General features: G+C 58.9%; 52 protein-coding genes and 4 tRNA genes (1 of these 56 running past the window's edge). 26 read left to right on the plus strand and 30 right to left on the minus strand.

Annotation, left to right across the window (positions count from 1 at the left end; all coding sequences use genetic code 11):
* Positions 1-289 precede the first annotated feature (289 nt).
* The 6 genes from xylE (at position 290) to SB725_RS26365 (ending at position 8,411) form a co-directional block, all read left to right on the plus strand.
* Positions 290-1,933 (plus strand): D-xylose transporter XylE, encoded by a 1,644-nt coding sequence (xylE, locus tag SB725_RS26340; protein WP_218186585.1) that lies wholly within the window; start codon positions 290-292, stop codon positions 1,931-1,933.
* Between the two features lie 53 nt (positions 1,934-1,986).
* A complete protein-coding gene (locus tag SB725_RS26345) occupies positions 1,987-2,757 on the plus strand; it encodes an SDR family NAD(P)-dependent oxidoreductase (protein ID WP_027926056.1) in 771 nt (256 codons plus the stop codon).
* 2 nt (positions 2,758-2,759) lie between these two features.
* Positions 2,760-3,641 (plus strand): SMP-30/gluconolactonase/LRE family protein, encoded by an 882-nt coding sequence (locus SB725_RS26350; protein WP_410922823.1) that lies wholly within the window; start codon positions 2,760-2,762, stop codon positions 3,639-3,641.
* Positions 3,642-3,773: 132 nt separating this feature from the next.
* Entirely contained in the window at positions 3,774-5,555 is a 1,782-nt protein-coding gene (locus SB725_RS26355) for an IlvD/Edd family dehydratase (RefSeq protein WP_027926058.1), read from the plus strand.
* Between the two features lie 30 nt (positions 5,556-5,585).
* Positions 5,586-6,803 carry a fumarylacetoacetate hydrolase family protein gene (locus SB725_RS26360; protein WP_410922824.1) on the plus strand — a complete coding sequence of 406 codons (1,218 nt, stop codon included), beginning with the start codon at positions 5,586-5,588 and terminating at the stop codon, positions 6,801-6,803.
* Positions 6,804-6,827: 24 nt separating this feature from the next.
* Entirely contained in the window at positions 6,828-8,411 is a 1,584-nt protein-coding gene (locus SB725_RS26365) for an aldehyde dehydrogenase (NADP(+)) (protein WP_410922825.1), read from the plus strand.
* Positions 8,412-8,520: 109 nt separating this feature from the next.
* Here SB725_RS26365 and SB725_RS26370 read toward each other — a convergent pair whose 3' ends face one another.
* On the minus strand, positions 8,521-9,558 hold the full coding sequence (locus SB725_RS26370; RefSeq protein WP_410922826.1) for a LacI family DNA-binding transcriptional regulator: 1,038 nt from the start codon (positions 9,556-9,558) through the stop codon (positions 8,521-8,523).
* 204 nt (positions 9,559-9,762) lie between these two features.
* On the opposite strand from SB725_RS26370, the gene SB725_RS26375 reads away from it, so the two are divergent.
* A complete protein-coding gene (locus SB725_RS26375) occupies positions 9,763-10,791 on the plus strand; it encodes an aldose epimerase family protein (RefSeq protein WP_410922827.1) in 1,029 nt (342 codons plus the stop codon).
* Positions 10,792-10,901: 110 nt separating this feature from the next.
* Here the strand turns inward: SB725_RS26375 and SB725_RS26380 are convergent, their stop codons facing one another.
* Entirely contained in the window at positions 10,902-12,254 is a 1,353-nt protein-coding gene (locus SB725_RS26380) for an MFS transporter (protein WP_027926063.1), read from the minus strand.
* A gap of 542 nt (positions 12,255-12,796) precedes the next feature.
* Here SB725_RS26380 and SB725_RS26385 point away from each other — a divergent pair.
* Entirely contained in the window at positions 12,797-13,927 is a 1,131-nt protein-coding gene (locus SB725_RS26385) for a carbon-nitrogen hydrolase family protein (protein WP_027926064.1), read from the plus strand.
* Positions 13,928-13,930: 3 nt separating this feature from the next.
* Positions 13,931-14,971 carry an AraC family transcriptional regulator gene (locus tag SB725_RS26390; protein WP_194941038.1) on the plus strand — a complete coding sequence of 347 codons (1,041 nt, stop codon included), beginning with the start codon at positions 13,931-13,933 and terminating at the stop codon, positions 14,969-14,971.
* 343 nt (positions 14,972-15,314) lie between these two features.
* Here SB725_RS26390 and SB725_RS26395 read toward each other — a convergent pair whose 3' ends face one another.
* From SB725_RS26395 to SB725_RS26445, 11 genes are all read right to left on the minus strand, one after another.
* Positions 15,315-16,154 carry a DUF2242 domain-containing protein gene (locus SB725_RS26395; protein WP_027926066.1) on the minus strand — a complete coding sequence of 280 codons (840 nt, stop codon included), beginning with the start codon at positions 16,152-16,154 and terminating at the stop codon, positions 15,315-15,317.
* Between the two features lie 229 nt (positions 16,155-16,383).
* Positions 16,384-18,255 carry a SurA N-terminal domain-containing protein gene (locus tag SB725_RS26400; RefSeq protein ID WP_027926067.1) on the minus strand — a complete coding sequence of 624 codons (1,872 nt, stop codon included), beginning with the start codon at positions 18,253-18,255 and terminating at the stop codon, positions 16,384-16,386.
* A 233-nt stretch (positions 18,256-18,488) separates the two neighbouring features.
* Positions 18,489-18,761, minus strand: coding sequence for an HU family DNA-binding protein (locus SB725_RS26405; RefSeq protein WP_027926068.1), 273 nt, complete (start codon positions 18,759-18,761; stop codon positions 18,489-18,491).
* A gap of 149 nt (positions 18,762-18,910) precedes the next feature.
* Positions 18,911-21,307, minus strand: coding sequence for an endopeptidase La (lon, locus tag SB725_RS26410; RefSeq protein WP_027926069.1), 2,397 nt, complete (start codon positions 21,305-21,307; stop codon positions 18,911-18,913).
* A gap of 161 nt (positions 21,308-21,468) precedes the next feature.
* The gene (gene clpX, locus SB725_RS26415; protein WP_007946893.1) at positions 21,469-22,752 is read right to left on the minus strand and encodes an ATP-dependent Clp protease ATP-binding subunit ClpX; all 1,284 of its coding nucleotides are present in this window, start codon (positions 22,750-22,752) and stop codon (positions 21,469-21,471) included.
* A 112-nt stretch (positions 22,753-22,864) separates the two neighbouring features.
* Positions 22,865-23,500, minus strand: a complete 636-nt coding sequence (gene clpP / locus SB725_RS26420; protein WP_027926070.1) for an ATP-dependent Clp endopeptidase proteolytic subunit ClpP — start codon at positions 23,498-23,500, stop codon at positions 22,865-22,867.
* Positions 23,501-23,593: 93 nt separating this feature from the next.
* Positions 23,594-24,904, minus strand: a complete 1,311-nt coding sequence (gene tig / locus SB725_RS26425) for a trigger factor (RefSeq protein WP_027926071.1) — start codon at positions 24,902-24,904, stop codon at positions 23,594-23,596.
* A 395-nt stretch (positions 24,905-25,299) separates the two neighbouring features.
* Positions 25,300-25,375: transfer RNA gene (locus SB725_RS26430), tRNA-His, on the minus strand.
* Positions 25,376-25,452: 77 nt separating this feature from the next.
* Positions 25,453-25,537 (minus strand) — tRNA-Leu (locus tag SB725_RS26435).
* Between the two features lie 57 nt (positions 25,538-25,594).
* A tRNA-His gene (locus SB725_RS26440) sits at positions 25,595-25,670 on the minus strand.
* 32 nt (positions 25,671-25,702) lie between these two features.
* A tRNA-Arg gene (locus SB725_RS26445) sits at positions 25,703-25,779 on the minus strand.
* 274 nt (positions 25,780-26,053) lie between these two features.
* Here SB725_RS26445 and folD point away from each other — a divergent pair.
* Both folD and pbpG read left to right on the plus strand, forming a co-directional pair.
* Complete coding sequence (gene folD, locus SB725_RS26450) at positions 26,054-26,908, plus strand: bifunctional methylenetetrahydrofolate dehydrogenase/methenyltetrahydrofolate cyclohydrolase FolD (RefSeq protein WP_027925381.1); 855 nt, start codon at positions 26,054-26,056, stop codon at positions 26,906-26,908.
* A 225-nt stretch (positions 26,909-27,133) separates the two neighbouring features.
* Complete coding sequence (pbpG, locus tag SB725_RS26455; RefSeq protein WP_027925382.1) at positions 27,134-28,072, plus strand: D-alanyl-D-alanine endopeptidase; 939 nt, start codon at positions 27,134-27,136, stop codon at positions 28,070-28,072.
* 54 nt (positions 28,073-28,126) lie between these two features.
* On the opposite strand, the gene SB725_RS26460 is transcribed toward pbpG, so the two are convergent.
* The 3 genes from SB725_RS26460 to SB725_RS26470 form a co-directional block, all read right to left on the minus strand.
* On the minus strand, positions 28,127-28,342 hold the full coding sequence (locus SB725_RS26460; protein WP_027925383.1) for a hypothetical protein: 216 nt from the start codon (positions 28,340-28,342) through the stop codon (positions 28,127-28,129).
* Positions 28,343-28,359: 17 nt separating this feature from the next.
* The gene (locus SB725_RS26465; RefSeq protein WP_027925384.1) at positions 28,360-28,566 is read right to left on the minus strand and encodes a DUF6021 family protein; all 207 of its coding nucleotides are present in this window, start codon (positions 28,564-28,566) and stop codon (positions 28,360-28,362) included.
* Positions 28,567-28,661: 95 nt separating this feature from the next.
* Complete coding sequence (locus SB725_RS26470) at positions 28,662-29,333, minus strand: peptidase C39 family protein (protein ID WP_194941039.1); 672 nt, start codon at positions 29,331-29,333, stop codon at positions 28,662-28,664.
* Between the two features lie 222 nt (positions 29,334-29,555).
* Between SB725_RS26470 and SB725_RS26475 the strand changes: the two genes are divergently transcribed.
* Complete coding sequence (locus SB725_RS26475) at positions 29,556-29,726, plus strand: hypothetical protein (protein ID WP_172825935.1); 171 nt, start codon at positions 29,556-29,558, stop codon at positions 29,724-29,726.
* A gap of 75 nt (positions 29,727-29,801) precedes the next feature.
* On the opposite strand, the gene SB725_RS26480 is transcribed toward SB725_RS26475, so the two are convergent.
* A complete protein-coding gene (locus SB725_RS26480; protein ID WP_027925386.1) occupies positions 29,802-30,551 on the minus strand; it encodes a TerC family protein in 750 nt (249 codons plus the stop codon).
* Between the two features lie 26 nt (positions 30,552-30,577).
* On the minus strand, positions 30,578-30,820 hold the full coding sequence (locus SB725_RS26485; RefSeq protein ID WP_027925387.1) for a hypothetical protein: 243 nt from the start codon (positions 30,818-30,820) through the stop codon (positions 30,578-30,580).
* A gap of 135 nt (positions 30,821-30,955) precedes the next feature.
* Between SB725_RS26485 and nhaR the strand changes: the two genes are divergently transcribed.
* Complete coding sequence (gene nhaR / locus SB725_RS26490) at positions 30,956-31,855, plus strand: transcriptional activator NhaR (protein WP_027925388.1); 900 nt, start codon at positions 30,956-30,958, stop codon at positions 31,853-31,855.
* A 4-nt stretch (positions 31,856-31,859) separates the two neighbouring features.
* Here the strand turns inward: nhaR and SB725_RS26495 are convergent, their stop codons facing one another.
* On the minus strand, positions 31,860-33,014 hold the full coding sequence (locus SB725_RS26495; protein WP_027925389.1) for an MFS transporter: 1,155 nt from the start codon (positions 33,012-33,014) through the stop codon (positions 31,860-31,862).
* Positions 33,015-33,421: 407 nt separating this feature from the next.
* Here SB725_RS26495 and sstT point away from each other — a divergent pair, with 407 nt between their 5' ends.
* Positions 33,422-34,654, plus strand: a complete 1,233-nt coding sequence (gene sstT, locus SB725_RS26500; RefSeq protein ID WP_027925390.1) for a serine/threonine transporter SstT — start codon at positions 33,422-33,424, stop codon at positions 34,652-34,654.
* A 132-nt stretch (positions 34,655-34,786) separates the two neighbouring features.
* On the opposite strand, the gene SB725_RS26505 is transcribed toward sstT, so the two are convergent.
* From SB725_RS26505 to SB725_RS26520, 4 genes are all read right to left on the minus strand, one after another.
* Complete coding sequence (locus SB725_RS26505; RefSeq protein WP_027925391.1) at positions 34,787-35,296, minus strand: DUF1993 family protein; 510 nt, start codon at positions 35,294-35,296, stop codon at positions 34,787-34,789.
* A gap of 93 nt (positions 35,297-35,389) precedes the next feature.
* Complete coding sequence (locus SB725_RS26510) at positions 35,390-36,799, minus strand: ArnT family glycosyltransferase (protein WP_027925392.1); 1,410 nt, start codon at positions 36,797-36,799, stop codon at positions 35,390-35,392.
* Between the two features lie 3 nt (positions 36,800-36,802).
* Positions 36,803-37,081, minus strand: a complete 279-nt coding sequence (locus tag SB725_RS26515) for a lipid-A-disaccharide synthase N-terminal domain-containing protein (protein ID WP_027925393.1) — start codon at positions 37,079-37,081, stop codon at positions 36,803-36,805.
* Positions 37,078-37,818: a glycosyltransferase family 2 protein gene (locus tag SB725_RS26520; protein WP_059182495.1), complete on the minus strand. Its 741-nt coding sequence runs from the start codon at positions 37,816-37,818 to the stop codon at positions 37,078-37,080. Before SB725_RS26520 ends, SB725_RS26515 begins: the two co-directional genes overlap by 4 nt.
* A gap of 311 nt (positions 37,819-38,129) precedes the next feature.
* Between SB725_RS26520 and SB725_RS26525 the strand changes: the two genes are divergently transcribed.
* Entirely contained in the window at positions 38,130-38,777 is a 648-nt protein-coding gene (locus SB725_RS26525; RefSeq protein ID WP_027925395.1) for a YceH family protein, read from the plus strand.
* Positions 38,778-38,944: 167 nt separating this feature from the next.
* Here the strand turns inward: SB725_RS26525 and SB725_RS26530 are convergent, their stop codons facing one another.
* Both SB725_RS26530 and SB725_RS26535 read right to left on the minus strand, forming a co-directional pair.
* Positions 38,945-39,463 carry a cupin domain-containing protein gene (locus SB725_RS26530; RefSeq protein ID WP_059182493.1) on the minus strand — a complete coding sequence of 173 codons (519 nt, stop codon included), beginning with the start codon at positions 39,461-39,463 and terminating at the stop codon, positions 38,945-38,947.
* Between the two features lie 24 nt (positions 39,464-39,487).
* Entirely contained in the window at positions 39,488-40,306 is an 819-nt protein-coding gene (locus SB725_RS26535; protein WP_027925397.1) for a shikimate 5-dehydrogenase, read from the minus strand.
* 245 nt (positions 40,307-40,551) lie between these two features.
* On the opposite strand from SB725_RS26535, the gene SB725_RS26540 reads away from it, so the two are divergent.
* The 3 genes from SB725_RS26540 to SB725_RS26550 all read left to right on the plus strand — a co-directional run bounded on the left by SB725_RS26540 (position 40,552) and on the right by SB725_RS26550 (position 41,632).
* Positions 40,552-40,923 carry a hypothetical protein gene (locus SB725_RS26540; protein WP_027925398.1) on the plus strand — a complete coding sequence of 124 codons (372 nt, stop codon included), beginning with the start codon at positions 40,552-40,554 and terminating at the stop codon, positions 40,921-40,923.
* A 231-nt stretch (positions 40,924-41,154) separates the two neighbouring features.
* Positions 41,155-41,349, plus strand: a complete 195-nt coding sequence (locus tag SB725_RS26545; RefSeq protein ID WP_027925399.1) for a hypothetical protein — start codon at positions 41,155-41,157, stop codon at positions 41,347-41,349.
* A gap of 100 nt (positions 41,350-41,449) precedes the next feature.
* Entirely contained in the window at positions 41,450-41,632 is a 183-nt protein-coding gene (locus SB725_RS26550) for a hypothetical protein (RefSeq protein WP_027925400.1), read from the plus strand.
* On the opposite strand, the gene SB725_RS26555 is transcribed toward SB725_RS26550, so the two are convergent.
* Positions 41,629-42,690, minus strand: a complete 1,062-nt coding sequence (locus SB725_RS26555; protein WP_059182492.1) for an AI-2E family transporter — start codon at positions 42,688-42,690, stop codon at positions 41,629-41,631. The two genes, SB725_RS26550 and SB725_RS26555, sit on opposite strands and share 4 nt — an antisense overlap.
* Before the next feature lie 177 nt (positions 42,691-42,867).
* Between SB725_RS26555 and yegQ the strand changes: the two genes are divergently transcribed.
* Entirely contained in the window at positions 42,868-44,199 is a 1,332-nt protein-coding gene (gene yegQ / locus SB725_RS26560) for a tRNA 5-hydroxyuridine modification protein YegQ (RefSeq protein WP_027925402.1), read from the plus strand.
* A gap of 9 nt (positions 44,200-44,208) precedes the next feature.
* On the opposite strand, the gene SB725_RS26565 is transcribed toward yegQ, so the two are convergent.
* Positions 44,209-45,072, minus strand: a complete 864-nt coding sequence (locus tag SB725_RS26565) for a LysR substrate-binding domain-containing protein (RefSeq protein ID WP_059182490.1) — start codon at positions 45,070-45,072, stop codon at positions 44,209-44,211.
* Positions 45,073-45,169: 97 nt separating this feature from the next.
* Between SB725_RS26565 and SB725_RS26570 the strand changes: the two genes are divergently transcribed.
* Positions 45,170-46,087 carry a DMT family transporter gene (locus tag SB725_RS26570; RefSeq protein ID WP_410922829.1) on the plus strand — a complete coding sequence of 306 codons (918 nt, stop codon included), beginning with the start codon at positions 45,170-45,172 and terminating at the stop codon, positions 46,085-46,087.
* A gap of 13 nt (positions 46,088-46,100) precedes the next feature.
* On the opposite strand, the gene SB725_RS26575 is transcribed toward SB725_RS26570, so the two are convergent.
* Positions 46,101-46,817, minus strand: coding sequence for a FadR/GntR family transcriptional regulator (locus tag SB725_RS26575; RefSeq protein WP_194941044.1), 717 nt, complete (start codon positions 46,815-46,817; stop codon positions 46,101-46,103).
* Positions 46,818-47,088: 271 nt separating this feature from the next.
* On the opposite strand from SB725_RS26575, the gene SB725_RS26580 reads away from it, so the two are divergent.
* Positions 47,089-48,435 carry an MFS transporter gene (locus tag SB725_RS26580; RefSeq protein ID WP_027925406.1) on the plus strand — a complete coding sequence of 449 codons (1,347 nt, stop codon included), beginning with the start codon at positions 47,089-47,091 and terminating at the stop codon, positions 48,433-48,435.
* Between the two features lie 24 nt (positions 48,436-48,459).
* Positions 48,460-49,803, plus strand: coding sequence for a glucarate dehydratase (gudD, locus tag SB725_RS26585; protein ID WP_059182487.1), 1,344 nt, complete (start codon positions 48,460-48,462; stop codon positions 49,801-49,803).
* A gap of 118 nt (positions 49,804-49,921) precedes the next feature.
* Here the strand turns inward: gudD and SB725_RS26590 are convergent, their stop codons facing one another.
* Positions 49,922-50,806 carry a LysR family transcriptional regulator gene (locus SB725_RS26590; RefSeq protein ID WP_027925408.1) on the minus strand — a complete coding sequence of 295 codons (885 nt, stop codon included), beginning with the start codon at positions 50,804-50,806 and terminating at the stop codon, positions 49,922-49,924.
* 162 nt (positions 50,807-50,968) lie between these two features.
* Here SB725_RS26590 and ampC point away from each other — a divergent pair, with 162 nt between their 5' ends.
* Entirely contained in the window at positions 50,969-52,135 is a 1,167-nt protein-coding gene (gene ampC / locus SB725_RS26595; RefSeq protein ID WP_027925409.1) for a class C beta-lactamase, read from the plus strand.
* Positions 52,136-52,360: 225 nt separating this feature from the next.
* Here the strand turns inward: ampC and SB725_RS26600 are convergent, their stop codons facing one another.
* Positions 52,361-52,729 carry a DUF6124 family protein gene (locus SB725_RS26600; protein ID WP_410922830.1) on the minus strand — a complete coding sequence of 123 codons (369 nt, stop codon included), beginning with the start codon at positions 52,727-52,729 and terminating at the stop codon, positions 52,361-52,363.
* Between the two features lie 287 nt (positions 52,730-53,016).
* Between SB725_RS26600 and SB725_RS26605 the strand changes: the two genes are divergently transcribed.
* The 3 genes from SB725_RS26605 to SB725_RS26615 all read left to right on the plus strand — a co-directional run.
* Positions 53,017-53,640, plus strand: a complete 624-nt coding sequence (locus SB725_RS26605; protein ID WP_059182484.1) for a response regulator transcription factor — start codon at positions 53,017-53,019, stop codon at positions 53,638-53,640.
* A 3-nt stretch (positions 53,641-53,643) separates the two neighbouring features.
* Entirely contained in the window at positions 53,644-57,219 is a 3,576-nt protein-coding gene (locus tag SB725_RS26610; RefSeq protein ID WP_410922831.1) for a transporter substrate-binding domain-containing protein, read from the plus strand.
* Between the two features lie 99 nt (positions 57,220-57,318).
* Positions 57,319-57,671: the beginning of an autotransporter outer membrane beta-barrel domain-containing protein gene (locus tag SB725_RS26615; RefSeq protein ID WP_410922832.1), read on the plus strand. Its footprint extends 1,825 nt past the window's final position; 353 of the gene's 2,178 nt are visible here — the first part of the coding sequence; the start codon lies at positions 57,319-57,321; the stop codon falls past the right edge of the window.

The raw sequence follows: 57,671 nt of genomic DNA on the forward strand, positions 1-57,671 counted from the left end.
CATGGCTGCAACTGCTGACAACTGGCAGATAAGCTGAGCGTTGTTGTTCTTCTTCATCCCTACATCCTCGTTTTATTTTTATTAGCTTTTTAGTACGTAGTCATCTTTGCGAAGCGCTTGAAGATGTAGGCGTGGCCCCCCCCAAGCACGAGCACATTGCAACAAATGCCGGTAATTGACAATGAAAATGTTATCGGTAACATTAGCCCTGCGAACCACATCCTCCGCGCTGTGTCGCCCCACCAAAATAATTACAAACCGGCCACAAGAATGGCGTCGGGAGAAATCCGTGAGCAGAGCCTCAACCTCCAGATATTTGATTTTCATCACGATTGCGGCTGCATTCGGTGGCCTGCTGTTTGGGTACGACACCGCTGTGATTTCAGGTGCTGTTCAACCCATACGCAGCTACTTCGTCGAGCCTCTGTTCCAGAACACGGAACTGGCCCGTCACGTCGTCGGAGAGTTCAAGACCTCACTGCTGCTCGGCGCAACATTGATCTTCTGCCTCAGCCTGTACTACCTCATCCGACTCTACGGCCGTACTCGCGGTCTGATGGTCGGAGGCCTGGTGGCTTTTTTCGGCAGCTGGCTGATGCATGACCAAGTCATGTCACTGCCTGATCAGATCACCCCGAACCTGGCGAGCTCGCTCACCGGATTCACTATTTCCTCGGCCCTGCTGGGCTGCGTGATCGGCGGCTTCTGTGCCGGCTCGGTCAGTGAGCGTCTTGGCCGGCGCAACGGATTAATGCTGTCGGCTGCATTGTTCATCATCGCCAGCATCGGCTCGGCCCTCCCGGAATATTTCAATCCGCTGCCATTGCAGGACATCACCGTTTTCAACCTGTACCGCATCATCGGCGGCATCGGTGTCGGTATCGCCTCGATGCTGTCGCCGATGTACCTGGCCGAAATCGCCCCCAGCCACATCCGTGGCCGTCTGGTGTCGTGTAATCAGTTCTGCATCATCCTCGGCATGCTGGTGGTGTATTTCATCAACTACTTCATCGCCCACGGCGAACCTCAGGAATGGCTGGTGCAACAAGGCTGGCGATGGATGCTTGGCTCCGAGGTGCTGCCCGCCCTGGTCTTCCTCCTGCTACTGATCCGCACCCCGGAGACACCTCGCTACCTGGTGATGCGCGGTAAACACGAACAGGCCTCGCGCGTACTGGAAGCCATCAACGGTAAGGACAAGGCGCCAGCCATCCTTCAGGAAATTCGCGCCTCGTTTGCAGAGAGTGCAGCCGACGCGCCGTGGATGTCCTTTGGCGGTCTGCTGATTGCCATTTCCCTTCTGCTGTCGATTTTCCAGCAGTTCATCGGCATCAACGTGGTGCTGTATTACGCGCCGGAAATCTTCAAGAACATGGGCAGTCAGGGCGATGCCTCGCTGCAACTGACCATCATCGTCGGTGCGGTCAACCTGATCTTCACCATTGCCGCCATCGTGCTGGTCGACCGCGTCGGGCGTAAACCGCTGATGATCATCGGTGCGCTGGTGATGGGCATCAGCATGCTGGGCCTGGGGACATCGTTCTACCTGCAGAACCTGGGTGTGACTGCGATGCTCTTGATGCTGAGCTATGTCGCCGCCTTCGCGGTGTCCTGGGGGCCGGTGGTCTGGGTCCTGCTCTCGGAAATTTTCCCGAACAGCATCCGGGGCGCCTTGTCCATCGCCGTCGCCGTACAATGGCTGGCGAACCTGTTGGTCTCCTGGAGCTTCCCGATCATGAACGACAATGCCTGGCTCAATGAAATGTTCAACCATGGCTTCGTTTACTGGGTGTACGGCGTAATGGGGTTGCTTGCCGCTGGCTTCGTCTGGCGCTGGGTTCCGGAAACCAAGAACAAGACGCTGGAGGAAATGAGCACCACCTGGAAAACCAGGACTGTCACTGCCGCCAAACTGAGCGCCGAACCCGTCTGAATCTCCGGCCCTGCGCTGCGGGGTCGCTTTTTTTGTTGTTGAGGATTGATGCAATGACCCAGGCAAATGCCCAATACCCAAGCCTTTGCGACCGCACGGTGTTCATTACCGGTGGCGGCAGCGGCATCGGCGCGGCACTGACCCGCGCGTTCCACCTGCAGGGCGCACGCGTGGCTTTCATCGATATTGCCGAGGAGGCCAGCCTTCAACTCGTCGCCGAGCTCCAAGCGCAAACCGGTCGTGCTCCGTGGTTCCGCCTCTGCGATATCCGTGACGTGCCATCACTGCAGGCGGCGATTCATGAAGCCGGCGAGGAGCTGGGGCCGGTCCGCGTACTGGTCAACAATGCTGCGCGCGACGATCGCCACGACTGGCGCGAGATCGATACCGCCTATTGGGACAATGGGATGGCGATCAACCTGCGGCCCCTGTTCTTCGCTATCCAGGCGGCAGCGCCGCAAATGATCGCTGCGGGTGGCGGCTCCATCATTAACTTCGGCTCCATCAGCGTACAACTGGCGCTCGGCGGCTTGTCCAGTTACGTCTCCGCCAAGGCAGCGGTGCATGGACTGACACGCAGCCTGGCACGTGACCTGGGTGCTGACGGCATCCGCGTCAATACCGTGGTGCCTGGGTGCATCATGACGGAACGGCAATTGGAGAAATGGATCTCCCCGGCCGACGAGGCGCGTATCCAGGAGCACCAGTGCCTCAAGTTGCGCCTGTTGCCCGAGCATGTGGCGCCGACCGTGCTGTTCCTCGCGGCGGATGACAGTGCCCAACTCACGGCCCATGAATTTCCGGTAGACGGCGGCTGGGGTTGACCATGAGCGCCTCATTGAACATCGCAGTTCCCCTGACAATGAGCCTGGGCGAATGTCCATTGTGGGACCACCGTCATGATCGCCTGCACTGGATCGACATCCATGCCGGACGGATCTATAGCTGGACGCCTGGCGACAACGTCGAACCGCACATCATCGAACTGGACGAGCCCGTAGGCAGTCTGGCACTGAGTGCCGACGGCCTGCTCGCCGCCACCGCAAGTGGCCTCTGGCGACTCGATCGCGACGGCCATAAACGTCAGGTGGCCGCCAACCCGGAATGGCTCCAAGGCACCGGTAATCGCTTCAACGATGGCCGCTGCGATGCCCGGGGACGCTTTTGGGTCGGCACCCTCGACCGCAACGAGACCGCGCCCAGTGCGGCACTCTACTGCTGGAACGGTGACAGCCTCGACTGCCACCTCGGCGGGCTGGCGATTTCCAACGGGCTGGCCTTCAGTCCGGACGGGGCCTGGCTGTACCACGCCGACTCACCGCGCCGGCAAGTCTGGCGCTATCCCTATGACCTGCAAAATGGCCAGCCGGGCCCGGGCGAGCCCTGGATCGATCTCGATACCCTTGGCCTCCCGGGTGTTCCCGACGGTGCCGCGGTGGACAGTGCGGGACGCTACTGGTGCGCGCTCTATGGCGGGGCACAGGTCGCCTGTTTCGACGCTTGCGGTCACCACCTGTTCAGCATCGACCTGCCCTGCCCACACCCGACCATGCTGGCGTTCGGCGGCGCCGAATTGCGTACGCTGTATGTCACCACGGCACGCCAGCACTTGTCGCCGGAGCAAACCGCACGCTGGCCGCACGCAGGGAGTTTGTTTGCCTGCCAGGTTGACGTGCCAGGACTGGCCGAACCTGTACTGGGCAACTGAAAGACTTTTTTGCAGAACGTTTACGGCTTGAAATGTTACCGATAACAGATCTGTTTTTGCGGGTAAGGCCTTCCCCTGATCCCCTGAAGACCGCCCCTAATCCGGCGCCAGCGCCTGATCAAGAGAAACCACATGAACACAGTTAAACGCCCGCTACGCAGCCAACAATGGTTTGACGATCCCGATCATGCCGACATGACCGCCCTCTACGTTGAGCGCTTCATGAACTACGGCATGACACGCGAAGAGTTGCAGTCGGGCCGCCCGATCATCGGTATCGCCCAGACTGGCAGCGACCTTGCACCCTGCAACCGCCACCACCTGGAACTCTCCCAGCGGACCAAGGCCGGTATCCGTGATGCCGGCGGCATCCCCATGGAATTCCCGGTTCACCCGATGGCCGAACAGACCCGACGCCCCACGGCCGCGCTGGATCGCAACCTGGCCTATCTGGGGCTGGTGGAAGTCCTGCATGGTTTTCCACTGGATGGCGTTGTCTTGACCACCGGTTGCGACAAAACCACCCCCGCCTGCCTGATGGCCGCCGCGACAACGGACCTGCCCGCCATCGTGCTATCGGGCGGACCGATGCTCGACGGTCACCATAAAGGCCAGTTGATCGGTTCCGGCACCGTGCTCTGGCACGCACGCAATCTGCTGGCCAGCGGCGAAATCGACTATGAAGGCTTCATGGAAATGACCACGGCGGCCTCACCGTCGATTGGGCACTGCAACACCATGGGCACGGCGTTGTCGATGAACGCCCTCGCCGAAGCGCTGGGCATGTCCCTGCCCGGCTGCGCGAGTATTCCAGCGGCCTATCGAGAACGCGGACAAATGGCCTATGCCACCGGCAAACGCATCGTTGAAATGGTCCGCGAAGATATTCGTCCTTCACAGATCATGACCCGCGAAGCGTTCGAAAATGCGATTGCCGTAGCCTCGGCCCTGGGCGCCTCGACCAATTGCCCGCCACACCTGATCGCCATCGCCCGCCACACCGGCATTGATCTTGGGCTGGAAGACTGGCAACGCATCGGCGAAGACGTGCCACTGCTTGTCAACTGCATGCCGGCCGGCAAATACCTGGGCGAAGGCTTCCACCGTGCGGGCGGTGTCCCTGCGGTCATGCACGAACTGCAGAAAGCCGGTCGACTGCATGAAGACTGCGGCACGGTCTCAGGCAAGACCATTGGCGAGATCGTCAGCAACGCGGCGGCCAGCGATACCGACGTGATTCACGCCTATCAAGACCCGTTGATTCAGCGAGCCGGGTTCATCGTCCTGAGCGGCAACTTCTTCGACAGCGCGATCATGAAAATGTCGGTGGTGGGCGAAGCCTTCCGCAAGACCTACCTGTCCGAACCCGGCGCGGAAAACAGCTTCGAAGCCAGGGCCATCGTTTTTGAAGGCCCCGAGGACTATCACGCGCGGATCAACGACCCCTCCCTGGAAATCGACGAGCGCTGCATCCTGGTCATTCGTGGCTGCGGCACCGTGGGTTATCCAGGCAGCGCCGAAGTGGTCAACATGGCACCACCGGCAGCACTGATAAAACGAGGCATTGATTCGTTGCCTTGCCTGGGCGATGGACGCCAAAGCGGCACCTCGGCCAGTCCGTCGATCCTGAACATGTCGCCGGAAGCGGCCGTGGGCGGAGGGTTGGCGTTACTGAAAACCAACGACCGCCTGCGCGTGGACCTCAATACTCGCCGAGTGGACCTGCTGGTCGACGAAAGTGAGATGGCCCATCGGCAGTCCGAGCTGAAACCTTCATTCCCGGCTTCGCAAACCCCTTGGCAAGAGCTCTATCGGCAACTGGTTGGCCAGCTCTCGACGGGGGGTTGCCTGGAACCCGCCACGTTGCATTTGCGGGTAATCGCCCGGAGCGGCAATCCGCGTCACTCCCATTAATTCAACCGCTGTCGCAAGAGGGTTTCGTACATGTCCCAAACATCCACAGCAACTACTTTGGCGGATTTGAATGTCCTGGCTCAGGGCCTCGGCGAAGGCACATGGATCAGTCGTGTCTGGATCCCGGGTTACGCTGCAGGCCCCTCCGTCGTTTTGGTCCGCGACAGTCAGGTTTATGACATCAGCGCTCGAGTGGCGACTGTTTCAGCGCTGCTTGAGCTTGACGATCCCGTCAGCTATCTGCGCGATTTGCCTTTGGATCAAGCGCTGATCAGCGTCGATGATCTACTGCGCAACAGCGACGCCACCGTGCGCGATGAAACCCGACCGTGGCTGCTGGCGCCCATCGACCTGCAAGCTGTGAAGGCTGCCGGCGTTACATTTGCCACCAGCATGCTGGAGCGAGTTGTCGAAGAACAGGCCAAGGGCGACCCCGCCAAGGCAGATAGTATTCGTGCCAGTCTGGTCGAGAGTATCGGCACTGACCTCGGGCAAATCGTACCCGGTTCCCCCCAGGCGCTGGCCCTCAAGGAGGTGCTGATCGCTCAGGGAATGTGGTCACAGTACCTCGAAGTCGGGATCGGTCCCGACGCCGAAATATTCACCAAGGCTCAGCCCCTGTCGGCGGTGGGTTACGGCGCGGACATCGGCATTCACCCCAAATCCAGTTGGAACAATCCGGAGCCCGAAGTGGTGCTGGTCGTCTCCAGCCGCGGCAAAGTACAGGGCGCCACCCTGGGTAATGACGTCAACCTGCGCGACTTCGAGGGCCGCAGCGCCCTGCTGCTGTCAAAGGCCAAAGATAACAATGCGTCGACGGCTCTGGGCCCATTCCTGCGGCTGTTCGATGAAACCTTCGACATCGACGATGTGCGTCGCGCCGAGGTGGCTTTGCGGGTCGTCGGCAACGACGGCTTCATCATGGATGGCAGCAGCTCGATGAACCAGATCAGCCGCGACCCGCTGGATCTGGTCGCTCAAACGCTCAATGAGAACCATCAGTACCCGGACGGCTTTGTCCTGTTTCTCGGCACCCTGTTCGCTCCCAAGCAAGACCGTGACCAACCGGGCGGAGGATTTACCCATAAAGAGGGCGACCTGGTTGCCATCAGCAGCGCCAAATTTGGCACGCTGGTCAATCGGGTGACGACCAGTGATCGCGCACCCGCCTGGCAGATGGGCTATCGCTCGCTCCTCGAAAACCTCCATGGCCGTGGCCTGTTAGAGGCCGCCATTACACCCCGCTGATCCCTATTCGCTGTCGGAGGACTTATGACTGCAATCCTTGGCCACAACTACATCGCCGGTGCCCGCAGCGGCGCTGGCGATATCCGTCTGCAAAGCATCGACGCCCAGAGCGGCGAACCGCTGCCCGCAATCTTTCTACAAGCAACCGAGGCAGAAGTGGACGCCGCGGCTCAGGCCGCCGCCAGTGCCTATCCGGCATACCGAGCGCTGCCCGCGTCGCGTCGCGCCGAATTCCTCGAAGCCATCGCCGCCGAACTGGATGCCTTGGGTGACGATTTCATCGCCACGGTCTGCCGTGAAACCGCCCTTCCGACCGGTCGTATCCAGGGCGAACGCGGCCGCACCAGCGGCCAGATGCGCCTGTTCGCCCAAGTGCTACGCCGCGGGGACTTCTACGGCGCACGCATCGACCAGGCCCTACCGCAGCGTCAACCGCTGCCCCGCGCCGACCTGCGCCAGTGCCGCATGGGCGTTGGTCCGGTCGCCGTGTTCGGTGCCAGCAACTTTCCACTGGCCTTTTCCACGGCTGGCGGTGATACCGCTGCTGCTCTCGCAGCCGGCTGCCCGGTCGTGTTCAAGGCGCACAGTGGTCACATGGCAACGGCCGAGTTAGTCGCTGACGCGATCCTGCGCGCAGCCGTCAAGACCCGGATGCCAGCCGGCGTGTTCAACATGATTTACGGCAATGGTGTCGGCGAGCAGCTGGTCAAGCACTCGGCGATCCAGGCGGTCGGCTTCACCGGTTCGCTCAAGGGCGGCCGTGCCCTGTGTGACATGGCTGCTGCGCGCAAGCAGCCAATCCCGGTGTTCGCCGAGATGTCCAGCATCAACCCGATGGTGCTGTTGCCTCAGGCACTCCAACAGCGAGGCACGCAGATTGCTGCCGAACTGGCCGCCTCGGTGGTCCAGGGCTGCGGGCAATTCTGCACCAATCCAGGGCTGATCATCGGTATCAGCTCGCCTGAGTTCAGCGCTTTCCGCGATCGGCTCTCGAGCATCCTCGCCGATCAACCGGCACAAACCATGCTCAACATCGGCACCCTCAAAAGCTACACAGCGGGCGTCGAGCGTTTACAGGCACATCCTGGCGTACGCCACCTGGTGGGGCAGCTACAACAAGGTAACCACGCCTTTGCGCAATTATTCCAGGCCGACGTCGAGTTACTGCTGCAGGGTGAAGAATTACTGCAAGAGGAAATATTCGGTCCGGCGAGCGTGGTGGTCGAGGTGGCTGACCGTGAACAATTGCAACAGGCGTTGGCAGCCCTGCAAGGCCAACTCACCGCGACCCTGATCGCCGACCCCGACGACCTTAAAGACGCTTCGGATCTGGTCGCACAACTGGAACAAATCGCCGGTCGGTTGCTGCTCAATGGCTACCCTACGGGAGTGGAAGTCTGCGACGCGATGGTCCACGGTGGCCCCTATCCAGCCACCTCGGATGCCCGCGGCACGTCAGTCGGCACCCTGGCCATCGACCGTTTCCTGCGGCCGGTCTGCTACCAGAACTACCCGGATGAACTGCTTCCAGAGGCACTGCGCAACGCCAACCCATTGGGTATCTGGCGCTTGGTAGACGGTCAGAACAGCAAGGAAGCGCTGGCCTGACGAATCCGCCCACCGGGCAGCCATAAAAAAAGAGCCCCTGGTTTCCTCAAACCCGGGGCTCTTTTTTGCTTCGTCATGGACGCTCGGATCACGCCCGCTCAAGGATTTTTCAGGTACTTTCCCGCGCCAGTACTTTGAACTCCACCACATCGCACTCTCGCGGGCGTGGTAATCCGTGGCGTTGAGCCGCCGCGCTGTTCAACAGCAACTGACCTGCGCGTCTACCAATCCCATAGGGATCAACCGAGACCGTGGTGATGGTTGGCGTGCAGTAACGCGACACCTCAAAGTCACCAAAACCGGCTACCGCAATATCACCGGGTACACTCAGGCCCATCCGATGACACTCCATGATGGCGCCGAATGCTGACAGATCACTGACGCACATCACCGCATCGGTGTCCGGCCATTTTTCCAGCAGGCGCTTCACCGATTCACCGCCATGACTCATGGTAATCGGTGACTCGCCATACTCCACCAGTCGTGGCTCTCCGGCGCCCAACGCGGCGACGGCCTGAAGATAACCTTGCTGACGTTGCTGACCCCGATGATCGAGTCCCGATGCGCCACCAATGTAACCAATGCGCCGATAACCACGGTCATACAGATGCTCGAACAGCGCGGCCGCGGCGGCCACGTTGCTGAATCCGACCGATTGTTCAATCGGGTCTTCAGGAATGTCCCAGGTCTCGACTACAGGGACCTGGGCTTTTCGCAACAACTTGCGGGTGTCGTCCAGGTGCGCGCTGCCGGTCAACATCACCCCTACCGGGCGATGGCGCAATAACGTACGTACCAATAACGCCTCTTGGTCCAGGTGGTAATCGGTATCCCCCAACAGCAAACACAAGCCATGCTCCCTGACGATGTCGTTGAGACCTCGCACGGTATCGGCAAAGTTCGAACTCGCCAAGGACGGCACCAGGGCCACGATAAACTCCGAGCGCCCGGAAGACAGGGTGCCGGCAGAGGCATCGGGCAAATAACCGAGGCGATCAATCGCAGCGTGGACCAGCGCTTGAGTACGTTCTGAAACATCGCGCCCGGCCAGGACGCGAGAAACGGTCATCTTGGAAACGCCAGCCAGCTTGGCGACGTCAGCCATACGAGGCGGCGATGGCATTTTGTCTAATTCATCGAGACTCATTGACGTCCTGTTTTCCCTGAAAAAAAGGTCGCGACAGCCGGTCAACCCCCGCTGCGTACGCTGATAGCAACTGATTATACATACGCATGGGCAGGTCTACCTGCCGGACATGCGCAGCATCTTGCGAAGGCCGGACGAGCGTCTTTACAACGCCAACGTTAGCGGTAACATCAATTGATCAAGCCATTAACCAGGACTCTCTACGTGGCAATTACCCAAGCATCCTTTGGCTTTCATCATGAACAAGAAGTCACGGCCTATACGCTGACCAACCGCAACCACTGCCAGGCCCGCCTCATCACTTTCGGGGCCCGGTTGGTAGAAATGCATGTCCCGGACAAACACGGCAAAGCCTGCGATATCGTGCTGGGCTTCGATACACTCGAGCCGTACCAGACAAGTGACACCTATTTCGGCGCAACCTGCGGCCGCTACGCAAACCGCATCAGGAACGGCCTTTTTTTCCTGGACGGCCAGCGTGTCGAGGTGGCCTGCAATGAACCGCCGAACCACCTCCACGGCGGGGAGCAGGGCCTGGATAAACAGATATGGGACGCGACATTCAACGAAAGCGAAAACTCCGTCACCTTCAGCCATGTGTCGAAAAAGGGCGATTCAGGCTTCCCGGGCGAGTTGTTGCTCAAGGCAAAATACACCCTGACCGACGACAATCGCCTGCTCATTACCCTGCAGGGCAACACTGACGAAACCACCATTTTGAACATGGTCCATCACTCCTACTGGAACATGGCGGGTCATGACTCGGGCAGCGTCGTCGGGCAGATGCTGAGCGTGGAAGCAGACTTCTACACCCCGGTCGATGAACAGTTGCTGGCCACCGGTGAGGTGTTGGCCGTTGCCGGAACGCCCTTCGATTTCCGCGAGGCCAAGCGCATCGGGCAAGACATGGAACACAAGGGGGGCTACGACCATAATTGGGTGTTGCGTGGAGCCAGCCCGGCCATTCACCCGGTCGCCAGTTTGTGGGATACAGTCTCCGGACGGGGCTTAACGCTTAAATCCACGGAACCCGGCGTACAAATCTACACTGCCGGACACCTTGGCCCTGCAGTCATTGGCAAAGGCAATACGCCTTATTGCAGCTACGCAGGCGTTGCATTGGAAACCCAGAAATTCCCCGACTCACCGAACTTCGCCCACTTTCCGACAACGCGCCTTGAGCCCGGCGAAACCTACTGTCACGAGATGGAAATCCAGTTTTTCGCTCGCTGACTGCAAAGCCATGACAGAGGTTGCAGGCGGCAATGAGCGGGTTGCTTGCCTGGAACCGCTCGTCCATGAGCGTAATCGGGATCCTGAGCGCTCCAGCGTTGGCCTTCACCCTACGGCGTGATGTCTTTGGTGAGCATCGCCTTGGGGATCAGCAGAATCAGCACACAGCTGACCAACAAACAGCCACCCAGCACATAGGTGCCATTATTCATGTCGCCCGTCAGGGTTTCGGCTGTGGCGGTGATCATCGAACCGGTGAAACCCGACAGGTTTCCGATCGCGTTGATCATGCCAATACCCGCCGCCGCTGCCACACCGGATAACACTGTGCCAGGCAACGTCCAGAAAATCGGCATCAGACTCAACAAACCTGAGGCGGACACGCTCAGGAAGAAAATAGACACCGGCAGGTTATGGGCAAAGATGGCACTGCAAATCAACCCCACCCCGCCGATAAAGGCAGGAATCGCCGCATGGAATCGGCGCTCGCCGGTTTTGTTGGAGTGCCAGGCGTTCAGTGTCATTGCAACGATGGCGGTGGCGTAAGGAATAGCCGTCAGCAAGCCAATGTGCAGCGTATTGGAAATACCTGTCGCCTTGATGATCGTCGGCATCCAGAACGCCAGACCATAAAAGCCAGTATTGAACGTCAGCAAGATCAACACCAACAACCAGACCCGACCATTGAAGATTACATCCCGAAAGCTGGACGCCTTGGTCGTGTTATCCCGGTTGAGGTTGTTTTTCAGCAGTTTTTTTTCTGCGGCATTGAGCCATTTCGCTTTGTCGATGTTATCGACCAGCAACGTCACTACCACGACCGCCATGACCAGCGATGGAATGCCTTCGATGATCAGCATCCACTGCCAGCCAGCCATGCCATTAACACCTTGCATGGCGCCCATCAACCAACCAGAAAGGATCCCGCCCAGAGTCAGGCTGATCGGCATGGCCATAAGGAAACCAGCCATGACACGGCTCTGTCGATGGGTCGGAAACCAGTAGTTGAGGTAAAGGATCACGCCAGGGAAGAAACCGGCTTCGCATATCCCGAGCAGGAAGCGCAGCACGTAGAACATGGTCGTCGATTCAATGTGACAGAATTTTGCCAGAGGCACGGTAAATGCCACGGCAATAGAGACAATGCTCCAGGAGAGCATGATCCGCGCGATCCAGAGGCGGGCGCCAAAGCGATGCAGGAACAGATTGCTCGGCACTTCAAAGAGAAAATACCCCCAGAAGAAAATACTCGCACCGAGGGCGTAGACCGTATTGCTGAATTGCAGATCGTTGAGCATATCGAGCTTGGCGAAGCCAATATTGACGCGATCCAGGTACGCCGCCATGTAGCAAAACAGCAGGATCGGCAGAATACGCAGAATCACCTTTCGATAGGTACGATCCTCAAAGGTAAGCTCCGCCGCGCCCTCTCCTGTAAGAGGACGTTGAGATACTGATTCCATGGTTTGACCCCAGGCATGTCGTCATGCCGTTTATTTTTGTTTTGGCTTGCGATCCTCTGTCTCACGAACTGATCTTGATAAATCCGTACGGGAGGTAAAATCTGCAAGCGACCTGTTACCGGTAACATTTTTAATTTAACAGGTCAGCTCCGAGCAATGCAAACAGGTTCGCTTCAATATTTTTGGGCGGTTTGCCTACGGGTAGACATCCGCTTCACGCACAGCGTGTTGTTGCGGCAGGAATCTTGACCAGCCGATTACAACCCGGTCCCAGATAATCCAAGGCGGAAAATAGCGATTCAATTGCACTCAGGAATGTGCCAACCACGCCCCCTCAAATTCACGTATCAGGTTTTTAAAGCACACCTGCAAAGCGTGCATTGAGCCTCACTTCAAGAAATCGAGACCCACGTCGATTTCATCAGCATGAAAAAAACGCACAAGGGATGGAAATTTTTTCTCCAACCCATTGATTTGCCATACCCTGCGATTCTAAACATACTGAAAATCCATGCCTGCACACGGCCGTTGACTGCTTCCCCATGCGCAAACTTCTGTACCTGACCTTTTCCATGGCGATCATTGCCGCCCTTACCACTTACGCGATGTGGGCCGCGGATCGTCCGGTGGGCCATTACCTGTCGGACTTGCGTATCAACCTGGCCATCGATCAAGGCACGCCCGCCGATCGCGGCAACCTGCTGGGCATCCAGCCCGAACTGTTCCCGACCGACTATCAAAGCCCCGAGCGCCTGCACCGCAAACTCGCGGCGTATTTGCAGAAGGCCCAGGATCAGGGCCTGCTGAACGACAAGACCATCGTCGTGCTGCCCGAACATGTCGGCACCTGGCTGATGGTCAGCGGCGAGAAAGATGAGCTGTACCAGGCGACGACGCTCCAGGAAGCGATGAACTGGCTGGCGGCGAGCAATCCGTTGCAGTTCGTTCGTGCACTGATCAGCGCCAAGGGCGACAGCCGGGTCGACGATGCCCATTTGCGGATGAAAGCCAAAGGCATGGCCAAGAATTATCAGGCTCTGTTCGGCGGGTTGGCGAAGGAGTTTCATGTGACGCTGGTGGCCGGCACCATCGTGCTGCCGGAACCCAGCGTGATAGACGGCACGCTGAAAATCGGCCGCGGTGCGCTGTACAACAGCAGTGTGATCTTTGGTCGTGATGGCCTGCCGATCGGCCAGCCTCAACGCCAGATGCACCCGGTGTTCGAGGAACCTGAGGACATCAAGGCCAATGAACAACAGGCTCTCACCGTCATCGATACGCCGGCCGGACGCCTGGGCGTGTTGATCGGCAGCGACAGTTGGTACCCGGACAATTACCGCAAACTCGATGATCAGGGCGTGCAACTGGTCGCCGTTCCGGCGTACGTCATCGGCCGTGACACCTGGGATAAACCGTGGCGCGGTTACCGCGGATTGCCGACACCCGCCTCCGTCAGCCTCAAGCCCGGCGAACTGAGCGAAGGTCAGGCCTGGCATCGCCTGACCCTCACCGCCCAACCGCCCGCGAGCCGGGCCATTGCCGGCATGAGCGTGTTCCTGCGTGGGCAGTTCTGGGACAAGGGCAGCGCCGGACAAAGTTTTCTCAGCAACAACGGTCAACAGTTCGCCGACGGCAATGCCCGCGGCGCGCGGTTGCTGAACCTCTGGTTGTGATCCATGAAACCGCTACCGATGCGCCTCGGGGATTTATCGGTGGGTTTCGTCCATAGCCTGGCCGATGCCGTACACAGCCACGGAGTAGACCCGCAGCCGCTGCTCGACCAATACGGGCTGGACGCGGCCCGGTTGGCGGAGCCCGGTGCCCGGCTGTCGATCCCACGCTATATGCGTTTGGGCCATGGGGCGATTCAACTGACGGGCGACCCCGCGCTGGGTTTGCGCATGGGCCAGCTCAGTCGCCTGAGCCAGGCCGGCCTCGCTGGCGTCACGGCCGCGCAGGCGCCGACGGTTCGAGAGGCCGCACGCTGCCTGATTCGTTTCGAAGCCTTGTACGGCTCCAACTATCGCGGTCAGTCGAGCTTTCATGAAGACGCTCAGGGCGCATGGCTGCGCTTCTATTCCATCAGCCCCTACAACGCCTACAACCGCTTTGTGGTGGATTCGATCATCGCCGGCTGGTTGCACCAGTTGTCCAGCATCAGCCCTGCCCCGCTGCGCGCAGAGCGCATCGAAATCGAATTCGACGCGCCGGAATACCGCGAGGCCTATGCCCTGCTGGGCGATTGCCCGATCCAGTTTGCTGCCGAGCACAATCAACTGCGCCTGAGCCTGGCCAGCCTCGCCCAACGCAACCCGGAACACTGTCCGAGCACCTGGCGGCATTTGCTGCAACTCTGTGAACGGGAACTGGAGCAGCTGACGCGCACCCGTAGCCTGCGTGAACGCATCACTCAGTTACTGGGGCCGTTGCTCAATGGTGGCCGGGAACCCGACCTGGAAGAAGTGGCGGCACGCCTGAAGCTGCCCACCTGGACCTTGCGCCGCAAACTGGCCGAAGAGGGCACGCAATTTCGTGCGATTCTCAACGACACCCGTCGCGACCTGGCCATGACCTACATCCGCGATACCGAACTGGCGTTCGGAGAAATCGCCTACCTGCTGGGTTTCGCTTCAGCGGAAGCCTTCCAACGGGCCTTCAAGCGCTGGAACGGCCAGACACCCGGCGAGTTTCGCCGCAGCCATCGCCAATCCGCTTGACGCTTACAGCTCTGTAGCGTCTTCGGCGGGTTCTAGCGGGTCCAGTTCAAACGCCTGGTACTCGAGCAGTTCTTCTTGATAATCGTCCATTTTTGAATCCCCCAGCGCTCGTTAAAAAAATGCCTGAATAAATGACCAGCGCCTTGAGCATAAAGTGCCCCCGTGAAAGAAAAATGACGCGGGCGCACCGCTCAGCGGCTACTTAATAAAACGTAGCAGTCGGTCAGGAATTTATCACAGGATTTTTTCGACACAGGCTGTAGGACTGCAGCCTGACTGACGCAGATCAACGTTAAGCGCCTACAGGATCGGTGTCGTCTGACCCGACCCCATGGATAAACGCTTACTGACCAGAGATGGGCATGGCCGGAATCGGCTCGCTAGGTGGCGGCAGGTCCGACTGTGGTGGTGGCGTGACCGCTTCTGCGGTCGGTGCCGGTTCACCGTTTTGTGCTGGGGTAATCGGTGCGGTCTCGGCCGGCGGAGCAACCGGTTCAGAGGCCGCAGGAACCGGTGCAGGCTCAGCAGCCGGTGCGGGTGCGGGTGCTGGCGTCGGTTCCGCAGGCGTTGGCGCCAACGCTGCAGGCGCCGCTTTGGCCTCAGGCACGCCCAGGTCAGTCTTTGGCTTCTCGACGATGTGTGCGGCTTTCTTCGCTTCCGGAGGCAGGAACAATTCGACCAGGGTGAAAAAACGCTCGTAGAACTTGGCTGACGAAACGGTTTCGCTGGCGACCTTGACCATCGAGTCGTCGGACGAGCCGATCGGCATCGACACCGAGCCCAACACACCGACACCCAGGCTGGCGGAGTTGTTGGTTTTCTTCAGCGCATAGCGGTCCTGCAAGGCGTTGGCGAACATGGTCGCGTGGTGCCCTTCGCTGCCGTCATCGGCGCAGACCACACTGAAGCTGATCTCCATGTGCGTGTCGCCGGTCTGCTGGAAACTCTTGTGCCCGCTGATCAGCTTGGGATCGCTGCTGGTGATGATGTAACCCTGGCTGAGCAAGGCACGACGTGCGGCTTCGCAGGTCTGCGCATCGCTTACGGGGTAGTTGCGCGAAAAGGTGCCGGAGTCAGCGAAGTTCTCATGCTCATAAATCGCGGCTTTCTTGGAGGAGCAGCCGGCAGCAGCAGCGAGCACCAGTGCCAACCCGACGAGACGCATGGGAATTGATTTAAACATTGAACATCCTGAGGAAAACGGTCCGGGGCGTATTGTGCAACAGATCGATGCTTAGCGGAGCATCGATTAGTGTCTTAAAACAGATACAAGTGTAAAGACTCCCAATGACGGGAAAAGGTCGCTCCACACCCGCTTCCGGCGACGGGTAACCGTTTAAGTTTCCCTTCAGGCATAAAAAACCCCGGCCTTTCGGCCGGGGTCTTTGTGTAGCGAGACGCTTAATCAGTCATCAATAACGCTTGATGTCCGCTTCGCTTTCCAGCTGCTTGCGGTAAGCCGCGAAGTCTTGCTGGCCAATGCGCGAGGCGAGGAAGCGGCGATATTGAGCCTTCTCTTCTTCGGTCGGCGCGGCCGCTTCGTTCACGTTGTTCAGACGCACGATCACCAGGCTACCATCGGCCAGGGTCACGTTGCTGAAGGTCGGCTTGTCCTTGGCGGCAGGCTTGGGCATCCGGAACAGCGCCTGCAACACAGTTGGGTCAACCCCTTCCTGAGCGCGGGTAGCCGCTTCGGTCACTTTCCAGCTCTGGCCGTCGATCGCCTTGTCCAGCGGGGTCTTGCCGTCGCGCAGGCTGGCAATCAGCTGTTCAGCCTTGGTCTTGGCGGCAGAGCTGGCGTGCTCCTTGGCCAATTGCGTGCGGATGGCCGTGTTAACGGCTTCCAGCGGCAGCTGTGCGGGTTTCAGGTGTTCCTTGGCGCGCAACACGATCACGGTTTCCGGATCGAGTTCGATGGCGGTGCTGTTGGCACCCTCATCCAGCACTTCAGGACTGAACGCAGCGGTTACTACTGCACGGTTGGCCGCAATGCCCTCACCGCCTTCACGACCAAATGGCTTGGAGGTGTGGATGGTCAGTTTCAGGTCTTGCGCCGGCTGGGCCAGATCGGACGCTTCGAACGAGGCGTCTTCCAGTTGCTTGGTCGCCTCGACGAAACGCTGCTCGACTTGCTGGGTTTTCAGCTCGCGGGTCAGCTTGTCTTTCAGGCTGGCAAACGTCGGCACTTCAGGTGCTTCCACACCCAACAGCTTGATCAGGTGGAAACCGAAGTCGGTACGAACCGGCTCGGAAACTTGATCCTTGGCCAGCGAATACAGGGCTTTTTCAAAGGCCGGGTCGTAGACGCCCGGACCTGCGTAACCGAGGTCACCGCCATTGTTGGCCGAACCCGGGTCCTGGGAGAACTCTTTGGCCAGGGCCTCGAATTTCTCGCCTTTAGCCAGGCGTGCCTGCACGTCTTCGATCTTGGCCTTGGCTTGCGCCTCGGTCACTTTGTCGTTCACTTCGATCAGAATGTGCGCAGCCCGACGCTGTTCGGACAGGTTCGCGGTTTCTTTCTGATACGCCGCTTGCAGGTCTTCGTCCTTCACGGCGACCTGATCAAAGAAGGAAGCCTTCTTCAATTCCAGGTAGTCGATGACCACCTGATCCGGCGTCATGAACTCCTTGGCGTGTTCGTCGTAGTAGGCTTTGACTTCTTCGTCGGTCAGCTTCACAGCCGCCGGGTCAGCCTTGACGTTCAGGGAAGCGAAATCGCGGGTCTGTTTTTCCAGACGGGCGAAGGCCAGTACCTGAGCGTCAGTGACAAAACCGCTACCGGCCAGGCCAGCGCGCAGCTGACCGATCAGCATTTCCTGAGCCAGCATCTGGCGGAACTGCATACGGCTGTAGCCGAGCTGACGGATCACCTGGTCGAAACGCTCCGGGCTGAACTTGCCGTCGACCTGGAATTCAGGCGTCTGCAGGATCACTTGGTCCAGGGCAGCTTCGGAGAAAGCGAACTTCGAGTTCTGTGCGCCTTGCAGCAGCAATTTGCGATCGATCAAGCCTTTGAGGGCCGATTCGCGCAGCATTTTTTCATCGAGCAAGGAAGCATCGAAATCCTTGCCCAGCTGTTGCATGAGCTGACGGCGTTGCATATCAACCGCCTGGCTCAGCTCGTTCTGGCTGATTTCTTCGCCATTGACCTTGGCCGCATCATTGCTGTGCGTCGTGGCCTTGAAAATGGCATCGAAACCGGTCAAAGCCATCAGTGCAACGATGACCCCGATAATGGTCTTGGCAATCCAGCCTTGTGAATTGTCCCTGATATTCTGCAGCATGCGTCCCCCAGAAACGGTTGAACTTCAAAATTAGGCAACCGTGGAGCGTGGGTAGAATCCGGATAGAAGAAAGGCGCATCCGGGGATGCGCCTTCTCGTAACTGGCGGAGCGGACCGAGGGTTCGAACATGCGACCCTCGGCGTCTCGGACCGGCAACTTGCCGACTGGACTACCGCTCCGCTGCCAGGTCAGGCATGACCCCGACCCGGATAGGCAAAAACCTGAATCGAACTTAGTTGACAGCTTCTTTCAGTGCTTTACCGGCTTTGAAACCTGGTTTTTTGGCTGCTGCGATTTCCAGAGTCTTACCGGTCTGTGGGTTACGACCGATGCGAGCTGGACGATCAGTGACGGAGAAAGTACCGAAACCAACCAGAACAACGGAGTCGCCAGCCTTGAGAGCGCCAGTGACGGATTCGATTACTGCATCCAGGGCTTTACCAGCGCTGGCTTTGGAGATGTCCGCAGATACGGCGATAGCATCAATCAGTTCCGACTTGTTCACTCTAAGTCCCCTTATATCTATTTGAGTATGATTCTAAGTTTTTTTGGTGAAAACAAAAACGAGTGCTGAATGGCCTACAGACACTTAAGAGCCGCTTTATAACAAGGGCTCTAAAAAGCTGTCAAGGAAGCCACCCGGCCAAATGCGTACTAATGCGTGCTAATTCTTTCCTTAGAGTCAGACTCGCGTTTTTCATCCTTTGCAACGATCTCTGGAGCCACATCAGGCAGCGGCTCCGGCGCGTATTGCAGCGCAATTTGCAGGACCTCGTCAATCCATTTAACCGGTTTAATCTGCAGATCTTGCTTGATATTGTCAGGAATTTCCTTCAAATCGCGTACGTTCTCTTCAGGAATGATCACTGTCTTGATCCCGCCACGGTGAGCAGCGAGCAGTTTTTCCTTCAGGCCGCCAATTGCGAGCACCTGGCCGCGCAAGGTGATTTCACCCGTCATCGCAACATCTGCGCGCACCGGAATCCCGGTCAGTGCCGACACCAGGGCCGTGCACATGCCCACACCGGCGCTAGGGCCGTCCTTAGGGGTCGCCCCTTCCGGCATGTGGATATGCGTGTCGCGCTTCTCGTGGAAGTCGAGGGGAATCCCCAGGCTCTTCGCACGGCTGCGGACCACGGTCAGTGCTGCGGTGATCGATTCGACCATCACATCACCCAGGGAACCGGTCTTGATCAACTGGCCCTTGCCCGGAACGACCGCGGCTTCGATGGTCAGCAGTTCGCCGCCCACTTGCGTCCACGCCAACCCGGTCACCTGACCAATCTGGTCCTGCGATTCGGCCAGGCCGTAGCGGAATTTACGCACGCCCAGGAAGTGTTCGAGCATCTCGGCAGTCACTTTCACCGAGAAGCGTTTTTCCATCGCATGTTCTTTGACCGCCTTGCGGCAGACCTTGGCAATCTGGCGCTCCAGCCCACGCACACCGGCTTCGCGGGTGTAGTAGCGGATGATGTCGCGGATCGCTTCGGCGTCGAATTCCAGCTCGCCTTTCTTCAGGCCGTTGGCAGTGATCTGCTTCGGCGAGAGGTATTTCACGGCGATGTTGATTTTCTCGTCTTCGGTGTAGCCCGGCAGGCGAATCACTTCCATCCGGTCCAGCAAGGCTGGCGGAATGTTCATGGAGTTCGAGGTGCACAGGAACATCACATCGGACAGGTCGTAGTCGACTTCCAGGTAGTGATCGTTGAAGTTGTGGTTCTGCTCGGGATCGAGCACTTCCAGCAACGCCGACGCCGGATCGCCACGCATGTCGCTGCCCATTTTGTCGATTTCATCGAGCAGGAACAGCGGGTTGCGAACGCCCACCTTTGTCATCTTTTGAATCAATCTTCCTGGCATCGAACCGATATAAGTACGGCGATGCCCACGGATTTCGGCTTCGTCACGCACGCCACCGAGGGCCATGCGCACGAATTTGCGGTTGGTGGCGTGGGCAATCGACTCCGCCAGCGAGGTTTTACCCACGCCAGGAGGACCTACCAGGCACAACACCGGGCCACGAATTTTCTTCACGCGCTTTTGCACGGCGAGGTATTCGAGGATCCGCTCTTTGACTTCTTCCAGACCGTAGTGGTCTGCATCGAGAATGTCTTCAGCGCGCGCAAGGTCCAGGCGCACTTTGCTCTGAGCCTTCCAAGGCACCTGAACCAGCCAGTCGATGTACGAACGCACCACGGTCGCTTCTGCGGACATTGGCGACATTTGTTTCAGCTTGTTCAGCTCACCCTGGGCCTTGGCCAAGGCATCTTTCGGCAGGCCGGCAGCATCGATGCGCTTTTTCAGCTCTTCGATTTCGTTGTGGCCTTCGTCGCTGTCGCCGAGCTCTTTCTGAATGGCCTTCATCTGCTCATTCAGGTAGTACTCGCGCTGGCTGCGCTCCATTTGTTTCTTGACGCGACCGCGAATGCGTTTTTCGACTTGCAGCAGATCGATCTCGGCATCCAGCAACGCCAGAACGTGCTCGACCCGGGCCGACAAATCGATGATTTCGAGGATTTCCTGCTTCTGTTCGATCTTCAGGGCCATGTGCGCGGCCATGGTGTCGACCAGGCGGCCTGGCTCGTCGATGCTGTTGAGCGACGACAGGACTTCAGCGGGGACTTTCTTGCCCAACTGCACATATTGTTCGAACTGAGCCAGCAGGCTGCGCACAAACACTTCCGACTCGCGCTCTGGCGCGTCGACTTCATCGATCAACGAGACTTCGGCACGGCAGTGGCCGTCCACTTCGCTGAAGCGCTCCACGGCGCCCCGCTGCTCGCCTTCGACCAGAACCTTTACAGTGCCGTCAGGCAGCTTGAGCAGCTGCAGAACGGTCGCAATCGTACCTACGCGATAAAGTGCATCTTCACCGGGATCATCGTCAGCAGGGTTTCTCTGAGCCAGCAGAAGGATCTGCTTGTCGCCCGTCATCGCGGCCTCGAGGGCTTCGATGGATTTCTCGCGCCCCACGAACAGCGGGATAACCATGTGCGGATAAACCACAACATCACGCAATGGCAGGAGAGGCAATTCGATGGTTGTCTTCATGATTTCGCCTCTACGGCGGCCGTAAGGCCGGAAACAGATGGAAGTAAGCTTGAAACCAAGATGGGGGCTGCCTTCAAAAAAAACAAGCGCAAAGACAGTGATAAAACGCAGTAAAAGCAAAGGGGCCCGAAGGCCCCTTCTTTGTACCCGCTGCGTGACGCTTAAGCGTCTGGCGCGGCCTTGGCAGCAGGCTCACTGTTTTCGTAGATATACAGTGGCTTGGACTTGCCTTCTATAACGCTTTCGTCGATCACTACTTTGCTCACCTCGGACTGCGAGGGGATTTCATACATAGTGTCGAGCAATACACCTTCGAGAATCGAGCGCAGTCCACGGGCACCGGTCTTGCGTTCCAGGGCACGTTTGGCGACCGATTTCAGTGCGTCGGCCCGGAATTCCAGGTCCACGCCTTCCATCTCGAACAACTTGGCATATTGCTTGGTCAGCGCATTTTTCGGCTCGGTGAGAATCTGCATCAACGCAGCCTCATCAAGCTCGTCCAGCGTGGCAAGTACCGGCAGACGACCGACGAATTCCGGGATCAGACCGAACTTGACCAGATCGTCAGGCTCGACTTCACGCAGGGACTCACCGACTTTCTTGCCTTCTTCCTTGCTGCGCACTTCCGCGTTGAAACCGATGCCGCCCTTGGTGGAACGGTTTTGAATAACCTTTTCCAGACCGGAGAACGCACCACCGCAGATGAACAGGATGTTACGGGTGTCGACCTGAAGGAATTCCTGCTGCGGATGCTTGCGACCACCTTGAGGTGGAACGGAAGCGACCGTGCCTTCGATCAACTTGAGCAGGGCCTGCTGCACGCCTTCACCGGAAACGTCCCGGGTGATCGACGGGTTGTCAGACTTGCGCGAAATCTTGTCGATTTCGTCGATGTAGACAATGCCCATCTGGGCTTTTTCTACGTCGTAATCGCACTTCTGCAGCAGCTTCTGAATGATGTTCTCGACATCTTCACCCACGTAACCCGCCTCGGTGAGGGTGGTTGCGTCGGCAATGGTGAACGGAACGTTCAGCAAACGAGCCAGTGTTTCGGCAAGCAGGGTTTTACCCGAGCCTGTCGGGCCGATCAGCAAGATGTTGCTCTTGCCGAGTTCGACGTCGTCATTCTTTTTGTCACGCTGATTCAGGCGTTTGTAGTGGTTGTACACCGCTACGGCCAGAACCTTTTTCGCACGCTCCTGACCAATCACGTACTGATCAAGGATGCCGCTGATTTCTTTAGGCGAAGGCAATTTATGCGCGCTGCTTTCGGCCTGGGCTTCCTGCACCTCCTCTCGGATGATGTCATTGCACAGGTCGACGCACTCGTCGCAGATAAAGACCGAGGGGCCGGCAATCAACTTGCGTACTTCATGCTGGCTTTTGCCACAGAAGGAGCAATAGAGCAGCTTGCCGTTGTCCTCGCCGTTGCGGGTGTCAGTCATTCGTTCGATCCAAATCCGATAGGCTTGCAACACAAGATGAAGGCTATTGCGGGCTTTTTCAAGCCCACAGGTGGTCGGACCTGCCGACCAACCTTATTTTGAGCTGCTTATTTTAAGCGGGGCGCTGGCTGATCACTTCATCGATCAACCCGTAATCACGCGCAGCTTCTGCACTCATGAAATTATCGCGGTTGGTGTCGCGCTCGATTTCTTCAAGAGTGCGCCCGCTATGCTTGGCCATCAGCGTGTTGAGACGCTCGCGAATGAAGAGGATTTCCTTGGCATGGATTTCGATATCCGAAGCCTGGCCCTGGAAACCGCCCAGTGGCTGGTGAATCATCACACGCGAGTTCGGCAGGCAGTAACGCTTGCCCTGCGCACCGGCCGTCAACAGGAACGCGCCCATGCTGCACGCTTGACCGATACAGGTGGTCGACACGTTTGGCTTGATGAACTGCATGGTGTCGTAGATCGACATGCCCGCAGTCACCGAACCGCCCGGCGAGTTGATGTAGAGATGGATGTCCTTGTCCGGGTTTTCCGCTTCAAGGAACAGCAATTGCGCACAGATCAGGTTGGCCATGTAGTCCTCTACCGGACCAACCAGAAAGATCACTCGTTCCTTGAGAAGGCGCGAGTAGATGTCATAGGCGCGCTCGCCACGAGCAGACTGCTCGACAACCATCGGGACCAGGCCGCCTGCGGCCTGGATATCAGAGTTCTGCTGAATATACGAATTACGGAACATGCTCTGCAGTCACTCCCAAATAGTTATGTCTTGAATACGCATAAGCCAGCACGAAGGCTGGCTTATGGTGTGTGCTTCTTACCGCAAAAACGATCAGTCGGCTTGTGGAGCTTCTACCGGCTTGACTGCTTCTTCGTAAGAGACCGATTTGTCGGTCACGCTAGCTTTCTGCAGAACAGTATCCACAACTTGTTCTTCCAGCACAACCGAACGAACTTCGTTCAGTTGCTGGTCGTTCTTGTAGTACCAGGACACAACCTGCTCAGGCTCTTGGTAGGCCGAGGCCATTTCCTGAATCATTTCGCGAACGCGGGTTTCGTCAGGCTTGAGGTCGAATTGCTTGACCACTTCAGCCACGATCAGACCCAGTACAACGCGGCGCTTGGCTTGCTCTTCGAACAACTCGGCCGGCAGTTGGTCAGGCTTGATATTGCCGCCGAACTGCTGAACAGCCTGCACGCGCAGACGGTCAACTTCGTTGGACAGCAGAGCCTTAGGCACTTCGATCGGGTTGGTGGTCAGCAGACCATCCATTACCTGATTCTTGACCTTGGATTTGATCGCCTGACGCAGTTCGCGCTCCATGTTCTTGCGAACTTCGGTGCGGAAGCCATCCAGGCCAGTTTCCTTGATGCCGAATTGAGCGAAGAATTCTTCGTTCAGCTCTGGCAGTTTTGGCTCCGAAACAGTGTTCACGGTGACGGTGAACTCGGCAGTTTTACCAGCCAGATCCAGGTTCTGGTAGTCAGCTGGGAAAGTCAGGTTCAGAACACGCTCTTCGCCAGCTTTAGCGCCAACCAGACCGTCTTCGAAGCCAGGGATCATGCGGCCGGAACCCAGCACCAGCTGAGTGCCTTTGGCGGAACCGCCAGCGAACACTTCACCGTCAACCTTGCCGACGAAATCGATGTTCAGCTGGTCTTCGTTCTGGGCAGCGCGATCGGCCACTTCGAAACGGGTGTTCTGCTTGCGCAGGATGTCCAGCATTTTGTCCAGATCGGCATCAGCCACGTCAGCGCTCAGGCGCTCTACGGTGATACCTTCGAAACCGGCAACGGTGAACTCAGGGAACACTTCGAAAATAGCGACGTATTCCAGGTCCTTGCCCGCTTCGATCGACTTAGGCTCGATCGAAGGTGCGCCAGCCGGGTTCAGCTTTTGCTCAACAACAGCTTCGTAGAAAGAAGACTGGATCACATCGCCCACGGCTTCTTGACGCGCATCAGCACCGAAACGGCGCTTGATTTCGCTCATTGGCACTTTGCCTGGACGGAAGCCAGCAATCTTGGCCTTTTGGGCAGTCTGCTGCAGACGCTTGTTGACCTGAGTCTCGATGCGCTCAGCCGGCACGGTGATGCTCATGCGGCGCTCAAGAGCAGAAGTATTTTCAACAGAAACTTGCATGGATATTCCTCGTTGCACAGACGTTAGCCGGCCGTTTCCGACCCCAGAATCAAGGGCATGCATTCTAGTGGGTCAAACTCAAGAAGTCACCCTACTGAAAACGGGTAAAAACGCAGCAGGCAATTTATAGGTGCGAATGCACGAATGCACCTCGCTCCAATGGCAAACACAACCGATCACGCCAGGGCCCTGCGCCAACCCTCCTATATATAGAAGAGGTTGCCAATCATCTCCCTGACAGCCGATCTTGCGAACAAGGCCGGCGAGCAGCGCGGCATCATCGAGCAACACAAATACGACGAAACGCCCTGCCCCTGCGACTCAGAACCTGCAGTCGCTGAACCCGCCAAAACAAAAAAGGCGCCAGACTGTTAAATCTGGCGCCTTTCGAAATATGGGGTGGACGAAGGGGATCGAACCCTCGACAACGGGAGTCACAATCCCGTGCTCTACCAACTGAGCTACGCCCACCATATTGCGTGACAAAGAAGTAAAACAACTTCCCTGCTGACCCCAACCAAGCCAATCGGCATGAATGAAGCTTTATTTGGTGCGGATGAAGAGACTCGAACTCTTACGCCTCGCGGCGCTGGAACCTAAATCCAGTGTGTCTACCAATTCCACCACATCCGCGGGTTGAAGCTGTTAAAGCAAAGGCGCCAGACTGTTAATCTGGCGCCTTTCGAAATATGGGGTGGACGAAGGGGATCGAACCCTCGACAACGGGAGTCACAATCCCGTGCTCTACCAACTGAGCTACGCCCACCATATTGCGCTACTTGTGCCAAAGCTGCCTAATGGCGCACCCGGCAGGACTCGAACCTGCGACCATCCGCTTAGAAGGCGGATGCTCTATCCAGCTGAGCTACGGGCGCCTTGTAATTTGTACTCTTGGAGGACTACAAACTAAGTGCTTTCCAGCCTTGCGAAACCGCAGTCCCGCTTGACCTTCTTAACCAGTGCTAGGCTGTGCCCGACAAGTGCGACGAATAGTATAGAGCCCCCTGAGGGTCGTCAAATCCTTTTTAAAAAAAATTCATTTAATTAAAGGAGTTAGAGGAATTTGCAGACCAAGCGCCTTTGCCCTCACCTCATGACATGCGAGAATGCGTTCTCTTTTTTTCCCCTCTCGATGGTTAATCACGCGCAATGACTGCACAACTAATCGACGGCAAATCGATCGCCGCCAGCCTGCGCCAGCAGATCGCCAAACGAGTTGCCGAGCGTCGCGAGCAAGGCTTGCGTACACCTGGCCTCGCGGTGATCCTGGTCGGCAGCGATCCCGCCTCTCAGGTTTATGTCTCGCACAAGCGTAAAGACTGTGAAGAGGTCGGCTTTATATCCCAAGCCTATGACCTGCCTTCCGAAACCACTCAAGAAGCGCTGACCGATCTGATCGATCGTTTGAACGACGACCCGGCAATCGACGGCGTTCTGCTTCAGCTTCCTCTGCCTGAACACCTGGACGCCTCCAAATTGCTGGAGCGTATTCGCCCGGATAAAGACGTCGACGGTTTCCACCCTTATAACGTCGGTCGCCTGGCGCAGCGTATTCCGCTGCTGCGCCCCTGCACCCCTAAAGGCATCATGACCCTGCTGGAAAGCACCGGTGCCGATCTTTACGGGATGGATGCAGTGATTGTCGGGGCATCCAACATTGTCGGTCGCCCGATGGCGATGGAATTGTTGCTGGCCGGTTGCACCGTGACCGTCACCCACCGCTTTACAAAGGATCTGGCGGGCCACGTGGGCCGTGCCGATCTGGTGGTGGTGGCCGCGGGCAAACCGGGCCTGGTCAAGGGTGAGTGGATCAAGGAAGGCGCGATCGTGATCGACGTCGGGATCAACCGCCAGGAAGACGGCAAACTGGTCGGCGACGTGATCTACGAAACCGCCCTGCCCCGCGCCGGCTGGATCACTCCGGTACCGGGCGGCGTTGGCCCGATGACCCGTGCCTGCCTGCTGGAAAACACACTGTACGCGGCAGAAACCCTGCACAGCTGAGTTCCAAAGCAGATATAAAACGACCCCGCCCATGGCGGGGTTCTTTTTGCCCGAAGAAAAAGCCCTACCACCCGCCTGAAAATGACATTTTTTTCATGTTTCACAGGACTTTCACCTGTTACTTGAACAACCATCGACAGTTATTCAGCCATACTCCAGAATGTCGCGCTTTTACGAAATAGCCCGTTACAAAACGGCTTATCAACACATAATGAGTCTGCCAGCGTGAAAATCCGTCTTTCCATCCTGAGCCTATTTTTTGCAGTTACAGGGACTTTCATCACGCCAATCGCCAACGCTGGCGATACCACCGCTGCGCCGCGAGATGCACAACATCTCAAACTTGCTTCGGGCAGCTCATTAGTCATGGATATGCAGACGAACAAAATCATCTACGCCAGCAACCCTGACGTGGTGGTGCCGATTGCATCTGTCAGCAAACTGATGACCGGCCTGGTCATCGTTGAAGCCCGACAGAACATGGACGAGTACATCAACATCAACATCAGCGACACCCCGGAAATGAAGGGTGTGTTTTCCCGGGTCAAACTCAACAGCGAAATGCCCCGCAAGGAAATGCTGCTGATTGCCCTGATGTCTTCTGAAAACCGCGCCGCAGCGAGCCTGGCCCACCACTATCCGGGCGGCTATGCAGCCTTCATCGCCGCGATGAACGCCAAGGCCAAGGCGCTGGGCATGGTCAACACCCACTTCGTCGAACCGACCGGCCTGTCCCCGCGTAACGTGTCCACTGCCCGTGACCTGAGCAAACTGCTGGTGGCTGCGCACAAGTACCCGCTGTTGACCGAACTGAGTACCACCAAGGAAAAAACCGTGTCGTTCCGTAAACCCAACTACAGCCTGGGTTTCCGCAATACTGACCATTTGGTACGCAAACCGGACTGGGACATCCAGTTGACGAAAACCGGCTTCACCAACGAAGCGGGCCACTGCCTGGTGCTGGTGACCAGCATGGGTAATCGCCAGGTTGCGCTGGTCATCCTTGACGCTTATGGCAAGTACACCCACTTTGCCGACGCCACCCGTATCCGCAACTGGGTCGAGACCGGCAAGGGCGCAGACGTGCCATCCGTTGCCTTGCAATACAAATCCGACAAAAACCTCAAGCACCGCCAGAGCGGCGTGGTTGAAGCCTCGAAATAAAAGCACTTACAAAAAAGCCCCGGACCGTCGGGGCTTTTTTTTGTCTGGCATTCATCAGTCGTTGGGCAACGGCATCTGATCGTCATCCGGAATGCCGTCCCCTTTGCTCGGATCTCTCCAACCATGTGGATGCTCCGTCGGCACCACCACCGGTCTGGCCAGAGGATCGCGCAACGGGCTGTCCGGATCCATCACCGGGTCGATGTCTTCTTGGGGGGTTGTGGGAACGCTGTCAGGACGTTTGTCGTCGAAACTCGAATCGGTAGACATAAACACCTCATCAGGGCTCAGGGTTTCAGGTCTGCGAGGGGATCGTAGGGCTTCGCGGGTGCCTTGGGGTTATCGCCCGGCTTCACGTCCCTGGGCGCCTTGGCGGGACCGATGGGGTCGACCTGAGGGTCGGCAAGGTCCGGCGAATCGGGATCGAAACCCAACTCATCGCCCGAAGAGTGCTCAGATGAATGCGGGCCGACAGGGGTTGTGGAATGTGCCATGGGCGCCTCCTTGAATGTGGCCCGGAAAAAATCCGGGCACTGTCCATTAGAGAGCCGCCGCAGGCAGCAGTGCCTGCAGAATGACGAACGGACGCTTACTGCGTGCTCAGTGCCTTCTTGGCCCGAGCCGCCGCTTGCTCCTGGCCGGCCTGCCCCAGATCATTCGCGGCCTTGAGCCAACGCTGCTGATCGACGTTGGCCGGAATCTGGTTCGGCTTCTGGATCAGCACGGCCCAGCCGCCCGCGTCCTTGAACGACGATTCAAACGAACTGAAGCTCATCATGTTCCGGTGATTCATGCCTGCGCGCAGCAGCACGGTCTGCTTCTTGCGGTTGTACCCGGCGAGAATGGCGTAGCGCGGCTCAGCCCAGAGCGCGGTGCCTTCGGTGAAGCGCACCATCACCGGATAGCCGGCAGCGACCTGAGTCAACAATGCGGGCAACGTGCTGTCGAGTGGATAAACCACCATCCCGTATTCGCGGGCCAGGTTCTGCATATTCTGCTGTAGCTGGTCCTCGGCGCCCGGCACATGCAGGGGGTTTTCCAGCAAGCCTGGAGTAATCACGATGCCCTGCTGTGCCAACAGGCTGGCCAGCACTTGCGGTCCGCTTTGAAAGGCTTGCCCGCGATAGAACGTACCGCTGAGTTCCACCCGCTCCGGCAGACGCTTGATCTCAGGCGCAACGCTCCCGGCGCACCCCGCCAACCCGGCCACACAGCCCACAATCAGCGCCGCCATGCGAATTCGAGAAAATACCCGCTCCATCTTCACTCTCTTGTTCAGACGCCGGGCAACAGGCTCCCGGCTAGGCTGTCGATCATAGGATGCCCCGTGACGGCGGTATAGCCTTAACCGGCAGTTGCATGCATTCGATAGAGCGAACTGGTTAGTGACAGGCGACCTTTGGTCAATTGTCTGACACACAGCACCGACTAGACTGTCAGTTGCATAGCGTGTGTGCCCGATGCAGGGCAAAGAGGAGGCACGATGAGCCTGACAATGACGATCGTGATGTTGATTTCCGGCTGGCTGGCCGTTGCCGCCGCCATGTTGTGGGGAGTCCTGCGCATTACCCGGCGGCACCATCACCACCCGATTCAATCAACGCCTGAGGAAACCAGCGAAAAGTCCGCTGCCCGTCACGCCACCGTGCACTGAGTGGCATTTTCCGTCTTCAAAAAAAAGGCCGCCTGAACACTTTCGTAGTCAGGCGGCCTTTTCATTTACAGCCGATCAAGCATCAGCAGTGATGCGCTTCTGTTTGGCTCGACGCGACATCATGTTCAAGCACTCGATCGTTGCCGAGAACGCCATGGCCGCGTAGACGTAGCCTTTCGGTACGTGGGCGCCGAAGCCTTCGGCGATCAGCGTCATGCCGATCATGATCAGGAAGCCCAGCGCCAGCATCACCACCGTCGGGTTGTTGTTGATGAACCTGGCCAACGGATCAGCCGCCAGCAACATCACCAGTACCGACACCACCACCGCGATGATCATGATCGGCAAATGCTCGGTCATGCCGACCGCAGTGATAATACTGTCGATGGAAAACACCATATCCAGCATCAGGATCTGACCGATTGCAGCGGCAAAGCCCAAGGTCACGGTCGACGTCGCCGACTTCGGATCTTCCGGCGCCGGGTCCATGCTGTGATGGATCTCGGTGGTGGCTTTCCACAACAGGAACAGGCCGCCGGCAATCAGGATCATGTCCTTCCAGGAGAACGCGTGGCCGAGGATGTCGATCACAGGCGCCGTCAACTGGACGATAAACGCAATGGTGCTCAACAGACCCAAGCGCAGGATCAGCGCCATGCCGATACCGATGCGGCGGGCTTTCTGCCGATGCTGCTCGGGCAGCTTATTGGTCAGGATCGAGATGAAGATCAGGTTATCGATGCCAAGCACGATCTCCATGACAATCAACGTGGCCAGGGCGACCCAGGCGGTAGGGCTTGCAGCAAGTTCTAAAAGGTATTCCATGGGTCAGTCCTGACTCGTATTAGACGTTAGATTTCCTGGGACGAAGCTTCGGTTTTTTCTTTGTCTTCGCCCGCTGATTCTTTCTTGCTGATCAGGCCGCCGGTGGCGTCGCTGAGCGCTTGTTCGGCGGCTTTGTGCGTATCGTCGATGGCCTGTTTGGCGCTTTCAGCAGCCTTGCCCATCAGTTGCTGAGCGCTTTTTTCGGCCTGGTCGCAACCGGCCAGTACCAGTAAAGACGCGAACAGCACAGCCGCAGTGGTGATCTTCATGATGCTTCCCTCGTTAGAACAAACGGCACCGAGTTGATGGCCCGTTGATAGCGATGCATTCTAGGGAGGCAAACACTTCAGGAAAATTCGTATTTTTAGCGGTTATACTTCGGTTTTTACGAACTGTAGACTGTCATGCTCAACTATCGGCAATTGCATTACTTCTGGGTGGTGGCCAAGACCGGCAGCATCGTGCGCGCCTGCGAGCAGCTGAACCTGACACCCCAAACCATCAGCGGGCAGATTTCCCTGCTCGAGCAAACCTACGGCATCGAGTTATTTCGACGGGTGGGCCGGCAACTTGAACTCACCGAGGCGGGTCGTCAGGCCCTGCCCTACGCCGAGCAGATGTTCCAGCTAGGCGGAGAACTCGAATTGATGTTGCGAGCGCAACCCAACGAGCAGCAGATTCAGTTTCGGGTCGGTGTCGCCGACGTTGTGCCCAAGTCCATCGTTTATCGACTGATCGCGCCGACCATGGAATTGAGCGAGCCGCTGCGCATCACCTGTCGCGAAGACAAACTCGAACGGTTGCTCGCCGACCTGGCGATCCAGCGCCTGGACATGGTGATTTCCGACAGCCCGATGCCTTCGCACCTGGACATCAAGGGCTACAGCCAGAAACTCGGGGAATGCGGGATCAGCTTCTTCGCCACCGCGGAACTGGCTGCGCAGTACGGCCAGGATTTCCCGCGCAGCCTGCACGGCGCACCGCTGTTGATTCCGGGGCCGGAAACCGTGGTGCGCAACCGCTTGCAGCGCTGGTTCGCCGAGCAGCAGATCCAGCCGCGCATTGTCGGCGAGTTCGACGACAGCGCGTTGATGCAGGCGTTTGGTCAGTCCGGGAGCGGGATCTTCATCGGCCCGAGCGTGATCGCCGATGAAGTGAAACGCCAGTATGGCGTGGAGGTGATTGGCCAGACCGACGCCGTGACCGAGTCGTTCTACGCCATTTCAGTGGAACGCAAGGTCAAGCACCCCGGCATTGTCGCCATTACCGAAGGTGCCCGACGCGAGCTGTTCACCGAACTGTAGAACCTCAGGCGCAGATTTCACGTGGTTTGAAGGTCATCAGCGCAATCGCCAGCAGGATCGAGGCGAGAATAAAAGCGGCGGCCGCGAACCCAAGGCCTTGCAGACCGAAGTTGTCGATCACCCGCCCCCCGACCATCGCGCCCAGGCCGATGCCGAGGTTGGCCCCGGCAATGTTCAGCGAGGCGGCGAACGCTGGCGCTTCGGGCGCCGCTTTCATCAGGCGCACATGACTGACCAGGAACAGCGCCGCCTGCGTCACGCCCCAGATGCCCATCGCCGCCGCCAGACCGAGGGGCGAATGAATGTTCGGCACCAGCGCCACCAGGCCGGCAATCATGAACGCGCAAAACATCACCGAAGCAATCAGCGGATGACGGTCCACCGCGCGACCGCCCAGCGAGTTACCGATCAACCCGACCGCGCCGAAGCCCATCAGGCACCAACCGACCACCGTGCCGTTGAAACCGGCGAGGCGCTCAAGGATGTCCGCCAGGTAGGTGTACGCGGTAAACATGCCGCTGAAGACCACAATCGACAGCAGCACATGGCCGATCATCAGTGGGCTGCGCAGGATCTTGAATTGCGAACGGAAACTCACCTGATGCTGGTGCAGGTTGGTTTTCGGCAGGTAGATAAACAGCAGCAAGGCCTTGGCAAAGGCGATGACCGCCAGAATGCCAAACGCACTGCGCCAGCCGAACGCATCGGAAATCAGCGTTCCCACCGGAATGCCGAACACCGTGGCGCAGACAATGCCGAAACCAATCTTGGCAATGGCCCGCCCGGCGTAGTCCGGCCCGACAATGTCCACCGCCGTCTCGCTGGCCAAGGCCCAGAACACCGGCAAGCCGAGTGCGGGAATCAACCGGGCGAAGGCCATCACCCAGATATTCGGCGCAAACGCCGCGAGGGTGTTGGCCAGACCGAACATGATCAGCACCGAGATGAACAGCTTGCGGCGTTCAAAGCGGGCGAAGTACGCGGTCAGGAACGGCCCGAAAGCGGCGACGGTGAAGGCGAACAACGTCACCAGCAAACCCGCTTGCGGGATGCTGACTTCAAGGTCGCGGGCGATGGCCGGCAACAGGCCGACGATGACGAATTCCGTGGTCAGCACCGTAAAACCGGCGGCGGACAACAGAAGAATGGGCAACAGCATGCACAACTCCAGAAAACGACGACACCAGCGAATAGCCCGAAGGCCCACTGGCAGACTTGAAAATGAGGATGGCGAATCTTAACAGAGTGTGTCCAAAGCAGGTTGCACGAACCTGCTTATCTGGTGGATTGCGCGGGTGGCAGATCGTCACAGGTCTGAAGGATCCATCCTGCGCTGTGATAAAGTCCGCGCCCTGAAAAACGTACACCCTGTGGCTGACGCCGCTCAGTCAAGCCATCACGCACCTTTTTTAGCAGCTGGCAAAGCCTGCGTCCGGCTGCTACAGATCGTCTGATGGTTTAACTGATCGGCATTACACCCCTTTCCGGTTTCCCGCTTGCGGCCTGCCCTGTTTGTTGCTGCATACCTGCGAAACCCTGCTCCTATAAAAATCAGAGATGCTGTTTATGACTGCTTCATCCCCTTCTCTATTGCAACGCCTTAAACGCACCACCCTGGTCACGCAAATCATCATCGGCCTGATCGCCGGCATTGCCCTGGCCCTGTTTGCGCCTGAAGTGGCGAAGTCCACTGCGTTTATCGGCAAGGTGTTCGTCTCGGCGCTGAAAGCCGTCGCACCGATTCTGGTGTTCGTGCTGGTCATGGCGTCGATCGCCAACCATAAGCACGGCCAGGAAACCCATATCCGGCCGATTCTGTTTTTGTATTTGCTTGGCACGTTCGCGGCGGCGGTGGTCGCCGTGGTGGCCAGCATGATGTTCCCGTCAAATCTGGTGTTGTCCACGCAAGACGTCGCGGTCACCGCACCGGGCGGTATCGGCGAAGTGTTGCAAAGCCTGCTGCTGAGCGTGGTCGATAACCCAGTGAGTGCGCTGATGAACGCCAACTTCATCGGCATCCTCGCCTGGGCTATCGGCATGGGCATCGCCATTCGCCATGCCGGTGACACCACCCGGGAAGTGCTGGGCGACTTGTCCAACGGCGTGACCGTGATCGTGCGCCTTGTGATCCGTTTTGCCCCGCTGGGGATTTTTGGCCTGGTGGCCTCGACCCTCGCCACCTCCGGTTTCGGTGCCTTGATCGGCTACGCGCATCTGCTGGCTGTGCTGCTTGGTTGCATGCTGTTCGTGGCGCTGGTGATGAACCCGATCATCGTGTTCTGGAAACTGCGCCGCAACCCGTATCCGCTGGTGCTGATGTGCCTGCGAGAGAGCGGCATCACCGCATTTTTCACCCGCAGTTCGGCGGCGAACATTCCGGTCAATCTGGAATTGAGCAAGCGCCTGGGCCTGCATGAAGACACCTACTCGGTGTCGATCCCGCTCGGCGCGACCATCAACATGGCCGGCGCGGCAATCACCATCACCGTGCTGAGCCTGGCGGCGGTGCATACCTTGGGCATCGCCGTGGACATTCCGACCGCGATCCTGCTGAGCGTCGTCGCAGCGATTTGCGCCTGTGGCGCTTCGGGTGTGGCGGGTGGGTCGCTGTTACTGATTCCACTGGCGTGCAGCCTGTTCGGCATCCCGAGTGAAATCGCCATGCAGGTGGTGGCGGTCGGTTTCATCATCGGCGTGTTGCAGGACTCGGCGGAGACGGCGTTGAACTCGTCCACGGATGTGCTGTTCACGGCGGCGGCTTGCCAAGGTGAAGAGCGCAAAGCCGAACGCCTGGCCTGACCAACACCGCCGCCCCCTGTAGGAGCGAGCAGGCTCACTCCTACAGGGGGCGGCGGTGTTGTTGAGGAATGCGTACTTATGAAAAAGCCCCCGCAACCAACGGCTGCGGGGGCTTTTTTGTACCCGGGCGGTTTAGAACGCGCCCATGTAATCGCGCTTGCCCACTTCCACACCGTTATGACGCAGCAATGCATAAGCAGTGGTGACGTGGAAGAAGAACTGCGGCAGGCCGTAGCTCAGCAGGTAAGCCTGGCCACTGAAGCGCTTCTCTTTAGGGGTGCCCGGACGGGTCACGATCTCGATGCCTTCCTTGCCGTTGATCTGCTCCGGCTTGATCTCGGCGATGTAGGCCAGAACCTTGGTCAGCAGCGCTTGCAGCTCGGCGAAGGTGGTTTCGGTGTCTTCGTACTTCGGCACTTCAACTTCGGCCAGACGCGAAGAAACGCCTTTGGCGAAATCAACGGCGATTTGCACCTGACGCACCAGCGGGAACATGTCCGGGAACAGACGGGCTTGCAGGAATGCGTTCGGGTCGATGTTCTTGGCGGTCGCGTGGGCTTCGGCCTTGTTCAGCACATCGCTGAGAGCGGTGAGCATTTGCTTGAAAACAGGGACGGAGGCGTCGTACAGGGAAATGGTCATGGCAGTCTCGTGTGGTAACAGGAGGGGAAACGTCGGCCGATTATAGCCATGCCCGCCCCTCCTGCCATGGGTCTTTTTCAGCTGCCGCAGACCTTAATGGCACTCCCCCCCCATGCGCACCAGCAGCGCGGCGCGGTGTGGTTTCAGATAGGGTTCGACTTCGCCGACTTTGCACGACGCCAGGTTCTGCAATTGCGGGTCGAGGGGTTCTTGCACAAACAGCAGTCCCGTCGGGCGCTCATCCCCTTGCAACTGCGCAAGGGTCAGCGGCGCCACCGGCCGGCCCATGTAATAGACCAGACGGATATCCGGTTCACCGACGCTGTAGGCCTTCTGGCCCGGTTGCCCGGCAGCCAGCGTGGCGACCTGTTCCAGACCTCCAACGCGATGGGACAGCACCCGCGCTTCGACGAACACATAAAACACCACAAACCCGGCCAGCATCACGTAGGGAACCGTGGCCAGGCAGGTGCGCCAGCGTCCTTGCATACCTTCGAGCACGGCGGCCCAGTGCATGGCCAGCAGCAAGGCCATGGACGGGTAAACCGGCAACAGGTACTTGCCGTGCTTTTCGGTGAACAGGGAAAAAATCAGCAGCGGCAGCAGCGTGCAACACAGCAGCATGGCCGCTTCGCGGCGCGAGCGGATCATTGCCCAAAACTTGCGTGGCTGCACAAACACAATCAGCCAGAACGGAAAGAAGTCACCGGCCAGATACAACAAGTACGCGTACCAGGATTCGGCGCCCTGGCCGTCGATCTTGTTCATGATGTCTTCGCTGATGATCGACGACCAGATGCCCCAGCCCTGACTCAACGACACCGCCACGTACCACGAACTGCCCAGCACCACGGCAATCAGCCAGCCCCAGCCGTCACACAGGTAGGCTTTGGCCCGCGCATCGCGGTAGATCAAGGCGTACGTCAGGATCGGCGCCGTCACCCACAACAGGCAAACCGGCCCTTTGGTCAGCAGCGCGCAACCTAACAGCAGGTAGCTGAGCCGGCTCCACAGCACCCGGCCCTGCTGGAAGATGAACTGCCACGCCGCCAGCAATGCGCCGAAGCACAGCAGGGTCAACAGCATCTCGATTTCCGAGCGGCGGGCGAACAGGCTGAACGCGCCGTTCGCCGCCAGGAATACCACCGCGAACAAACCGACCTGGCGCCCGGCCTGCCGAACGCCGTACCAGTACGTGCCGATGCAGCACAAGGTCGCCGCCAGTGCCGAAGGCAACCGCACGCTCCACTCGGACACACTGCCCAGCAAGGCCGTCGACACCAGGCCGGCCCAATAGAAAAACGGCGGCTTGGACAGGTACAAATCGCCGTTCATGTAGGGCAGCAGCCAGCTCCCGGCTTCGTGCATTTCCCGTACGGTGACGGCACGGCGCGCCTCGTTGACGCTGAGAAACGGCACACTGCCCAATCCCCAGAAAAACAGCAGCGCCATGGCGACCGCCGCGAGCAACGTAATATTTCGGGTCGATAACGATCCGCGCATGACCTACTCCTTCAGGTTTTTGCTTTTGGCGATCAACTGTAAATTGCGGAAATAAACGAGGGTGCCGAAGGCCTGGCCGGCGATGAACACCGGGTCTTCCCGGTAAATGGCGTACGCGAGCAGGAGCGTGCTGCCGACGATGCTCAAGTACCAGAAGCTCGTCGGGATCACGCTGCGTTTTTTGTATTCGCTGTACAGCCACTGCAGGATAAAGCGCCCGGTAAAAGCGATCTGGCCGACAAAACCGACCACCAGCCACAGGGCTTCGCGGGACATGTTCATCCTTCAATCTCCTGCGCCTGGGTGTTCAGGCGTGTACGCTTGATCAGCCACCAGACCCCGACCAGGTCGAGGATGCCCACCAAGGCGCGGTCGAGGTTGCCGTACTTGGACACCCCGGCGGTGCGCGGGCGGTGGTTGACCGGGTGGACGATCATTCGGCCGTTGTGCCGCTGGATCAGTGCCGGAATAAAACGGTGCATGTGGTCGAAGTACGGCAGGCGCAAAAACGCCGTGCGTTCGATCAGCTTCAACCCACAGCCAGTGTCCGGCGTAGCGTCCTTGAGCAAGCGGCTGCGCAGACCGTTGGCGAAACGCGAAGCCCAGCGTTTGCTGGCAGTATCGCGGCGGTTGACCCGATGCCCGGCGACCAATTGCACATCCCCCGAGCCTGACTCGCCGCGCACCAGCGCCAGCATGCCGGGAATGTCCGCCGGGTCGTTTTGCCCATCGCCATCGAGGGTGGCCAGCCATTGTCCGCGCGCCTCGAACGCGGCGTGGTAAAGCGACGTGCTCTGCCCCAGCGAACGCTCATGGTGCAGGATGCGCAAGGTGCTCAGGCCGTTGTGCCGGATCTGCCGCAGTTCGTGCAGGGTGGCATCGGTGCTGCCATCGTCGACAACGATGATTTCGTAGGCCTCGTCGGCCAGGGCCACGCGGATTTCCTCAAGCAGCGGCTTGAGGTTGTTGGCTTCGTTTTTGGCGGGAATCAGTACGGATACAAAAATGTCTTGGCTCATGGAGTCTCTCTCGCCCTTTTTGTTTTTCAGTTATCAGGGGCGAATAAAGGTGACGCACACCGATTGACTCGATGCATGGATCAGTGGTTCGGAACGCTGCAGCCCGCGGCTACAGTGCCTTGAGTGCACACGCACTAGGTCGCGCGGGCCCGCCTACGGTGCCTGCCCGATTGTAAAAATGGCGTTAATATTTCATCTATGTTTCGTCATCACAGCCTAGCAGCTACGACGAATTCAGTTGCCATTGGCGCTTGCCAATCTAAAGTGCATCCACGCACGTGAAAAACATGAATCGGGTAAGGATGCAGACCATGAGCATTGAGCAAGAAACGACCTTCGACGAGCCACGACTTAACAGCACGGAAATCCGCATTCTGGGCTCGTTGATCGAAAAACAGGCCACCAGCCCGGAAACCTATCCGCTGACCCTCAATGCCCTGGTCATCGCGTGTAACCAGAAAACCAGCCGCGAACCGGTGATGAACCTGACCCAGGGCCAGGTCGGCCAGAGCCTGCGGGCGCTGGAAGGACGCGGTTTCGCCAAACTGGTGATGGGCAGCCGCGCGGATCGCTGGGAGCACAAGGTCGACAAGGCGCTGGAACTGGTGCCGGCCCAGGTGATTCTGACGGGGTTGTTGTTCCTGCGCGGTCCGCAGACGGTCAATGAATTGCTGACCCGCAGTGGGCGCATGCATGAATTTGAAGACACCGAACAGGTGGTGCATCAGCTGGAGCGTTTGATTGCCCGGGGGTTGGCGTTGTTGATCCCGAAGCAGGCCGGGCAGCGGGAAGACCGGTACATGCATGCGCTGGGTGACCCGGCGGATATCGAGGTTATCCTGGCGGCGCGGCAGAATCCGGTGGAACGTGGGGCTTCTGGTGGAGTATCGGTAGAAAGGATCGAAGAGCTCGAAGCGCGAATTGCCGCACTCGAAGAACGTCTGGCCCGCCTCGAATAACCCACCCGCTCCCTGTAGCAGCTGACGAGCAACGCGAGGCTGCGTCCGCGGTTTGCCTGATAAAACCCGATTGCCGGGTTTGCGACGGTTTCATCCGAACGCGGCCCGCACCGAACGCAGCCTCGCGCTGCTCGGCAGCTGCTACAGGATGCTCGTTAGCCTGAGTGTTACTCGCCGTCCCAGTAATCCACACCGTCGCCCGGTCGGGCGATGGCGACGAAGCCTGAGGCATTGCCCTCGGCATCTACGTGAAAGTCGTCCATCACCGCGTATTTGCCGGAATCGGGATATTCGCAAATCTCCGGCGATTGCTGGGTGCTGACCGCCAGATAGCGCAGTTCCCCGCGGCTGGTGTTGATAATCTGGTGCGCCGCCTCCGGACCTCCCGGCGGGCAGGCAATCACGTCGCCCGCGCGGATCGGGAAACGTTCGGCGCCGAGGCGTACCTCCCCTTCCCCGGCCACGACGTAAAACATCTCCTCATTGACCCGATGGCTGTGAAACGGACTGCCGCGCATGCCCGGTTCCAGCACGTACAGCCGATACCCCAGCTTCTGCGCGCCCAATTGCTGACCGACACGGGCCATTCGCTGCTGGTAACGGCCCGCCGTATCGCCGGTGGGCGCCATGGCTTCGGGCAACGGTTCAAGGTCGACCTGGCTCAGATTGAGAATGCGCGGATGCATGGGGATTCCTCCTGGCTGCGGGTCCTAGCTGCGGGCAAATTCCACGGCTTTGTGAAATTGCTCATCGGTCGGCCGGATGCCGGTGTACAGCACAAATTGCTCCAGTGCCTGGATGGCGACCACTTCCAGCCCGGTAATCACCCGTTTGCCTTCAGCACGACCGCGCACGATCAGCGGTGTTTCCGAGGGAATGGCTACCACATCGAAGACAGTCTCGGCAGCGGCAATGGTTTCAGCATCAAACGCCAGTTGATCGGCCTCCGGGCCACCCGTCATGCCAATTGGCGTGACGTTGATCAGCATTTGCGGACGCTGAGCCCCCAATTGCGCTTGCCACTGATAACCCAGCGACTCCGCCAGGGCACGGCCGGCGCGCTCATTGCGGGCGACGATCAAGCCGTTTTGGTACCCGCCGTCGCGCAATGCGCTGGCCACGGCCTTGGCCATGCCGCCGCTGCCGCGCAGGGCGAAGGTCGAATCCTTGGGCACTTCGTGGGTCTTGAGCAGTTGCTCGATGGCAATGTAATCGGTGTTGTAGGCCTTTAAGTGGCCGTCAGTGTTGACGATGGTATTGATCGACTGAATGGCCGCCGCCGAGGCATCCAACTCATCCACCAGCGCAATGCACGCTTCCTTGAATGGCATCGACACGCCGCAACCACGAATGCCCAAAGCGCGAATACCGCCCACGGCGCCGGGCAGATCCTGGCTGCTGAAGGCCTTGTAGTAGAAATTCAGGCCTAATTGTTCGTACAGATGATTGTGAAAGCGCAGGCCGAAGTTGCCTGGGCGCCCGGACAGCGACATGCACAGTTGGGTGTCTCGGTTGGGGTTCATCTGCATGAAACTTTCTCCTTCTAAAGCACTTTCAGATGGACGGGATTAGCCATTCCATCGGGTCTGTTCGATCATAACGGCATGGCGGTGGGCACGGGTGCGAACCGTCAGGAAACCGGTACAGACCTTACACAAAATTTACCTATTTGCTGTGCTGATTTTGGAAAAAATGCTGTCTTAGAAGTATCCCCGCGACAACGCTTGGGTCTATTGCAGACGCAAGCGCCGGGTCGAAGAACCGAGGAATTATCATGATCCGTAAAATCCCCACAGTTGCCTTGCTGATCGGCGCACTCGCTGTCGCAGGGCAGGCACAAGCCCATGGCGGTGGTTGTGGTAATTGCTGGCAAGGACCAGCGGTCTTTGGCGCGCTGGTGGGTACGGCCATCGTCGGTTCGGCCCTGATTAATGCCAATCGGCCGGTCTATGTACAACCTCAACCGGTTTACCAGCCAGCGCCGGTTTATGTACAACAACCACCACCGGTTTATTACCAGCCGGCACCGGTCTACGTGCAACAGCCGGTCTATTACGGGCCACCACCGGTTTACTATGGCCCGCCACGTGGTTACTACGCGCCGCGCGGTTACTACGGCCCTCCCCGCGGTTATGGCCACTGGTAACACCCTCACCAGGCCCTGCCTCAACAGCGGGGCTTTTTTGTGACCGTTCGTCGGCGAACGTCTGGATAAATCGCGTCAAGGTCGCTGTGGAGACAGCGTCGGCGGCGCAAGTTGGCAAGATTGACTCGACCCGCCCTCGCCTTGCGCCAAACGGTCATATTTATGTCATGTCAGGTCCGCAAGCTTGGACCTGTCCGCAAATAACAGGTTGATAACAACAAGGACGACCTTATGCCCACGCAAAACCCGCACCGCAATGTCGGTTTGTGCACTTCCAGCAAGGTGTATGACGCCTTGACCGAACTCAAGCACCTGGAAGGCCATCGCAGCGCCAAGTTCCTTTCGCTGCTGGCCGAAAACCTGGTGCGCAAAGGCCTGCTCAACGAGCAGGAAGTGATTCACATGCTGGATCTGGTGGTCGAGTGAGGCCGATACTCATCGGCATCAATGACGACTATCGAAAGCGTTGATTGTCCGTTTCAGCGCTGGGTCCGTAAGGTAACTCCATCGATTGATGGAGGTACTTATGTCTCAGGTTCAGATCATGTCCGTTGTTGGCAGCGCCGTTCCCGCACCGCTCAGAGAGCTGGGATTGCTCGCCTGTTGGTACCTGATGCAGGACGGTGAAGCGATCAGCGGCCCACTCACTTCGCTGCCCGCCGCCCAGGCCTTGTCGCACCGTATCGGCCAAGGCCGACTCAGCGCCTAAGGCAACTGCACTTTCGGTTTGGTTTCAATGAAGATGGCCCAGCTCGACATGAACAGGGCCGCGATCAGCGGCCCGATGACGAAGCCGTTGAGGCCAAAGATCGCGAGACCGCCGAGGGTCGAGATAAGGATCAGGTAATCCGGCATCTTGGTGTCCTTGCCCACCAGGATCGGTCGCAGCACGTTATCCACCAGGCCGATCACAAAAACCCCGTACAAGCCCAGCACCACGCCCTGCCACATCGCCCCGCTGAGCAGGAAAAACGCCGCTACCGGCGCCCAGATGATTCCCGCCCCCACCGCTGGCAACAGCGACAGAAACGCCATCAGCACCGCCCAGAGCAATGCGCTCGGGATGTCCAGAAACCAGAAAATCAAACCACCCAAGGCGCCCTGGGTGATCGCCACCAGCAGGTTGCCCTTCACCGTCGCCCGCACCACGCGATTGAACTTGAGTTGCAACCGACGCTTCTGGTGCTCCTCCAACGGCACGGCCGCGCGAACTTTGCGTGCCAGCTCGGCGCCGTCACGCAGAAAGAAATACAGCAGGTAGAGCATGATGAAAAAACTCACCACAAAATCAAACGTGCCCTGGCCGAAACTGAACACCTGAGTGGCGAAATACTCATTACCCGTCACCGCGCTCTTGATGATTTTCTCGCGCAGCCCGTCCAGCTCTCCTATGCCGAACCGGTCAAGCAGGTGCTGGAAGTACGGCGGCAAGCTGTGCTTGAAGTGCGACACGTACCCCGCAATGTCCAATTCTCCGCTTTCGATGTTTTTGTACAGCATCGCGCCTTCCTGAACGAGGAAGAAACTGAGGACGATCACCGGCAGGATCGCAATCAGCAGGCTGATACTCAGCGTCAGCAGCGACGTCAGGTTGCGCTCCCAGCCCAGCTTCAATTGCAGTCGACGTTGCATCGGCGCAAAGAGGATGCCGAGGATCACCGCCCAGAACACCGCGCCGTAGAACGGCAACAAAATCCAGATAAACGCGGCAGTCACCAGTCCCAGCAAGATCACCAGTGATTTGTTTTTTACGGTTTCTTCGTTCATGTCCGATCCGTGTCAGTGCGCAGGGACTCAGACTCCTGAAATGAAGAGCCGTCCTTATTGCTTAGTCCGCCACGGTTCGCGCGAGTGCCATCCGTTTGTTCATCAAGCATAGATCCAGATCAATGAACGCCGCCGGCAACGCGCTTACCCTCCACGGTTTTTGCGACTGCCCCCGCCATGACTCTTCTTGCCCCCGAACTGCTCGCCCCCGCCGGCACCCTGAAAAACATGCGTTATGCCTTCGCTTACGGCGCCGATGCGGTGTACGCCGGCCAACCGCGCTACAGCTTGCGGGTGCGCAATAACGAATTCGATCACGCCAACCTCGCCCTCGGCATCCAGGAAGCCCAGGCCCAGGGCAAGCGTTTTTACGTGGTGGTGAACATTGCGCCGCACAACGCCAAGCTCAAGACCTTCCTCAAGGACCTGGCGCCGGTGATCGCCATGGCGCCGGACGCGCTGATCATGTCCGATCCGGGCTTGATCATGCTGGTGCGCCGGCACTTCCCGCAGATGCCGATTCATCTCTCGGTGCAGGCCAACACAGTGAACTGGGCGAGTGTCGAGTTCTGGCAGCAACAGGGCTTGAGCCGGATCATCCTGTCGCGGGAACTGTCCCTGGAAGAAATCGGCGAAATCCGCCAGCAAGTGCCGGCGATGGAACTGGAGGTGTTTGTCCACGGCGCGTTGTGCATGGCGTATTCCGGGCGCTGCCTGCTGTCGGGCTACATGAACAAGCGCGATGCCAATCAAGGCAGTTGCACCAATGCCTGCCGCTGGAAATATTCGGCGCAGGAAGCCACGGAAAACCAGCTGGGCGAGATCGTCCAACAGTATCAGCCCGAACCGACCCTGGGCATCGGCGCGCCCACCGACCAGGTGTTCCTGTTGCAGGAGGCCAATCGGCCGGATGAGTTGATGCCCGCCTTCGAGGACGAGCACGGCACTTACATCATGAATGCCAAGGACCTGCGCGCCGTGCAGCATGTCGAGCGTCTGACGCACATGGGCGTGCATTCGCTGAAGATCGAGGGCCGGACCAAATCCCACTTCTATTGCGCACGCACCACGCAGGTGTATCGGCAGGCCATCGACGATGCCGTCGCCGGGCGTGAGTTCGACCGCAGCCTGATGACCGATCTGGAGTCATTGGCACAGCGTGGCTACACCGAAGGCTTTTTGCGTCGGCATGTGCATGACGAATACCAGAATTATCAGCACGGCAGTTCGGTGTCCGAGCGACAGCAGTTTGTCGGGGAGTTGACCGGTGAGCGGCGTGACCGGATGGCGGAGATCAAGGTGAAGAACCGGTTTGCGCTGGGGGATCATCTGGAACTGATGACGCCCAAGGGCAACTTTCATTTCGATTTGCATCAACTGCACAACGTCAGAGGTGAATCCATTGAAGTGGCACCGGGGGATGGGCATACGGTGTATGTGCCGATTCCGGATGCGGTGGATCTGAGGTTCGGGTTGTTGATGCGGGATGTCTGCGCAATCACCGCGTAACCCTGTGGATCACGCGAACTCCTCGCGCAACATCGCCACAAACGCCTCCCGCGCCGGGTGAACCCCGGCGTTTTCATGCCAGTAAAACAGGTTGTCGATGGCCGTCAGCTCCGGAAACTCAAACCCAGCACACCCTGCCCCTTTGGCGTACTGATCAAACACCCCTTTAGGCACCAGCGCGACGCCGGCTCCCGCGCTGACGCACCCGACAATCGCGCCATAACTGGCCAGGCTGACAATCGGCAGCGCCTGCCCCTGACGCAGCAACCAATGTTCCAGCGCCGCCCGGTACGGACAGCCCTGGGGCCACATGAATACGGTCTTGTCCTGCAAATCCGCGATGCCACGCACCGGCCCCAACGATGTCGAGGCAATCAGCAACAGCTCTTCGCGGTACATCGGCGTGCGCTTGAGTTGGGAGCGTTCGACATCCACCGCGACAATCGCACCGTCGAGCCGATGGTTAAGTGTGTCATCCAGTAGTTGGCCCCAGGTGCCGGTGGTCAGTTCCAGCGCAACCGCGGGATAGCGCTTGTGGAATTTCGCCAGCAGGCGCGGTAGCCGGCCGGTGGCCGAGGACTCGATGGCGCCGATGCGCAGCGGCCCGGAAGGGTCAGCGGACGGGTCCAGTGCGCGTTTGGCTTCAACGGTCAGCGCGAGGATTTTCGAGGCGTAAGACAAAAATGTCTGCCCCGCCGGGCTGATGCGCAGGCCCCGGCCCTCACGCAGAAACAGCGCCACGCCCAACTCCGTCTCCAGCGCCTTGATCCGCGCCGTGATATTGGACGGCACGCAATGCAGCAACTCGGCGGCCCGAGCGATGCTGCCGACGTCGGCCACAGTCTTGAACATGCGAATCTGCGCCAGCTCCATAATCATCACCAAAAGTGAACCGTCGACGCAGTATAAGTCAGTTGTGGTGAGCTGTTCGGCTTCAGATACTCGGCACATACACCCAAGGTGCCCCACCATGAAGCCACTCACCCGCCCCGCCCACTCGCCACTCAAAATCATCCTGGCGATGGCCTTTGTCATCGCCTGCTGGGGTTATTCGCCAACGGGCATTCATATCGGATTGCAGGCCTACGACCCCGGCCATCTGGCCCTGCTGAGGTTTCTGATTGCCTCGGCGTTCATGGCGGTCATTGCCGCGTTCAAAGGTATCAGTCTGCCCAGGCTTCGCGACCTGCCGCTGCTGATGGTGCTCGGTTTTTTCGCGGTGAGCCTGCATCACGTCGTGCTCAACATCGGGCAACAGCATGTCAGCGCTGGCGCCTCCAGCGTGCTGGCGCAATCGACGCCGTTGTTCAGCACGTTACTGGCGCGCTTTGTGTTCAAGGACCGGGTCAGCTTCTGGCGCTGGGGTTGCATCGTGGCGGGACTGGTCGGCGTGGTGATTGTGGTGGCCGGTGATCGCGGACTGGGCAGCGTCGACGTTCACGGATGGCTGATCCTGCTGGCAGCGGTGTCGTGGAGTTTTTACTTCGCCTTGCAGAAGCATCAAACCGGGCGCTACGACGGTCTGACGCTGGTGTGTTACACGGTGTGGTCGGGCACGGCGCTGCTCCTGATCTACCTGCCGGGACTGGCCAGCGAGGTCGTCGGCGCACCGGCACATGTGCAGTGGGCGGTGATGGCGTTGGGCGTGTTTCCCAGTGCGCTGGCTTATCTGGCCTGGGCGTTTGTGCTGGCGCACGTGGACTTGAGCCGCGCCAGCATGACGCTGTACCTGATCCCGCCGACGGCGATGGCCATGGCGGCCTATGCCTTGGGCGAACAGCCAACGCTGACGGTCGGCGTCGGTGCCCTCGTGGTGTTGATCAGTGTGCTGGCGCTGAATCTGGAGCGCCGGCCTACGGGAATCGCGGCGAGTCCCGCCCGGTCATGACCCAAGCGGCGACTCAGGCGCCGCCTGCGGAAAAGCGGTCGCGGCTGTTGGTCAGGTGCAACCACATCGCCGCCCGCGCCGCGTCCGGATCCTGACGCTTGATGGCGTTGAGAATCGCCTCGTGTTCGAGGTTGGCGAGTTGCCCCAGCTTGCTCAGATCCGCCGCTCCGCGCTCGGCGGCATTGAGGCGGGTGCGCGGGATCATCGCACTGCCCAAGTGCTGCATGATGTCGGTGAAACACACATTGCCGGTGGCTTCGGCGATCAACAGGTGGAAGCGCTTGTCCGCCTCGACGCAACTGTCGTTGTTGGCCAGCAAGCTCTGATAATCGTCCAGCGCTTCACGCATCTGTGCCAATTGCAGCTCCGTACGACGCGTCGCCGCCAGCGCCGCGGCCTGGGTTTCCAGGCCCATGCGCAACTCCAGAATGCTGCGCACTCCCAATGCTGTATCGACATTCAGCCGCAAGCCTTGCTCCGGCGCGCGTTCGATGACAAACGTGCCGATGCCGTGACGGGTTTCCACCAGCCCCGACGCCTGCAATTTCGAGATCGCCTCACGCACCACGGTGCGACTGACGCCGTGTGCCTGAACGATCGAGTTTTCCGACGGCAGCTTGTCCCCCGGCAACATCTGGCCCAGCAAGATGCTCTGGGTCAGCTTGGCGACCAGGTCGTGAGCGAGGTTGTGGCTGCGCCTTGGGGCTGGCGTATCGAGGTCAGGTTGCATGGCGATGATCCGGAAACGGGGCTAACGGAATCGTAGCACCGCGCGGGATTGGGATCTTCAGAAAACAGCGCCCTACTTGTATGACAACACTCAACAACCGTGCCCATTCCAGGTAAGAAGCCCGCCAGGCGACACCAAAAAAAGCATAACAAATCGCTTAAATCTCACCATTTCGTTGGACATTACCCCTTGCGCATTAAAAAAACGCAGTTGTATGATGTCTATCAACAACGCAACACCCCGCATAAAAATAATCAGTGGGAGAAACCAAGTGAATACATCCGTATCAGGGATGCACGACGGTGCCGATTCGGTCCTGAAGTCCGCCATCTCAAAAGTGAAACGCCATGTCCTGCCGCTGTTCGTCATCATGTTCATCGTCAACTACATCGACCGTGTGAACATCGGCTTCGTCCGCGCCCATATGGAACACGACCTGGGGATCGGCGCTGCCGCCTACGGTCTCGGGGCCGGGCTGTTCTTCATCGGTTACGCGCTGTTCGAAGTCCCTTCCAACATCCTCCTGCAAAAAGTCGGCGCACGAATCTGGCTGACCCGCATCATGCTGACCTGGGGCCTGGTGGCCGCCGGCATGGCGTTCATCCAGAACGAAACCCACTTCTACATCCTGCGATTCCTGCTGGGCGTGGCCGAGGCCGGGTTCTTTCCGGGGGTGATTTATTACTTCACGCGGTGGTTGCCAGGGGTTGAGCGCGGCAAGGCGATCGCGATCTTTCTCAGTGGCTCGGCAGTGGCCTCGCTGATCTCCGGCCCGCTGTCCGGGTTGCTTCTGCAACTCGACGGTTTCGGGTTGCACGGCTGGCAGTGGATGTACTTCATTGAAGGGATGTTTTCCGTCGGGCTGTGCGTGTTCGTCTGGTTCTGGCTGGACTCCAAACCCCACGACGCCAAATGGCTGAGCCGCGAAGAACAGGATGCGCTGGTCAACGCCATCGAAAACGAACAGCTGGCCCGCGAAGCCGCGACGCCGATCAAACCGTCGTTGGGCAAACTGCTCAAGGATCGCCAGATCATTCTGTTCTGCCTGATCTACTTCTTCATTCAGCTGACCATCTATGCCGCGACCTTCTGGCTGCCGAGCATCATCAAGAAGATGGGCGACCTCAGCGACATTCAGGTCGGGCTGTTCAACTCGATCCCTTGGCTGCTGTCGATTATCGGCATGTATGCCTTCGCTTCGCTGTCCGCCAAATGGAAACACCAGCAAGCCTGGGTGGCTGCTGCGCTGTTGATTGCCGCCGCCGGGATGTTCATGTCGACCACGGGCGGGCCGATCTTTGCCTTTGTTGCAATCTGCTTTGCGGCACTGGGTTTCAAGTCCGCTTCGTCGCTGTTCTGGCCGATCCCCCAGGCGTATCTGGATGCGCGGATCGCCGCTGGCGTGATCGCGTTGATCAACTCGGTGGGCAACCTCGGCGGGTTCGTGGCGCCGACCACCTTCGGTCTGCTGGAGGAGCACACCGGTTCGATTCAGGGCGGCCTGTACGGGTTGGCCGCGACCTCGATCATCGCCGCAATCATTGTCTTTGCCGCACGCAACACACCCAAAACCGCACCGGCCGCTGCGCTGGGCAAACCAACGCCCAACCACGCCTGATCCGTTGTTTATAAGGACAAGAAAATGCACCCACAAGACTGCGCAAAAGCCCCGATCATCACCAGCATGGAGGTGGTTCCAGTGGCCGGCCACGATGGCATGCTGCTCAACCTGAGCGGCGCCCATGGTCCGTTTTTCACCCGCAATATCGTGATCCTCAAGGACAACGCCGGTCACACCGGGGTCGGTGAAGTACCGGGTGGCGAGCGTATTCGCCAGACACTGGAAGACGCCCGCGCGCTGGTGGTTGGCAGCCCGATCGGCACGTATCAGAAGATTCTCAACCAGGTGCGCCAGACCTTTGCCGATCGCGACGCCGGCGGGCGCGGTTTGCAGACGTTTGACCTGCGGATCACCATTCACGCCGTTACGGGGCTTGAGGCCGCCCTGCTCGACTTGCTCGGCCAGCATCTGGACGTACCGGTCGCCGCCCTGCTCGGCGAAGGCCAGCAACGTGACGAAGTGAAGATGCTCGGTTACCTGTTTTACGTGGGTGATCGCCAGCAGACAGACCTGGCCTACCGCAGCGAACCGGACGCCGATAACGACTGGTTCCGTGTGCGCCACGAGCAAGCCATGACCGCTGACGCGGTGGTTCGTCTGGCTGAGGCCGCTCACGCCCGCTACGGTTTCAAAGACTTTAAACTCAAGGGCGGCGTGCTCGGTGGTGATGAAGAAATCGAAGCCGTCACCGCACTGGCCGAACGCTTTCCGGATGCGCGCATCACGCTCGATCCGAATGGCGCGTGGTCACTCAAGGAAGCCATTCGCTTGTGCCGCGATCAGCATCATGTTCTGGCCTACGCCGAAGACCCGTGCGGCGCGGAAAACGGTTACTCCGGCCGGGAGGTCATGGCCGAGTTCCGCCGTGCCACCGGACTGAAAACCGCGACCAACATGATCGCCACCGACTGGCGGGAAATGGGCCACGCCATTCAGTTGCAATCGGTGGACATTCCGCTGGCAGACCCGCATTTCTGGACCATGCAAGGTTCGGTTCGCGTGGCGCAGATGTGCCATGAATGGGGCCTGACCTGGGGTTCGCACTCGAACAACCACTTCGATATTTCCCTGGCCATGTTCACCCACGTCGCGGCGGCTGCGCCGGGCGACATCACCGCCATCGACACTCACTGGATCTGGCAGGATGGCCAGCGCTTGACCAAAGCCCCACTGCAAATCGTCGGTGGTTGTGTGCAGGTGCCGAAGAAGCCGGGGCTAGGGGTTGAACTGGACATGGACCAATTGGCCAAGGCCCATGAACTGTACAAAGGCATGGGACTGGGGGCGCGAGATGACAGCGTGGCGATGCAGTTTCTGATCCCCGGCTGGAAATTCGATAACAAACGGCCGTGCCTGGTGCGCTGACTTCTGCCGCTGTACTCCTTGCAGGAGTGAGCCTGCTCCGGGCGGCGTTCCGACGAAGAGGCCGGCACATTCAACATTGATGCCGCCTGACATTCCGTTATCGCGAGCAGGCTCACTCCTACAAGGGTGGCGTTTCGCACGCTTGCAGTAGCCACTCCTTGAACGCCGACATCGCCGCCGTTTCGGGGCGGGATTGCAAGCGGGTGAGCCAGTAGCTGCCAGTGGTGATGCCGATGGCGAACGGTTGCTCGATGGCACCCGCCGCCAGTTGACGGGAAAACATCAGCGGCGGCGCCAATGCAATGCCGGCACCTTGAAGCGCGGCTTCCATCATCGCCAGCGAAGAGTCGAACACAATATTCCTGGTGGGTGCCGTATTGGGCGGTAACCCGCAAGCCAGAAACCACTCAGGCCACTCGTCTGTCCGGTAGGAACGTAACAACGTTTGTTTCAAAAGATCCTGAGGCTCGCTTAACTGTCGGGCCAGTTCGGGAACGCACAGCACCGACAGCGGCGCTTCGATCAACCGCAGCGCGTCAATCCCGTGCCAGGCGCCAGCGCCAAAGCGAATCGCGTAATCCAGCCCTTCAGCGGCCACGTCCACCCGATTGTTATGGGTCGACAGCCGTAAATCTATGAACGGATGTTTCTCCTGGAAGTCCGCCAGCCGCGGCAATAACCACCCGACCGCGAACGTACCCACCGCCCCGACAGTCAACACATCCCGATAGTGCCCGCCTTCGAACCGCTCAAGCGTTTCGGCGATTCGGTCAAAAGACTCGCGCAGGACCGGCAGCAAGGTTTCACCCTCACTGGTCAGCATTAACCCGCGTGGCAAGCGTTTGAACAGTGTTACGTTGAGTTGGGCTTCAAGGCTTTTGACTTGATGACTCACCGCCGCAGGCGTAACGAACAACTCCACCGCCGCCCGAGTAAAACTCAAATGGCGTGCGGAGGCCTCGAAAGCGCGCAACGCATTCAGCGGCAAGTGAGGACGAATCATGCCAACTCCATAGTTTTTCTAATGGCTCACCCGAAATATCGTCGTTTGTCGACGCTAGGCGTACTGCCTAGATTTGGCTCGCCTATCAGGCAACCCGATTTGCAAGAGCGCATGGAGTGTAGCGGGTTACCATCGACACAACTCATGAAGAGTAGATCTGACATGTACACAAACAAATTGCCAAGGCTTGCATCCTATGGTGCTTTCGCCCTTATCCTCGGCGCGGCATCCTGTATTGCCGCGCCCCCGTCCGACCAACAACTCGAATCTGTGGTCAACGCCGCCGTCGGCCCCGTGATTCAGCAACAGAACATCGCCGGCCTTGCCGTCGCGATCACCCAGAACGGTCAGCAGCATTACTTTAATTACGGCGTGGCCTCTAAAGAGAATCGCAAACCGGTCAGCCAGGACACCTTGTTCGAAATCGGTTCGGTCAGTAAAACCTTCGCCGCCACGCTGGCCGGGTATGCGCAGGCCAACGGCAAACTGTCCCTGTCCGATACTGCCAGCACCGTTTTGCCGGCATTGCGAGGCAGTGCGTTCGATCGCATCAGTGTGTTGCAATTGGGCACTTACACCGCTGGCGGGTTGCCGCTGCAATTCCCCGACGACGCTGACCATGCCGACACGATGCTCGATTACTTCAAGCGATGGACACCGGTTTACCCTGCTGGCACCCATCGCCTGTATTCGAACCCAAGCATAGGGCTGTTCGGTTATCTTGCCGCCCACAGCATGGGCCAGCCGTTCGATGACCTGATGGAAAAAACCTTGCTGCCAAAACTGGGCCTCAAGCACACCTACCTCAAGGTCCCGCCAGCGCAGATGGGGCTTTACGCTCAGGGTTACAACAAGGACGACAAGCCGGTACGTGTCGAGCCGGGGGCGCTGGATTCCGAAGCCTACGGCGTGAAAACCAGTGCCTCGGACCTGATTCGATATGTTGAAGCGAACATGAAACCGGCAGGACTGGAAAAGCCATTGCAGCAAGCCATCGCCACCACTCACACCGGTTATTACACGGTGGGTCAAATGACACAGGGGCTGGGTTGGGAGTTCTACCCTTATCCGGTCACGCTGGATCGGCTGCTCGCCGGCAACTCGACCGAGATGGCAATGGAAGCTCACGAGGTCAAGTGGTTGAACCCGCCGCAGCAGCCACCGCAAAACGTGCTGCTCAACAAAACCGGCTCCACGGGCGGCTTCGGTGCCTACGTTGCGTTTGTGCCCTCGAAGGACATCGGCATCGTGATCCTGGCCAACAAAAACTACCCGAACCCGGAACGGATCAAAATCGCCCACACGATATTGAATGCCCTGAGCGAATAACCGGAAGCAACACGAGCCCTCTGTAGCCGCTGTCGAGCTCCAGCGAGGCTGCGTTCGGCTCTGTAGCAGTCGTAAACCCTGCACACGCGGTCTTTCTGAAACACCGCGTTGCCTGATTTTACGACTGCTTCGCAGCCGAACGCAGCCTCGCCGGAGCTCGACAGCGGCTACAAAACAAAAAATGGGTGACCCTTTGAGGTCACCCATTTTCGTTCTTACGCCTGCTTAATGCCGGGTCTCTGGCTCACCGGCAGACGCCTCCCTGTCCGTCGCAAGGTTGTCCCGCACCTGGTTCACCAACAACTCGGCGACCATCGCCAACTGCTGGATCGAAAATATTTCACCGCGGTTCGGCCCTTCCAGTTTGGCGGCAAAGTTCTCAAGCAGGGCCGTCAACGACGCGAGGGTATCGCAAGCTTGTTTCAGTAGCGTCCGCGTGTCGACGCCGGGGGCAATGGTGAATATAGGCTGGGGCGAGGAAACAGGCCTGGGGCGTGGAATGACCGCCACGTCGGCGGTGCCACACAGCTTCACAGACGCGGGATGATTGGTATTGTCAGGGGTGTCTCCTTGAGGCTTGCTGAACTTTTTCACAGGCGAGGCTCCTTTTTCACGGGTGTTTTCATCCTTGGGTCCTTCAATGTCGCGGACTTCCACGAAGGCTAGCGGTGCGGGCTGACAGACACCAGTTCATCAAGTGCGACACAACTTGAAGGAATTTTCCGATGCCATTGAAGGAAATGCGCGCACCCGGAACCATTACATCCCCCTCCAAACCCGGTAGGATCGCCCCCTTTTTGAACCCGCCTCGCCACGCATCCGCCCTGCACGCTGTTTTTCAGTGCCCGGACTATGCTGAATCAGGGCATGAGGGCTGACCTATGAAAGTGCTGCTGGTCGATGATCACGCTGTAGTGCGCATGGCAATCGGGATGATTCTGGCCCGTGAAGGCCATGAGATCGTCGGCGAGTGCGACAACGGTGTAGAGGCCCTGAGCAAGGCGTTCGAGCTCAAGCCGGACGTGATCGTGCTCGACTTGGACATCCCGCAACTCGACGGCATGGCGGTCATCGACCGGTTGCGCATCGCCGGCAGCCCGGCTCATGTGCTGGTACACACCGGTTTGAAAAGCCAGGCCTACGCGGCGCAATGCCTGCGTGCCGGCGCTTCGGGCTTTTTGTCGAAAATCGATGACCCGGAGGAAATCCTCACGGCGCTCAAAGCCGTCGCCAGCGGCAAGTCCTGGTTTCCGGTGAGCACCTTCGATTCGGTGCGCAAAAGCGATTTCGCCCAGAACGATGCGCAACTGCTGAGTGCCATCACCCGGCGCGAACTCAAGGTGTTGCATGGCCTGGCACTGGGCAAAAGCAACAAGGAAATCGCCGACGACATGCTGCTCAGCAACAAGACCGTCAGCACCTACAAAACCCGCCTGATGCAGAAACTCAACGCCTCGACGCTGCTGGAACTGATCGAGTTCGCCAAACGCAATGATCTGGCCTGATTCATGAAAACCCTGCGGCAGGTGCTGCTGGGCGTGCTGATGTTCCTGTCACTGCAAGCCTTGGCAGAACCGCTGGCCCTGCTCAGCCGTGCGGCGGACAGCCGCGTCGCCGTGACGCTCAATGCGGCGCAACGCCAATGGCTGAATCACAAAGCCGTGCTGCGGGTGGGCGTCTATTTGCCCGACCGGCCACCGCTGGACATCACCGCCAATCAAAAGGATTACGAAGGCCTGTCCGCCGATTACCTCGATGTGGTGGCCCGTGGTTTGGGCGTGCGTTTGCAGGTCAGTCGTTATGCCAGCCAGGAACAGGCCCTGGCGGCGTTGAGCCAAGGTGAAGTGGATCTCGTCCCGCGGATCAACCATCTGGAAGCGATCCATGCCGATCTGTTGCTGAGTGCACCTTACGCCTACGACCAGGCGGTGTTGATCAGCAAGTTCGGCACGCACTGGCCCAACGACCGGCCTACCGCCGGCATCACCGTATTGTTCGACCCTGACTGGATTCAACAGGAACGGGTGGCCGCCCTGTTTCCACCGTTGCGGGTGGAATCGGTGCCCTCCACCGAACAAGGTCTGGGGCGGGTGGCCTATGGCGAAGGCATGGTGCTGCTGACGGACGCCATTTCCGCGCAATACCTTGTAGAACACAGCTATCAGCAAAGCCTGAAGCAGACGATTCAGCGAGATTCCGAGGGACTGGGATTCAGCTTTGCGGTACAGCGTCAGGACAGTCAGCTGCGAACCTTGCTCAACAGCGCCCTGGCGAATATTTCACCTCAGGAACGTGCAGTGATTGCCCGGCGCTGGGGCATCGGGGCCAATCCAGGGTTGGGTTACAGCCGCCTGCAACTGACTGCGGCGGAACAGCAATGGATCAAGGATCATCCTCAGATAGACGTCCTGGCCAACGACTTGTACTCGCCTTTCAGCTTTTTCAATGCCCAAGGCCAATTGCGTGGCATGGCGGCGGATGTGCTTGAGTTGATCAACGACCGCACCGGGCTGGTGTTCCAGCCGAGCAAAATCACCTCTATTGACGCCATGGTCAGCCGCGCGCAACGGGACCCGCCCAGCATTATTGCCGCGTTGACATACAGCGAGTTGCGCGAACCCAACGTGCTGTTCTCCCGGCCCTACGTAGTCAACCCCTTTGTGCTGGTGACGCGTACTCAACCGGAGCACCCAGGCCTGACCGGTTTGAACGGCCAGCGGGTGGCAATCGTCAAGGACTCGGCCGCCGCCAACTGGCTAGCGCGCGAATGGCCGGACATCGCCTGGCTGGAAGTCGATGCCCCCATCGAGTCCTATGAGTTGCTGGCCGAAGGTCGGGTTGAAGGCGTCATCCAGCCGCAGCTGGGCGCGACGTACTTGATCGACCGTTTTTTCCGCGGTCGCCTGCAAATCGATTCGGTCATTGGTTCTCAACCGGCGCTGATCGGTTTTGCCACCGGGCATCAGAACACTGAACTGGTCTCGATCCTGAACAAGGCGCTGCTCGACATTCGTCCCGACGAGCTCAGCGACCTGGCCAATCGCTGGCAAAACCCGCAGGAAAGCGAGGGTGGCTGGAACGCCTACAAAAGCTGGTTCTACAAAGCGGTGCTGGGTCTGTTGGCGGTACTGTTGGTGATTGTGGCGTGGAACCTGGGGCTGCGCCGGCAAATCGCCGAGCGCCAGAAAGCCCAGAAGGCCTTGAACGATCAGCTGGAGTTCATGAAAGTGCTGGTCGACGGTACGCCGCACCCGATCTACGTGCGTAACCGCGAAGGCCGGTTGTTGACCTGCAATCGTGCCTATCTGCAGGTGATGGAAGTCGAACTGGATCAGGTCCTGAACAAAGGCTTGATCGAGGCGAACGTCCTGCCCCTCGACGACGCGCACCACTACAAACGCATCCACCGCGCGACCCTCGCCAGCGGCGAACCGTCGTTCGACAATTTCGCCCTGACCATTAACGGCAAGCCCTACCACATCTACCACTGGGCCCTGCCCTACCGCGACTCCGACGGCACCATGACGGGTGTCATCGGCGGCTGGATCGACCTCACCGAACAGCAGCATCTGCAACATGCCCTGCAGCAAGCCAAGGATCTGGCGGAAGCAGCCAACCGTGGCAAAAGTCACTTTCTGGCGGTGATGAGCCACGAAATCCGCACGCCCATGAGCGCGTTGATCGGGGTCCTGGAACTGATGCACGACAAGCGTCCCGCCCCTGAACTGATCAACATCGCCCAGAAGTCCGCCAGCGGCATGATGGAGCTGATCGGCGAGATTCTCGACCTGTCGAAAATCGAATCCGGCAAATTCGAACTGCGCACCGGCATCTGCCATCCCGAGCGTCTGGTCAGCACCGTGATCCAGAGTTTCGCCAGCCTCGCCCAACAGAAAAACGTCGCTCTGGAGTTTGTCGGTCCTACGGCGGACATCGCGGTAGAACTGGACTCACTGCGGTTCCGGCAGATCGCGTCCAACCTGATCAGCAATGCGATCAAGTTCACCCCGCAAGGGTCGGTGATGGTTCAGCTGTTGACCGAACCCGAGGGCGACATCGCTCGCGTACGCCTGCGGATTCAGGACACCGGCATCGGCCTGGATGAACAGCAGCGCGAACGGCTGTTTCAGCCATACACCCAGTTCGACTCCGGTCACTCCGAATTGCAGATCGGGACCGGCCTCGGCCTTTCGATCTGTCAGCAGTTGACGCAATTGATGGGTGGCCGGTTGAGCTGTGTTAGCGAGCCGGGACACGGTTCCTGCTTTACCCTGGAACTGGATGCCGCCCTCGCGCCCGATGAAGAAACTGCGCCCTTGATCGACGCTGAATACCTACCGCCCTTGCCGATGCGCAATGTGCTGATCGTCGAGGATCACGAGTTCAACCGCGTGGTGCTGCAGCGTCAACTGGAATCGCTGGGTATGCGCGTGACCTGCGCCGAGAACGGGGTCGAGGGGTTACAGCGCTGGGAGCGGGAACCCTTCGACTATGTGATCACCGACTGCAACATGCCGCAGATGTGCGGTGATCAAATGACCCGCCAACTCAGGGCGACCGAGGCCCGGGAAGGACGCGCCGCCACCCATGTGGTCGGGCTCACGGCCAACGCACAGCCTGAGGAAATCCACCGCTGTCTTGAAGCGGGCATGAACGATTGCCTGTTCAAACCCGTCACCCGCTCGGTGCTTGAACGCTATCTTCATCAAGCCGAAAAGACGCAACTGGCCGCGCCGCCGTGCTTCGATATCTCAAAGCTCAGCGCTATCACCGCCGGCGACGCGGCAATGACTCGCCAACTGCTGGCCACGGTGTTGCGCACCAATCAGGAAGATTTCGACGCCATGCAAGCGCTGTATTCGGCCGGTGACCTCAATGCCATGGGCCGGCGCTGCCACAAGATCCTCGGCAGTGCGCGGATTATCCACGCCATGCGCTTGATCAGTGCGTGCGAGCAGCTGGAGCAGGGTTGTCATGGGGACCTGCCGCTCGACGAGTTGAATCGGCTGCATCTGGCCTTCGTGGAAACCATGCAACGCCTGCAAGACAGCCTTCAAGCCCACCTCAGCAACCCACCTTTGTAGGACGCATCCTACAAAAAAACGGGAACCGCCTGCGTTACCTACCACGGTCCTCTCCGCAGAATTCGCGCCTTCATTACAGGCAGTCGGCGGGTGTTTTCCATGGTTACGTTTGGTGCGCGGTTTTCTCGTGTTTCGATGTCGGGGGCTTTGTTGATGCTGGGTGCCCTGCCCGCGGTGTCGAACGCTGCCAGCTGCGACTCGATCACTTGCCTGACAACACGTCAGGAAAATGTGCTGGTGAACGATGGTTCCTCGTTCGATGTCGGCTCCGGCGGCACGCTCGTCAACAGCACCGTCAGCCATGGAAACATTCACATCTGGGACGCGGGGGTCTCGGTGGACACCACGGTTAATGGCGACGGCTGGCTGCAAATTCAGGACAGCGGCCGTGCTTTTGACAGCGTTGTGGAAAGCGGCGGAACGATGGTGGTCGTCGGTTCGGCCACGGCCCT

The sequence above is a fragment of the Pseudomonas sp. SIMBA_041 genome, from assembly GCF_046535095.1.
Classification (GTDB): Bacteria; Pseudomonadota; Gammaproteobacteria; order Pseudomonadales; family Pseudomonadaceae; genus Aquipseudomonas; species Aquipseudomonas mucoides.

Coding starts and splice junctions, on each gene's coding strand:
- tig (WP_027926071.1), bottom strand. CDS start 24,904: ATGCAAGTTTCTGTTGAAAATACTTCTGCTCTTGAGCGCCGCATGAGC.
- folD (WP_027925381.1), top strand. CDS start 26,054: ATGACTGCACAACTAATCGACGGCAAATCGATCGCCGCCAGCCTGCGC.
- SB725_RS26545 (WP_027925399.1), top strand. CDS start 41,155: ATGCCCACGCAAAACCCGCACCGCAATGTCGGTTTGTGCACTTCCAGC.
- SB725_RS26610 (WP_410922831.1), top strand. CDS start 53,644: ATGAAAACCCTGCGGCAGGTGCTGCTGGGCGTGCTGATGTTCCTGTCA.
- SB725_RS26345 (WP_027926056.1), top strand. CDS start 1,987: ATGACCCAGGCAAATGCCCAATACCCAAGCCTTTGCGACCGCACGGTG.
- SB725_RS26360 (WP_410922824.1), top strand. CDS start 5,586: ATGTCCCAAACATCCACAGCAACTACTTTGGCGGATTTGAATGTCCTG.
- SB725_RS26505 (WP_027925391.1), bottom strand. CDS start 35,296: ATGACCATTTCCCTGTACGACGCCTCCGTCCCTGTTTTCAAGCAAATG.
- SB725_RS26355 (WP_027926058.1), top strand. CDS start 3,774: ATGAACACAGTTAAACGCCCGCTACGCAGCCAACAATGGTTTGACGAT.
- SB725_RS26575 (WP_194941044.1), bottom strand. CDS start 46,817: ATGCAACCTGACCTCGATACGCCAGCCCCAAGGCGCAGCCACAACCTC.
- SB725_RS26370 (WP_410922826.1), bottom strand. CDS start 9,558: ATGAGTCTCGATGAATTAGACAAAATGCCATCGCCGCCTCGTATGGCT.
- sstT (WP_027925390.1), top strand. CDS start 33,422: ATGACTGCTTCATCCCCTTCTCTATTGCAACGCCTTAAACGCACCACC.
- SB725_RS26400 (WP_027926067.1), bottom strand. CDS start 18,255: ATGCTGCAGAATATCAGGGACAATTCACAAGGCTGGATTGCCAAGACC.
- clpX (WP_007946893.1), bottom strand. CDS start 22,752: ATGACTGACACCCGCAACGGCGAGGACAACGGCAAGCTGCTCTATTGC.
- SB725_RS26485 (WP_027925387.1), bottom strand. CDS start 30,820: ATGAAGATCACCACTGCGGCTGTGCTGTTCGCGTCTTTACTGGTACTG.
- SB725_RS26510 (WP_027925392.1), bottom strand. CDS start 36,799: ATGCGCGGATCGTTATCGACCCGAAATATTACGTTGCTCGCGGCGGTC.
- SB725_RS26530 (WP_059182493.1), bottom strand. CDS start 39,463: ATGCATCCGCGCATTCTCAATCTGAGCCAGGTCGACCTTGAACCGTTG.
- SB725_RS26520 (WP_059182495.1), bottom strand. CDS start 37,818: ATGAGCCAAGACATTTTTGTATCCGTACTGATTCCCGCCAAAAACGAA.
- SB725_RS26555 (WP_059182492.1), bottom strand. CDS start 42,690: ATGAACGAAGAAACCGTAAAAAACAAATCACTGGTGATCTTGCTGGGA.
- SB725_RS26525 (WP_027925395.1), top strand. CDS start 38,130: ATGAGCATTGAGCAAGAAACGACCTTCGACGAGCCACGACTTAACAGC.
- SB725_RS26390 (WP_194941038.1), top strand. CDS start 13,931: ATGAAACCGCTACCGATGCGCCTCGGGGATTTATCGGTGGGTTTCGTC.
- yegQ (WP_027925402.1), top strand. CDS start 42,868: ATGACTCTTCTTGCCCCCGAACTGCTCGCCCCCGCCGGCACCCTGAAA.
- SB725_RS26465 (WP_027925384.1), bottom strand. CDS start 28,566: ATGGCACATTCCACAACCCCTGTCGGCCCGCATTCATCTGAGCACTCT.
- SB725_RS26470 (WP_194941039.1), bottom strand. CDS start 29,333: ATGGAGCGGGTATTTTCTCGAATTCGCATGGCGGCGCTGATTGTGGGC.
- SB725_RS26480 (WP_027925386.1), bottom strand. CDS start 30,551: ATGGAATACCTTTTAGAACTTGCTGCAAGCCCTACCGCCTGGGTCGCC.
- nhaR (WP_027925388.1), top strand. CDS start 30,956: ATGCTCAACTATCGGCAATTGCATTACTTCTGGGTGGTGGCCAAGACC.
- SB725_RS26590 (WP_027925408.1), bottom strand. CDS start 50,806: ATGATTCGTCCTCACTTGCCGCTGAATGCGTTGCGCGCTTTCGAGGCC.
- clpP (WP_027926070.1), bottom strand. CDS start 23,500: ATGTTCCGTAATTCGTATATTCAGCAGAACTCTGATATCCAGGCCGCA.
- SB725_RS26540 (WP_027925398.1), top strand. CDS start 40,552: ATGATCCGTAAAATCCCCACAGTTGCCTTGCTGATCGGCGCACTCGCT.
- SB725_RS26460 (WP_027925383.1), bottom strand. CDS start 28,342: ATGTCTACCGATTCGAGTTTCGACGACAAACGTCCTGACAGCGTTCCC.
- SB725_RS26395 (WP_027926066.1), bottom strand. CDS start 16,154: ATGTTTAAATCAATTCCCATGCGTCTCGTCGGGTTGGCACTGGTGCTC.
- lon (WP_027926069.1), bottom strand. CDS start 21,307: ATGAAGACAACCATCGAATTGCCTCTCCTGCCATTGCGTGATGTTGTG.
- SB725_RS26605 (WP_059182484.1), top strand. CDS start 53,017: ATGAAAGTGCTGCTGGTCGATGATCACGCTGTAGTGCGCATGGCAATC.
- ampC (WP_027925409.1), top strand. CDS start 50,969: ATGTACACAAACAAATTGCCAAGGCTTGCATCCTATGGTGCTTTCGCC.
- SB725_RS26515 (WP_027925393.1), bottom strand. CDS start 37,081: ATGAACATGTCCCGCGAAGCCCTGTGGCTGGTGGTCGGTTTTGTCGGC.
- SB725_RS26475 (WP_172825935.1), top strand. CDS start 29,556: ATGAGCCTGACAATGACGATCGTGATGTTGATTTCCGGCTGGCTGGCC.
- gudD (WP_059182487.1), top strand. CDS start 48,460: ATGCACCCACAAGACTGCGCAAAAGCCCCGATCATCACCAGCATGGAG.
- SB725_RS26565 (WP_059182490.1), bottom strand. CDS start 45,072: ATGGAGCTGGCGCAGATTCGCATGTTCAAGACTGTGGCCGACGTCGGC.
- SB725_RS26535 (WP_027925397.1), bottom strand. CDS start 40,306: ATGCAGATGAACCCCAACCGAGACACCCAACTGTGCATGTCGCTGTCC.
- SB725_RS26365 (WP_410922825.1), top strand. CDS start 6,828: ATGACTGCAATCCTTGGCCACAACTACATCGCCGGTGCCCGCAGCGGC.
- SB725_RS26495 (WP_027925389.1), bottom strand. CDS start 33,014: ATGCTGTTGCCCATTCTTCTGTTGTCCGCCGCCGGTTTTACGGTGCTG.
- SB725_RS26385 (WP_027926064.1), top strand. CDS start 12,797: ATGCGCAAACTTCTGTACCTGACCTTTTCCATGGCGATCATTGCCGCC.
- SB725_RS26570 (WP_410922829.1), top strand. CDS start 45,170: ATGAAGCCACTCACCCGCCCCGCCCACTCGCCACTCAAAATCATCCTG.
- SB725_RS26380 (WP_027926063.1), bottom strand. CDS start 12,254: ATGGAATCAGTATCTCAACGTCCTCTTACAGGAGAGGGCGCGGCGGAG.
- SB725_RS26550 (WP_027925400.1), top strand. CDS start 41,450: ATGTCTCAGGTTCAGATCATGTCCGTTGTTGGCAGCGCCGTTCCCGCA.
- SB725_RS26350 (WP_410922823.1), top strand. CDS start 2,760: ATGAGCGCCTCATTGAACATCGCAGTTCCCCTGACAATGAGCCTGGGC.